Below are 57,671 nucleotides of genomic sequence, written 5' to 3'. Positions count from 1 at the left end.
GGTCAATTTCAAGAAAATAATCGCCGGGAACAATATTTTTAAATACAAAATTCCCGTTCCGGTCAGTAACTGATAAATGATTTCCCAGCATCAGCCGGATGCCATCCACTTTTTTAACACCGAGATTACTGATGTTTCCGTATAAACCGGTATATTCTGCCTTTTTCTGAATCGGTACATTCAGACGTAAAGTATACCGGAGCGAGAAAATAAAATCTTTGTTTTCCAATTCGCCACGCTGCAGGGCATATCTTCCCGAAAGATCAAATTCATGACCGGGAACAATCTGCTGATGAAACAGCAATTCGAAAAGATTCCGGTCTGCAAAATATTCTTCAGGCATATAGTTGTTCTGATAAAACAGGCTGAAGCTGGTTTTATCAGAAAGGCGGCTTAATATTCGTGCCCCATAATAGACCTGTTTCTGATTCGGAAGTTGGTAACGCGAAGTTACCGCATAGCTCCCAAATACATTGAATGAAGTCCTGAATTTCTCAAAACTGACTGTTGCCGTATAAAAGCCGGAATTTCCGGAAAAGCCCAGAAGGTGATTATCCGTTTTGCCGGACTGGCCCTGCAGATTGATCTGAAAAATTCCCAGTTGCTGATCAAGGCTGAATCTGAAAAACTTTTCTTCATAATCGAATTTTCTGGGCATCAGGCGGTCTTCATACCGCTGAAATCCATTATAAAGCATGATCGAGCCGTGTTTCGCATACCGGTACTGGATTCCATACTGGAGATATTTCCGGTACGGAGCAGCCAAAAATACAGTATCGCGTTGAAAATTTTTAGCATCATGAACGTAATTGGCCATAATATTAACTTTATTAAAAATCTGATACTGGAAATTTCCGTTAAAAGTACTCGTATTATTAAAGTATCCGGCATATTCCGGACTGGTCCGCATATACATCAGATTGCCGTTTATTTTATTAAAATTGAAAATGGTCTGAATCATCAGAGCATTTCCATGCGTTTCAGCAGTTTGACTGTAAGAAGCTTCTCCGGAAATTTCTGTATTTTTATTGAGTTTAAATTTTCCCATCACATACGGCAGATGGGCATCCGAATCCAGCCTGAAATTTGAAAAACTGAGTCCTGCATTTTCCGGTCTTGGAATTTTGTACAGGTACCCGGCAGTAATTTCAGATTCTTTTGCTATTTTATATTTTGCATACCCATTGAATTCATCTCGGATATCCCTGAAAAACCTGGGATGGTTGTAGAATCCTCCGAAACTGAATTTTTCAGCATCCACCCGGATTTCCACGCCCCGGCCGTATCGTGCATATTCCGTAAGAAATGAAGATGAGTAATTTTTATCACCAAGATGAACGAAAATATTATCCCTTTTATAATTCACAAAATATTCTTCATAAGATGTAAAAGAATTGAATTCTATAGGATTTTTAGTGACAGCACGAAATTCCACAAGATTTTTTTGGTCTTTATCCAGGCTTCCTTTGCCATATATTTCACCCTGAAATCCGTCCTGATATTCCCCGCGGTTCTGCATTCCGATGAAAGACGCGGAAAAAGAAACGGGCAGCCGGTGGAACAGGTCTTCTTCTACAGGATTTATGGCAATAACCTGAGTGCTGCTGTAAGCGCTTTGACTTTCCTTCGGATTACCGGTATCATACACCGAAAGGTTTACATTTTGAAATTCGTTTTTCTGCAGATCCGGACTCGTATTTTTCATTACTTTGATGATCTTTTCATCTCCTGCCCGTAAAACAATGGCTGCAGCTTGGTCAATGACCGCATTTTTGCTTTCCAGCATCAGGTTTTCAGTAACATTCCCTGTGTTCTTTAAAAGAAAGGCAACGGTAATGATTTCTCCTGCTTTTACGAATTCGGGAGCATCTAAAACGGTCACTGTAATTTGTCTTTTACCGGAAACTGTAAATTCGGTATGCTTCTCAAACTGTTCTCCGGTATTTTTCTCCCTGCCCTTTAAACTTACAGTGTAATACCCCTGCGGAGTTTCGGCAGCCAATTTTAAAGGAACGATGTAAACATACTTACCGGAACTCCGGATTTCTATTGATCCGGTCGTAATAAGCGGAATGATAAACGGGCTTGCAGATATAACCTGCAGGTCATAGATTTTAATCGCGGCATCCGGGTTTTCGATGGTAAAGGAAACGGAAGTAGTGGTTCCCGGCCGCAGATCATCTTTATTGTCGGCAAAACCTTTTTTTTGCGAAAAGATAAATACGGGAAAAAGTATGAATAAATATAATATACATTTTCTAACCATCCTTTACTTCTAGTTCCACATTCAGGGCAAAAGCATTTTCATCTTCATCGGTGGCAATGAGAACCGCATTGTATTTTGCTGCAGGAGTCTTTTCAAGATCAATGGGAAATGATTTTGAAGTCTGCGGCAATAAGCCCATAGCCAGACTGGAAAAAGTACCTGTTTTTTGTCCAGTGGTTTTATTGTAAATCTCTACGGTAACCGTTGGTTTGCAGTAGAGATTTCCTTTGTTGGCAATAGCCACATTCAGAAACCTCTTTCCGTTTTCTTTTCCCAACTTTATACCTTCAAACTGTAAATCAGGCTTTGCTCTTTCGGTATTGATATCCGTTATTACCTGGACGGCATACCGGATTACCGAAGTAATACTCACTCCATGCCTGTTTTCATCCGGTTTTATTTCTTCTACAGGCTCTACCATAATGACGCTCCAATAGCTGCCGGGACCGGATACCTGATCCGGAACGGTAATTTCATAAACGATTTCCGTTTTTTCTTTTGCTTTAAGGATCACCAGATTCGTATTCATCCTGATCCAGCCGGAGTTGGTCCTGGTATGGCTATCCGGTGCTGAATAATGAATGGTTCCGTCCGAATGATAGGTGAAATCCTGAAGAAAAAGTTTGACATTCTGCAGCTTGTTTCCATTGTTTTCCAAGGCAATACTCCCCCGGTAAACCTTTCCGTTTTCCACTTTATGGGTATGGGAAAGCCCGTTAAGGACTACAATTCCAGCCTGTAAAAAAGAAAAATGAGAAAAAACAGTAATCAGCAACAGAAGATGCTTTATTATATTCATATAAGGTTGGGTTAAGGGTAAGGCAATGAAATCCTGTAGAAGCCGTATGGAGCTCCTACTAATTCAGACCTGAATCAATGTATAACTAGTTGTCTGAAATGGTATAGGTAACTGTAGCTACCGTGGTTGCCGTTGCCTGCAGGTCAGCATAAGCGGCAACACCTCCGGGCCCGCTGCCGGGCGCCAGGGAGTACGTCAGGTTATGGCCGTTATTGGCACCGTTTCCGGTATAGGCACTTCCTATTCCTGAAATGATCGTCTGGTCGGCAGCACTTAAAGTCAGCTGGGCAGCCGGAGTTCCAAGGGTTCCTCCGCCTGCACCGGTAGCCGCTGCTGCGGTTACACGGATATCAACTCCCGGAACAACGGCATTTAATTTTACGGAAACGTTACGGGTAGGATCGGCAACGGATTTAATGGAGGAGTAGTTAAGCCATAGGGTATTATTAGCCGCATTGGCTGCTACCGGATTACCGGCTTCCGTGGGGGCTGTGAATCCCAGGGTAATGTTTTTGGTGGCCGCCGGTTCGATGTCTACCAGCGCGACTTCCGGAACGGAAATGGTGATGGTGTGGTTGTCTGTGTTGGTATCCTGTGCGCTAAGATGGGCAGTTGCACTCAGTGCAGCGAAAGACAAAGCTAAGGTGAATTTAAATCTTTCCATGGTGATATATTTAGTTTGATGAAATTAATAAAATTTGGTATTATATAAAAGTTTTTTAACATTAAATTCTCCTTACGCTTTAGATATCAACTAATTGATGAAATAGTCAGGGCTGAATTTTCAGGAATATTACCACTAAATCACATGATCAGAATATGATTAAAATCACTTCATTGCATATTTTTCACAGTGTAGTGTAAATTTATATATTTTTCATTGAAAGATATTTCAGGCTTTCGTGTCCTGCCGGTTGTTCATAACGGTAAAATTTAAGAATAAGCTGGAAGCTTTTCGTATTGGGATCGGTTAAAACCGGCTTAGAATTCCCCAATGGATTTTAATATCATTGAATTTAAAAGGATTTCCGAATTCGTTCCCGTTGGAGAGCTGGAAGCTCATCAGGCCGATCGGAATGAAGAAATTGAAGCCGAGTCCCACACTGTAAAGCTTAGGTTTTACATTCAGCGATTTGTTATTGAGCTGGCCGTATTGCCCGAAGAGATCAAAGAAAGCCTGGCTGCCGATCAGGTAACGGTATTCCAGACCTCCGTAATAATAGAAATCGGCGGCGAGGGAATTTTCATTGAAGCCCCGCATGGAATTCCATCCCCCGAAGCGGTACAGCTCATTGGCGGAAAAATCGATTTTGGAATCCATCATCGCACCTTCCGCCTTGATGTTGAGGAAATGGTTTCCGTTGATGTGGTAATTATGCTCCCCGAAGAAGTAGAACTGGTTCTGCGGCGCTCTGATATTGTCTTTGGTATAAGTTGTTGTCAGGTAATCATATCCCCCGTTGATTTTCGTTTTGTAAAGGAATAGGTCAATATCGGTAGGTTCTATCATTTCAAACCAGATCCCGATTCCTTTTTTGTTGTAATCTTTTCCCTGTACATACAGAGTATCGATAATGCTGGAGCTTTCAAACGTTCCCCTGAACCCGATTTTATTCCGGGAATTGATGTGGTAATAAAACGCAGGAAGCGCTTTTACATTGGCAAAAGTGGAATCCTGGCGGAAAATATTTACCTTCATGTTCAGACCGACATTCGATTTGAAAAGATAGGGAATATCCGTCTGAAGGTCGAAAGTCTGCCCTTTGTCCGGGTTTCTCTGCCAGTATAAATTTACCGTTTCGAAACCGTTGAAAATATTCCTGAAGTTCACGTTCAGTGTACCGTTTAATGTAAATTTATCGGTCTTATCGTTTCCGAATCCGATGACCCCGTCGAAGCTGTTGGTCTTTTTCTTCTCCATGAACAGATAGATGCTCGTGGAATCTTTGGTAAACAAAGTCTGAGGCGGCCGTTCCAGCGTTACAAACTGGTGGCTCTGGAAACTTTTATTAATGGCGACCAGATTTTTGTCTTCATAGGTTTTTCCCTTGAATTCCTTTTCAAGATTTTTAATAAATCTTTTAGGAACGCTGGTGTATCCTTTTACAACGAAACCATCGATCGTCCTCTTGTTATTTTTACTGATATCAAGTTCCACCACAGGATAGCCGTTTTTCTGGCCTTTATATTTCGATTTGATCCTGCTGAAGGCGAAACCGTCATTGATGTAGCTTTTGTTGATGCTTTTTTTGGTAGAATCTAAATTTTTTGTGAAAAATTCTTTCTGAATTTTTGTTTGCCGGACGATGGAATCCGAAAGGCTGACGTAAGTCTGGTTAAAATTTTTTCCCTTATCGTAAACAATTTCTGTGCTGTCGCCTTTCTTCCGGACTTCTTTCAGCTGTGTGAAAAAATAGTTGGTTTGAGCCAGGGAATCCAGGAATTTAACGGCAGACGCAGAATCTTTTACCTTCTTTTTTACTTTTGTTTCCGAATCGGTAAGGAAATAATGCTTCTTCTGCGCATGAACGAAAACGCAAAACAGTACAAAAAATATTTTCAGAAAGAGTTTCAAACTTTAAATTTTTAAACCATTATGCAATTACTGATCATTTATTTAATTTACCGGTAGCCTTATGGTTTAAAATCATTGGGATTAGATTTGTTTAAATAACTGAATTTACGCCATTTTATTATATTTCTTCATTAAATTCTCGTAAGTTCCCTGGGGAAGAATCCATTTCAGGGGAACGCCTATTTTCTGTCCGAATTTACCGAAATAGTAGTGGGCTTTCCAGGTCTTTTTGGTTAAAAGCTGATCCACATATTCCGCTACTTCAAGAGGTTCCGTGCCGTCGCCGACATGGGAATTCATCAGGGCATATACTTTATCAAAAACACTTTTGTAAGGCTCTGAAACTTTCGTGCGAACCCGGTTTTCAGCAATATTGGTTTTGATATCGCCTAAGTGCAGTGAGCACACATACACGTTCCAGGGGTAAACTTCATACCGCATGGCTTCCGTCACTTTATCCAATGCTGATTTCGAAGCGGAATAGAATCCTCTGAAGGGCAGTCCCATTTCGCTTCCGATACTGGAAACATTGATGATCTGACCAAATTGGTTTTCCCGCATTTTCGGCATTACGGCACTCATCATCTGCACCGCACCTACGAGATTCAGATTGAAGAGTTTTAAAATATCCTCTTTTGAAGAATCTTCCACGGCACCTACCATCCCCATTCCTGCATTGTTGATCAGGACATCGATTCTGCTTTCCGTTTTCAAAACTTCGGCAATGGCTTGCTGTACGGCATTATTATCCGTAACATCCGTCGGAATCGATTTGAAATAAGAACTTTCGGTATGCTTCCGGCTCAGCCCGTAAACTTTATGGCCTTTCTTGCCGAAATATTCGGCCAGTACAAAACCGATTCCCGATGAAGTTCCTGTGATGATGATGGTCTTTGACATGATTAATTAAAATATTGATCTGAAGAGGAAATAAACGAATTTTTCCCTGCTTTAAATGATTAATTATAAGCAGAATTCAAACAAAATCCAGCTTCAGCAAATGTAGAAAAAGAAAACGGAACTCCTTCATTTATTCATCCCAAAATAAAGCCCGGTGAATCTTTTTTCCGAAATATTTTAGTCTAGGTAATCAGTCGGATAATAAGCTTAAAATAAAATTAATGTCTATCCCGGAGTGTATTCAGGAAAAATAATTATCTTGATTGTATATCGTATTGATACAGAATCTTTTAATTTTTGTGGTAGCTTAATCCTGGTCAACTGGAATAAATTTTTTAATAAAAGCACAATATAACCTTAATGATCCCTGAGGAAGGGCTGTTTTAATTTTGCATCAGCTTAAATCAAGGATTTTATGAATGTATTTAAAATCCCCATCTCGGTAAATTATTTTACGGGGAGGGTATTACTTATTGGTGCCATCACCGCCTCACCACTATTTCTGGCTCAGAAAAAAGACAGCTTAAAAGAAAAAAGCCTGGATGAAGTTGTGGTTGTGGGATACGGAACACAGAAAAAAAGCAAAGTATCGGGAGCGGTTACGGAAGCTTCATTGGATAAACTGACTTCCAGATCATTATCCGGAGTAGGTGAAGTGCTTCAGGGAAAAGCACCCGGGGTCACCGTAGTGAATGAAGGTGGTGATCCCAACGGAACGCCGCGGGTGAATATCCGGGGTTTGGGAGGGATTAACGGAGAAACACCGCTGTATGTGGTGGACGGGGTGGTTTTTAACGGAACCCCTTCTGTCAATCCCAATGATATTCAGGATATTTCCGTACTTAAAGATGCCTCGGCTGCCATCTACGGGGCACGGTCATCAGGAGGGGTTATTCTCATTACCACCAAAAAAGGAAAGAAAGGAACCCTGACGGTAGATTTTGATGTAAAATACGGATTGAACCAGGCATGGAAGATCAGGGAAGCCTTAAATGCCGCCGAATTCCAGGACGTCATGTACAAAGCCTATGAAAATGCGGGCAAACTGAACAGTTTACCTATGGCTTTCAACCCGGCTCTGTATCCGGACGGCAGAATAACAAGAACCGACTGGATGAAGGAGATTTTCCATACCGGTGCCATCCAGGAATATAATGTAAACCTGAGCGGAGGAAATGAGAAATCCAGATATTTTGTAGGCATGAACCACCGGAATCTGGAAGGGATTTTATTGAATACCCAGGCCAAGAGATACAATTTCAGAGTCAATTCCGAGCATAAAGTGAAAGAATGGCTGACCATGGGTGAAAATATGTATTATAATTATTCCGACGGAAATTCTGCCGATACCCGGAGTGCTTATACCGGAGCTTTAGTCGCTGCTATGTATTATCCGCCCAACGTTTCCGTATATACGCCGTCAGGTGCTTATTCGGGACTGCCGGTGGATGTGGCCGGAGGCTATGGGGATGTCATCAATCCGGTGGCTTATCTTCAGAGAATCAACATCAGAAACCCGACTCATGAAATCCTGATCAACCCCTATGCAGAAATCACGTTGGCAAAAGACCTGAAGTTTCGTTCCAACTTTTCACAGACCTTCAGGATCGGCAGTGTGAAGAATTTCACAGCACGGGTTCTGGAGGTGGGTAAAATATTCGATACCAATAGCCTGGAGTACCAGTCCAACAATTCTTCTACCGCTCTTGCAGAGCAGATTCTTACCTACAAGCTCACAGCAGGCAGGCATAACCTGGATTTCCTAACCGGATTTACCTTCCAGAAGACCATCGATGACGGTTTTATGGCAAAAGCTTATGATTTCAGAAGTGAATCGGAAACGTTCCAGTATCTTCAGAATGCAGCCGATACCAATAAAGATATTTCCAGCTACCGCTATAAACAGTCTTTGGTATCTTATCTGGCCAGGGTAAATTACGATTATGCCGGTAAATATATTGTAAGTGCCCTGGGAAGACGGGACGGCTCTTCGCTTGTAGCCCAACAGAACCGTTTTGCCAATTACTACGCAGTGTCCGGAGCATGGGTGGTAACCAAAGAAAATTTCATGCAGGGTATTAGCGGGCTTTCCAATCTCAAGGTCAGGGGAAGCTACGGAATCCTGGGGAATCTGGGAGGTATTTCATCCCAGGCAGTGAATCCGCTGATGACCCGATACAACAATGTGGTCTTCGGACAGGATCCTTCCCAGAATATTGCCTATTATGCGACAACACGCCCCAATCCGGATCTGAAATGGGGGAAATCCGAGCAGACAGACTTTGGGGTGGATGCTTCTTTCCTGCACAACAGCCTTTCGGTACAGTTTGATTATTTTATTAAAAATTCGAGGGATCAGATCTTTAACGTAAGCCTTCCAAGCACCTCAACCTATTCCAACCAATACGTAAATGCCGGATTATTCGAGGACAAAGGGTATGAACTGGGAATCAATTATAACAGCAAAGCTACCGGAGATTTTAACTACTCGATCGGAGCGGTATTCAGTCAGTTAAAAAACACGGTGAAACAGTTGGCGGGCGTAGATGAGATCTTTATTAATGATAATGGCGTAAGAGGGGTTTTAAAACCCACAAGGGTAAAAGTAGGCGATCCTTTGTATTCGTTCTACGGCTACCGGACGGGAGGGATTTTTCAGTCGCAGGAAGAAATCAACAATTATAAAGATGCCAACGGAAACCTCATCCAGCCGAATGCCAGGCCGGGAGATATCAAATTCCTGAAGAAAGACGGCAATACGGGAACCCTCAACAACAATGACTTCGTGAATCTCGGAAGCCCGTATCCTAAGTTTTCTTATGGACTATCCTATAATATGACGTGGAAAAACTTTGATCTGAATCTATTCTTCCAGGGTGTTTACGGAAACAAAATCTTCAACGGGTTTAAGTTTGTTTCACTGAACCCGGGAGGAACAGGACAAAACTATAATATGGACCGCGATATCCTGAACGCATGGACGCCACAAAATACGGATACCAATATTCCAAGGCTGGTACAGGGCGATCCGAGTGGAAACTATTCCAAAGTTTCGGATTTTTATGTGGAAGACGGATCTTATGTACGGCTGAAAAATCTTACCATCGGATATTCGCTGCCGAAAGACCTTTATAAAAGACTGGACATCACTAAGCTGAGAATCTATATTACGACGAACAATCTTTTTACCATTACAAAATATACAGGCTTTGACCCTGAAGTGGGAATGAACTCGTATGGAGTGGATACCGGAAGGTATCCGCAGGCCCGTTCATTTATTTTCGGGGTAGAAGTCGGATTATAATTTTTTAACCATTAAAAAAAGAAAAATGAAAATTTTCAATAAAATATTTTTAATATCAGGAATCGCTGTAATGCTGTTGTCCTGTACGGAAGAACTCGATGTTCAGCCGGAAGGAACGCCTACCGAAGCAAGTTTCTGGAAAACGGAAAATGACCTCATCACAGGAGCCAATGCGATGTACAGGCCGCTTGCAGACAGTGAATTTTACGGAAGAGGCCTTTTCTGGTTCATCAATGCCAGTGATGATATGGTAACGGGAAGATCAAAGAGTGAACCCGATAATGCCAAAAATTTCAGCAGCAATTATATCGCTGCAGGAGACCTCGAAACCCAATGGAATAAAAGATATACCGTGATCGGAGTCGCCAACCGGGTCATCCGGAATATCGACAACATCCAGACATCAACGGCGGTAAAAAACAAGTATCTGGGAGAAGCACTGTTTATGAGCAGCAGAATGTATTTCGAGCTGGCCTATAACTATGGGAACGAAAAAGCCGGCGTTCCGATTGTAGACCGTACTAAAGATCCGGATCCCAATCCCGTTCCGAGGGCAGCAAATGTGACGGAAAATTACAATTATATCGTTCAGGACCTGAAAAAAGCTGCTGACCTGCTTCCGTACCAGGAACAGCTTCCTGCAAAAGATTACGGCAGGCCGCATAAAGCAGCAGCATGGGCTTTGCTGGCGAAAGTTTACCTGTTTATGAAAGACTGGCAGAATGCGGCTTTCTGGGCCAATGAAGTGATGACCAAAGGGAACAGGAACCTTTTGACAAACTATTCGGATGTCTTCAAGGCGGAAAACAATTACAGTTCCGAGTACATCTGGTCGGTACCGGGGACAACCAAGTTCAATTCCGTTGGAAGCATCCTCCCGGGAGTAATGCTGGAAAACAAAGGCTGGGGACAGTACAACGGATGGGGATATTTCCAGCCTACGAAAGAGCTGTATGATGAATATGAAACGGGAGACTTACGAAGAAGCGCTACGATCCTGAAACTGGGCGATAAATTTACCTTTAACGGTACGGAAAGAACCTATGCTTCCATCAATTCGCTTACCGGTTACCAGTTCAATAAATACATGGACGCTTTTAAATATCCGCTGAACAGCGGGCATGTAAGTGCCAACGGAGATTACCCATGTACTGATCTTGCAGTTCCGATCATGCGCTATGCTGAGGTGATCCTGATCAAAGCGGAAGCTTTGCTGATGATGGGCCAGAATGCCGACCAGGAAATCAACAGGATCAGAGTCCGTGCAGGCCTAGCTCCGAAAACAGGATGTACCCTGGCAGACCTGAAGCATGAAAGACGTTGTGAGCTTGCCGGCGAATGGGCAGACCGTCACCGCGATCTTGTGCGTTGGGGCGATGCACAGGCCAATTATGCAAAACCGCTGCATGGGATCAACGGACAGACGGTCTGGGCCGCCCGGAACTTCAATCCATCGGTACATAACGTCTGGGCCGTTCCGCAGGTGGAGATCGTAAACAGCAAAGGGGTTATCAAACAGAACGAAGGCTGGTAAACATTTAATTTAAATAAAGTTAACCCCTGTCATCACGGATATCCTGTTCTGATAGGGCTTTTCAGAAAATATTATGAAGGTATTGAAAATTTGCATGGTCTTGGCGTTAGGGATCTGGTCCGGGAACCATGCACAGAATTATCTGAACTACAGCACGGCCAACGCGCATTCACATAACGATTACATGCAGGATGTCCCTTTCTGGGATGCCTACTATGCACATTTCGGATCCGTGGAAGCCGACGTTTTTCTTGTGAAGGACCGATTGTGGGTAGCCCATACGGAAAAAGACCTGTCTCCGGACCGGACCCTGGATAATCTGTATCTGAGCAATATTTCAAGGCAGATAAAATTAAACAAAGGTCATGTCTATTCCGGCAATCCTCAGAAGCTTCAGCTGCTGATCGATATTAAAAAAGAGGCTGCGGCAAGTCTGACAGCTTTAGTCAATGAATTAAAAAAGTATCCCGAAATTACAGGGAATCCCGAAATCAAAATTGTTATTACGGGAGACCGGCCGAAGCCGGAAGATTTTAGAAACTACCCGGATTACCTGTACTTCGATGGTGACCCGGAGCAAAATTATACTGCAGATCAGCTGAAAAAAGTAGGGATGTTCAGCTCGGATTTCGGAACCCTGGTGAAATGGAGCGGAAAAGGAATTCCGAGAGATGAGGAAACGGCAAAGATCAGAAAGGTTGTTGAAAAGGCACATGCCCGGAATAAGCCCGTCCGTTTTTACGGAGCCCCTGACTTTACAAACGCCTGGGTAAACCTCATGGATCTCGGAGTGGATTACATCAACACCGATCACATTCCGGATCTTAAAAAATTCCTGAATGCGATTCCGAAAAACTTTTATAAAAACACAAAAGAATATAGCACCTACACGCCGACTTATAAGACGGACGGAATCAGCAAAAAAGTAAAAAATGTCATCCTGCTGATCCCGGACGGAACTTCTCTGCCCCAGTATTATGCTGCGTTCACGGCTAACAGAGGAAAGCTAAATGTCTTTAACATGAAGGCTACGGGATTATCCAAAACCAGTTCCTTTAACGCATATATTACCGATTCGGCGCCGGGATCTACCGCTTTTGCAACCGGTATGAAAACCAGGAATACCTTTGTGGGAGTAGATGAGGCAGGAATACCTTTAGCCCAGATCCCCGATATTATTGCTGAGAAAGGGATGGTTTCCGGACTGATTTCCACCGGAGATGTTACCGATGCCACACCGGCAGACTTTTATGCCCATTCGGATAACCGGAACAGTTCGGAGCCTATTCTGAAAGATTTTATTGCTTCCAAAACCAGAATCCTGATCGGCGGACCCTCCAGCGGATTAACAGAAGAAACGGAACAGAAATTCAGGGATGCAAAAATTAACATCTACCACGATTTGAAATCAGCAGCGAAAGTCAAAGGCCGTACTTTGGTGGTCGATCCGCTGGCGTCCCGAAAGATGACCGACGGAAGAGGAAGCTGGCTGGCAGACGCTTTTGATCTTACCCTGAATAACCTGAAATCCAATGAAAAAGGATTTTTCATGATGGTGGAAGCTTCCCAGACCGATGGAGGAGGACATAGCAATAACATCGGGCAGCTGGTTACCGAACTGCTGGATTTCGATGAGGTCGTGGGAAAAGCCATGAAATTTGCCGATGAAAATAAAGAGACCCTGGTGGTGGTACTGGGCGATCATGAGACCGGAGGGCTGAGCCTGCTGGACGGAAGCCTGAAAGAAGGCTGGGTGTTCGGAAACTTCAGCACCAATGATCACACGTCGCTGCCTTCCAGCGTATTTGCTTACGGTCCGAATTCAAAAGAATTTACAGGGTTGTTTGAAAATACGGAAGTTTTTAATAAAATACTGGCGGCCTACGGTATCAGGAAATAGAAAGTTGATTATTTTTTATAGGAAAAGGCTGCCTTATAATAGGGCAGCCTTTTTCGTTTATTCTAATTCGGAATTTAATCATTGATGTTCACCAGGATGTTTTCAAGATCCTTCCAGAACATCGGGTAGGATTTTTCTACCACCTCTTCGTCTTCAATATTCAATTCTTTGATCAGACAGAACGGTGCAAAACTCATCGCCATCCGGTGGTCCTGATAGGTTTTGACCGAAATATTTTCCTGTGGCTCTCCGAAGCTGACCGACTGAATGGTTGAATCGGTAATTCCGGTTTCCGTTCCCAGCTTTTGCAATTCGTTGTACAAAGCCAGCAGCCGGTCGGTTTCTTTTACCCTAAGCGTTCCGAGTCCTGAAATTTCAAAGGGGATTCTCAGAGCTGAAGCCGTGACACACAGCGTCTGTGCAATATCAGGGCAATTGTTCATATCCAACGAGATCTTTTCCGGAAACTGAAAATTTTCCAGAGGCTGAAGGGTAATTTTGTGTTCTTCTTCCGTAAAAATTGTCTGGATACCGAAAAATTCCCTATAGATTTTGGCAATGGCAGAATCTCCCTGTGTAGATGCTTTGTAAAAACTTTTCAGATGGAGCGTTTTCCTTCCCAGTGCAGCAAATGAATAGAAATAAGAGGCAGAGCTCCAGTCGCTTTCCACTTCATAATGAATAGCCGGCGACGGATGCTCGGTAAAGGGTTCGACCCTGATGGTATTTCCGGTAAAGCTGTTTTTAATTCCGAATTTCGTTAAAATGTCCAATGTCATTTCAATATAGGATCTCGATGTAATATCACCGATCAGGTTAATCTCCAGTCCGTTTTCCAGCTTTCCGGCAATCAGCAGGAGAGAAGTGATGAACTGGCTTGAAATACCGGCCGGAACATCCACGCTTTTCTCTGTGATTTTTCTCCCGGTAATTTTCAGGGGCGGAAAGCCTTCATTTTCCAGATAGCCGATTTCCACGCCCAGTTTTTGCAGAGCGGCAACCAGGTTTTTGATCGGCCGCTCTTTCATTCTTTTCGATCCGGTAAGAACGGTTGTTTTTCCTTCCTGAATAGAATAATAAGACGTCAGGAACCTCATCGCTGTTCCTGCATGGTGGATGTCCACGGTTTCCGTATTTTCGGAAAGGGCCTTTCTCAGCAACTGCGTATCGTGTGAGTTGGATAGGTTCCCGATTTTTATATTGCTAAACAGGCTTTCCAGAATCAACAAACGATTCGAAATACTTTTCGAACCGCTGATCTGTATCGTCTGGTTTTCTTTTAATTCTGATTTTTTAAGCTTCTTCATTGTTCTTCCGGTTGGGATTGGAAATTATTTACCGTGCTAAACTTCCGGCACTATTTCAATTTTTCATTATTCTGATGGCGCTCCTTGTCGCGATCGGTTTTTATTTTAATTTTTTTATCGAAAGCTTCCTGCAGGTTCACTCCGGTCTGATTGGCTAAGCATAACGTTACAAACAGCACATCGGCCAGCTCCTCTCCAAGGTCCTTGGATTTATCGCTTTCCTTTTCGCTTTGTTCACCATATCGTCTGGCCATAATCCGGGCTACTTCACCGACTTCCTCCGTCAGCATTGCCATATTGGTCAGTTCATTAAAATAGCGGACGCCGATCTTGCTGATCCACTCGTCTACTTGTTTCTGGAGATTTGTAATTTCCATTAAGGTTTATGTTTTAGCTGTTCCTCAAGAACGGTAACTTTAGATTTTAAAAGGATCAGTTCTTCTTCCTGGCTGTCCGTAGTGCCCATATTTTCAGTGAAGTCGGCCAACTTTTTAAAGAATTTTCTTACGGCAAGATATACGATAATCAGTACAATAAAAGCACCTGCTTTAAAAAGACCGAAATCCATATTCCATATTCTTTTTAAAAATACTGATAGGCTCCCAGGGTCGGGTTTGAAGTCCTGGATACGTTGGCAATATCCGTAGGAGCTGTTGCTGCAACCGTAGTGCTTCCTTTTCCGATGGCAGGGGAGTTCTGCTTCACCCGCATATTCATTTTCGCAGCAAAATAATTGACAAACAGAGGATCCTGGTTTTTAAGAGACTGAATGACATTGGTATTGGTGTCGAAATTAAACCCGGCTTCTGAAGTTCCGGAATATTTGATCAGGCAGTTCTGGAGCGTAAAATTAAACAGCTGTCCCGGCGTCTGCTCAAAACTCACTGAATTATCACGGTCTGAATAAACAATGCTGTTTCTTACATTAAGGATCAGGGCACCCTGTTCTTTTGTCCCGGATTCATTAGTCCATTCATTGCTGGCATAGATCCCGTTCCTGTTGTAGGAATGGAGAAGATCCGAATAATTGGCAATGGTACAATGCGTCAGGCTATGGGTTCCTCCTTTAAAGATACCGATCGCCGATTCGCCGCAGTTGTTCATCACCAGATTTTTTGCATTGATCGTTGAAGCCACCGAATACATGCCGTATTCCTGGAACGTATGGATGAATGAATTGTTGATTGTAGCATTGGTCTGTTTCAGCTCAAGCCCTCGGGTACCACCGAATAAACGGGTGTAATTCATATTTAAAGTAGAACCGGCACTCATTTTAATGGAATTCCAGTTTTTAGGAATGGTATCGTACGCCGGATCATTCCGGTCACCGCGGAGGGTGACATTATTGGCAAGCGTACCGTTGATGTTCAGGGTTGCTCCTGAAAGCACTTTCATTCCGCTGTTTTTATGGAAATAGACTTTTGTTCCCTGCTGGATATTTAGAACGGTATTCTGATCGACCGTAAGGTCTCCGTAAATAATTTTAGCCTTATTGCTGGTCCAGCTGGTATTGGAGCTGATTATATTAGGATTGGTTGGGGTTTTAATAAAAAACTCGGCATCCTGAACCACGGAGAACAAAACTACCTGCTGCTGCCCGGCCGGGCTCTGGAACAGGACTTTGTCTTCGGCAATCGCCTCCGGTCCGCTCGCTTCCGGAGCAATTTCAACGAAAATATATAAACTGTCTTTCTTTCTTAGAGGAACATCTTTAAAATCATAGCCCGGTTTTCCGTCTACATTGATCTTATATAAAGAAGCAGCGCCTTTTTCCAGATGAATTCTTGGAATCAGAATGTCCTTATCTTCATTATTATATACTTTTACGGCATACGTTTCGGAACGGACCTGGTGGTACACCGTATCGCAGAAAACCGTGTCCCTTGAAAAGCTCAGTTCCTGAGAAGGCGCATCAAAACTGATGTCGTCTTTATTACAAGAGACTGCCATAACAAGCATCCAGAAAGAAAAAGCCAGTAATAATTTGAATTTCATCGAAATTAAAGTTTAAATAGATTTCAAATTTAACGAAAATACTTTAATTTTCTTATGATGAAAAAATTATTGCGTCTTATTTGCAATTTCAAAAAAATATTGTATTTTTGCACCCTAAAATTAGCAGAGAAATACCATTACTATTTCGAAAGCAAACTTTAATTTTTTAAAAATTGTATTATGAAAAAAGGAATCCACCCAGAAAATTATAGACTTGTTGTTTTCAAAGATATGAGTAACGACGAAGTATTTCTTTCAAAGTCTACAGCAGAAACAAAAGACACCATTGAGTACGAAGGACAAGAGTATCCTTTGATCAAAATGGAAATCTCCTCAACTTCTCACCCTTTCTACACTGGTAAAGTGAAATTGGTTGACACCGCAGGTCGAGTTGATAAGTTCATGAACAAATACAAAAAATTCGCTAAGTAATTTTTTGAGATCAAAATATTTAAAAGTCTTCCAAATTTTGGGAGACTTTTTTATTTGTATTTTTGCTGTACCTTAAACTTTGAATCTTAAACCTTAAACTCTACTGAACGATGCAACTGGTATTTTCAGACGCCCAATACTGGGAAGATTTCCTTCCGCTTACTTTTACCCGTCCCGTAGCCGAAATGCGCTGCGGAATCCTGACCTTCTCCGAAAGGTGGCAGAAAATTTTAGAAAACACGGAAGTTTCTTTTTTTACGGAAATGTACCTGCAGGGGAAATTCCCGGAGCCTGAAAAAAAAGAAAGCCTTTTTCTGGTCACCAACTTTTTACCTAGCGAAACGGTTATCCAACAGATCAAAGACCTGCAGCAGGGGGAAGCCTTGGTGTATGAGGACGAGCTGGTGGCCGCCAGGATCAATATGGATGGTTTTTCCCTCCAGCAGATTGAAAAAATGACGGATATTAAAGAAGAGCTGGTTTTCTTTAAAAAACCGACCGATCTGTTTACCTATAACCAGAAAGCCATTGATTTCGATTTTGAATTGCTGACTGAAGGGAAAACCTCTCAGGAGCTTTCCTCCACCAACGGATTTCTGGGGGACAAAAAAGACCTGTTCATCGAAGAAGGTGCCCAGGTCGAATTTTCCACCCTTAATACGAAAACCGGAAAAATCTATATCGGAAAAAATGCGGAGGTGATGGAAGGCTGTATGCTGCGGGGCCCTATTGCACTTGGTGAATCTTCGAAATTCAATTTAGGCTCTAAAATATATGGGGCTACGACCATCGGTCCCCATTGTAAAGTGGGTGGTGAGGTAAACAACATCATTATTTTCGGCTACACCAATAAAGGACACGATGGATTCATTGGGAATTCCGTGATCGGGGAGTGGTGCAATTTCGGCGCGGACTCCAATTCCTCCAACATGAAAAACAACTACGGAAACGTCAGGCTGTGGAACTACCGCACCAAAGCTTTTGAGGATACCGGCCTTCAGTTTGCCGGCCTGATCATGGGCGACCATTCCAAAACCGCTATCAATACCCAGCTCAATACCGGAACCGTGATTGGAGTCGCCTCCAATATTTTTAAGGAAGGCTTCCCGCCGAACCATATAGAAAACTTTTCCTGGGGCGGTTTCAAGGATGATGAAAAATTTAAACTGGATAAAGCCTATGAAGTGGCCGGCAGGGCAATGGCCAGGAGGAATGTAGTGCTCACAGAGGAGGATAAGGCGATTTTAAAACATGTTTTTGATACGTATTAGAAACTGAAAAAATAGAAACTTCAAAATTTTTTGAAGTTTTTTTATTTTCCGTGTAATATTTTCCGAATTTCGGTTGTCTTACTTATAGAAACAAAACTTATGACTCAGGAAACCTTCAGGGATACGGTATTTAGTCTCAAAAATGAGATGTATCGCTTTGCGAAAAGGTTTGTGATGAGCAGTGATGAAGCGGAAGACGTGGTGCAGGACCTGATGATTAAATTCTGGCAGAAAAAAGAAGAGCTGGCACAGTTCGGGAATCTGAAGTCCTATGCGCTGAAAGCCGTGCGGAACGAATGCCTGAACCGGCTGAAGCATCATGAAGTAAAGATAGGATTTGCCGATATGCAGCTTCACCGTTCCGAGCTTTACAGCATGGAGGTGAATAACCTGAAGGAATACATCATCGGTTTTATCAACGAGCTTCCGGAAAAACAAAAGACGGTGATCCATTTAAAGGATGTGGAGGAATATGAAATTTCGGAGATTGCCGGAATGCTGGAAATGGAAGAAAACGCGGTACGGGTAAACCTGATGCGGGCGAGACAAAAGGTAAAAGAGCAAATTTCACAATTGATGAATTATGAGCAAAGACAAATTTCAAGATAAATACGACGACATCTTCAAAGAAATAAAGGAAGACAGAATGGACTGGGATTTCGAAGATTTCCTGAAGAAAGCGGAAGGAAAAGAAGATGAGGTTCAGGAACAGAATCAAACCCCAATCATCCCGATCGGTACGAAAGCAAAACCTTCGTTCCCGAAATGGTTCTGGATGGCGGCCGGTGTGGCGGTATTGCTGGGCATCGGGTTTATATTCAGCTACAATCATAATACCCAGATTAAAGACCGGGCCCAACTGGTGGAAAACCAAATTAAGCAGCAGAAAAACAATTTCATCGAAGAAAACAGCGAACAACAGGAACAGGTGGCTGTCAATCCTTCAGACGATTCTTTATCCGAAGCCAGGAAGGATTCCATTTTTGAAGGCGGAAAAATAGCGGAAAAAGACGTCCTGGATGAAATCCTGCCGAAAAGAGGCCGGCTTAAAAAAGAAAGAAAGCCGAAATATGTTTCCAACTCCTCAAAAACGGATTCTACCGGCTATAAAAATTCCTACGTGATCGTCAACGGGAAAAGAATCGATAACGTGGAAGAAGCCATTAACGTGACTAAGTATTCATTTCAAATATTTGCAAATAACGTCAGTGAAAAATTAGTGCAACCTAAAGTCGTTGACGACGATTATTAATTAACCTTAACCAAGATTATGCACCCTGATCAGGCATCTGTAATCAAATAAAAAATTGACTCATGAAAAAAGTATTCATCATATTCGCATTGGCCTTTACCCATTTTTTCAATATGTACGGGCAGGACAAAGTAGACCGGCTTTTCGATAAATATCAGGAAGTGGAGGGCGTAACGACCATTAAGATTGCAAAACCCATGTTCGGGATGCTGAGCAGTCTGGACCTGGGAGATGCCGAACTGGACCAGATTAAACCGCTGCTGTCTAAAATCAACGGACTGAAAGTTTTTATCGCTGAAAAGCCACAGGAAGGAAATTCAGCAAAAATGCAGCAGCTGGCACAGATCAATAAAGACATCAAATCGTTTCTGAGCAGCCTGAACTACAGTGAAATCATGTCTATGAACAGCAACGGGGCAAAAATAAAATTCCTTTCCGCAGAAGAAAAGGATGGGGTGCTGGATGACCTGTTGCTCAGCATCGACAATGGAGGAGAGGAAAACATCCTGATCAAGCTGGACGGAAAACTGTCGATGAACGACATCAACAAAATCATCAATTCTACGGAAACCAAAATCAACCCGGTTACCAATTCCAGAAACAGTACGATTTCCGAAAATAACTCCTCTTATCTGAACGGGGAAAACCGTAATGTGGGAGCCTTTTCAGGAATCCAGGTAAGCACAGGCGTGAATCTGGTTTTCAAACAGGAAGATCCTACCAGCGTGAAAGTAATCGCCGATGCCGATAAGCTTCAGTACATCATCACCAAAGTGGAGAACGGCGTGCTGAAAGTATATGTCGATAACAAAGGGGAGAAAAATTTAAAGTTCAAAAATATCAGTGTCAATGTGTCATCACCAAGGATGAACAATATCAAAGCCTCTTCCGGTGCCCTTTTTACAGCACTCAACCCGGTCCGTGAAAATAATCTGAGTATTGACGCTTCTTCCGGGGCTATGGTAAAAGGAACGTTCGAGGTGGCAAATAATGCCAGGCTTGAAGCTTCCTCAGGAACAAGCATCAAAGTTGAGGTAAATGCGAGAAATATGACTTTTAAAGGTTCAAGCGGTTCCGATACGAGCATTATGGGAGAAGCGGAAACAGCAACCTTCGACATCAGCAGCGGTGCCCTTTGCAAAGGCGAGAATTTCAGAGCAGGCCGGGTAGAAGCAGAATCCACATCCGGAGCGAGCTTATCCGTAAATGCATCGGATACCCTGAGGGCCAAAGCTTCTTCCGGCGGCATGATCCGCTACAGGGGAAATCCTGAGATTACGTCTGATATCAGTAAAATATCCGGCGGTACTTTAAAACAGATCAATTAATCTTAAATCTATATGGCCATGAAAATAATAAGAACCATTTTTCTGATGCTGTGTACCGCAATGATACTGCAGTCGTGCATCGTGTCTTCGGGAAAAGCGAATATGACGTATTTCTCAGATTCCGGTAAGGAATTTAAGGGGGCGAAATTCACAAGCATTAATGTGCCGATGTTCCTGGCCAAGCCGGTGATCAAAAAAGCATTGCGGGAAGACGGAGAAGATCATGAAGACCTGATCCGGATCATCAAAAAGGTTTCAAAAATTAAAGTGCTGACGGTAGAAAACGGTGACAAGACGATGCTGAGGGAGTTTGCCTCTTATTTAAATGACAATAATTATGAAGACTGGGCAACCATTATGCATGATGGCGACCGGATCAATATCCGGGTGAAACAGAACGGAGAAGCCATTAAAAATATGCTGATTACCGTCAATTCCAAAAAAGAGCTTTTATTCGTTGATGTCAAAGGAAACTTTACGCCCGGTGATATCTCAAAGATGATTGCTTCGGCATCGGATAAATAATCGATCTGCACATAAAGGCAAATTGCTGTAAGATAACAAAAGTGGTGAGCCGTCACCCTGGAAAGGATAAATTATTTTGTAGGAAACCATTCCGTAAGGAGTGGTTTTTTGATTTAAACTGTTGATTGTTAAGTTTTATTTAAACTATTAAACTCGATTTTCGTATTCCGATAAAATACCTTAATTTTGCAAGAAAGTAAAGATGTCTATTCATAACAAAATTGTAGAGACAGCCATCACTTTCGATGACGTGCTTCTAGTCCCTTCTTATTCAGAAGTTTTACCTAATCAGGTTTCTTTAAAATCAAGACTTACCGACAAAATTACGCTGAATGTTCCGATTGTTTCCGCTGCCATGGATACCGTAACGGAAGCGGAGCTGGCCATTGCGCTGGCAAGAGTGGGAGGTTTAGGTTTCATTCATAAAAATATGACCATTGCCGAGCAGGCTGCCCAGGTAAACCGGGTAAAACGTTCCGAAAACGGAATGATCTCCGATCCTGTAACGCTTTTCAAAGAAGCTACCCTGGGAGAAGCGAAAGAACTGATGGCAAAATATAAGATTTCAGGATTGCCGGTGATCAATACGGATAATGTACTGATCGGGATTATTACCAACCGGGACGTGAAATACCAGGAAAACCTGGAGATGAAAGTGGAAGAGATCATGACCAAAGAAAACCTGATCACTTCCGATAAAAATACCAACCTTGAGAAAGCGAAGGAAATCCTTCTGAAAAACCGGGTGGAAAAGCTTCCGATCGTGGACGCTGAAAATAAACTGGTAGGTCTGATTACTATTAAAGATATTGATAATCAATTAGAATACCCGAATGCCAACAAAGACCAGAACGGAAGGCTGATCGTTGGAGCAGGGGTTGGAGTAGGAGAAGATACTTTGGAAAGGATCGAAGCATTGGTAAAAGCCGGGGTGGACATCATCGGGATCGACTCAGCACACGGGCATTCCAAAGGCGTTTTAGATAAAATTTCAGCAATTAGGAGCGCCTATCCGGATCTGGATATCGTAGGCGGAAATATCGTAACGGCAGAAGCTGCGAAAGATCTGATTGAAGCCGGGGCAAACGTTCTTAAAGTAGGGGTAGGGCCCGGTTCTATCTGTACGACGCGGGTAGTAGCCGGAGTAGGGGTTCCTCAGCTGTCTGCCATTTATAATGTGTATGAATATGCCAAAACCAAAAACGTTGCAGTAATTGCTGACGGAGGGATCAAGCTTTCCGGAGATATCGTAAAAGCCATTGCCAGCGGAGCTGGAGCCGTTATGCTGGGGTCGCTTCTTGCAGGAACGGATGAAGCACCGGGTGAGGAAATTATTTTCCAGGGCCGTAAATTCAAAACCTACCAGGGCATGGGAAGTCTTTCTGCCATGAAAAGAGGCGGAAAAGAAAGGTATTTCCAGAGCGAAGCTAAAAAATTCGTTCCCGAAGGAATTGAAGGAAGAGTGCCGAGCAAAGGGACATTGGAGGATGTTATTTTCCAGTTAACAGGAGGTCTGAGAGCAGGAATGGGCTATTGCGGTGCAAAAGACATAGAAGCTTTACAGACGGAAACCAAAATGGTGATGATCACCGGAAGCGGATTAAAAGAATCCCACCCGCATGATGTCATCATCACACAGGAAGCCCCGAATTATTCTCTGTAATAAGAACAACATCTATAAAACAAGGCTGTTTCATCTGAAGCAGCCTTGTTTATTTTCCATTGGAGTAGCCGCAGACTTCTCCTATTATTTCAGGAAAGGTTAAGATTTGTCATTTGATTTTCCGGTATCTGAATTTCTGTTTGATGACATAGTTTAAGAACCTTCCTTTGGACTGTACGGTTCTGAACCGCTCAAAAATATTTTCCGGCACCTCCAGGTAATCATATACTGCTCCCGACTGATACGTAATTCTCAAAGTGTCAGTCTGCGGAAAATAGACATAGGTACGGATTACTGATGACGGCATACCGAACCGGTACAAAAAATATTCCTTTATAAACAAATAACCACCGCCGGAAAGCGATGGTCATTATTATTATTTAAAAAAATTATTTACCCAGATTATCTTTAAAATCATCAATCCGGAAATCTGTCAGGGCATTGCCTTTTTCTACTTTTTCTTTGGCATACAGGCGGAAGTCGTTTTCTGTTTTTTCCAGGAGGTAGTCGTAAGGGCCGACGTGGGAAATCAGCTTAACCAGCACCGGTGAAATCTCAAGACAGATGAAAAGGCCCATGATAAAGGTGGCTGCCAATCCGATGATGGCCGAATTTTTTCCCAGTTCGTCCAGTGCCTGCAATCTTGCCGCAAACCCGTTGAATTTATTTTCAAATGTTTCTGTAGACTTTCTCTCGGTTTCCAGGTTGGTGTAGACTTTTGAGATTTCCTTATCCAGGTATTCCAGACGGGGAGCTGCCTGCTTCCTGTAATTTTCCAGATCCAGCCTTCTCTGTTCTTTCAGTTCCTGCTTGCGCTTGGCATTCGGTCCGAAACCTTCTTTACCGCTGGTTAATCCGGATTGTTTTCCCAGGATCTCTTTTTCCAGTTCCACCGATGCGGAATCATACGATTTCTGGTAGTTGGCGATTTTATCGGAAATCTGTTTTTTTTCGGTCTCAAAAGGTCCGCTCTGCTGAAGGATCCTTCCGCTCATTTCTCCCTGCAACTGTTTTTTGTTTCTCTGGATAATGGTGTTCAGCTGCTTGTTCACTTCCTTTTCGAAAATTTTAAGCTCCAGTGGCTTGGAAATAATAATACCTAAAAAAGTAGCCAGGATTAATCTCGGGACTGCCATTAATATCTGGTTCCACCAGGTTCCTGTTTTTTTGATGGAAGAAACGATATAACGGTCCAGGTTAAAGATCATTAATCCCCATAAAACTCCGAATCCGATGGCCGTCCAGATCTCGTCAAATACCGTATACATGGCATATCCTGCAGAAAGCGTGGCAAAAACAGCGGTAAAAAGAACGATGCCCCCGATGCCTGCAAACTTATTCCATTCGCTCGGCGTTTTTCTTAAAATATGAATGTTTCCTCCTGAGCACAGGATCAGAAACTTCTGGAACCAATTCATAGAATGATTCGCTTGATTTATAGTTTGTTGGTTGTTTTTCATGACAGAAAATTTATACAAAGGTACTACTAAAATCCATACCAATGTAAAAGATAGTATTATGTTTTACCAAGTATAGTTCCGGGTTTGGTTATTTTGTTGTTAATCAATAAATTAAATTATTAAAGAAAATATCCTTATCTTTAAGTTACAATCATTAAAAATTTAAATATGAAAAATGCAATCAGTCTTTCTCTGGTATGCCTTACCCTGGCTTTATCGTCATGCAGTAAAGAGAATAAAATTGATGATGATCTTAAAGAAGTTGCCGCCAATATCAACAAAACGGCTCCGCAGACTTTGGCCGACGGGGTCCGTCTCGACAGTGTTTCGGCACAGCCCGGAAAAATTTTCAGGTACAATTATACTTTAACGGATGATACAAAAGAAGGAGTAAGCCCGGAACAGATTGAAACTTTTAAAACTTCCGCCAAGGAGGGTGCGCTACAGGTTATAAAAACATCACCTGAAATTAAAGAATTCCGTGATAACGATGTAACGATGGTGTATACTTATTATGATAAAGCCGGTAAGAAAACCGCAGATTTTAAGATTACACCGGAAGAATACAAGACGAAATAAATTCCGGATTGAGATAAAAATCCCGCAGTATAAACGCTCTGCGGGATTTTTTATTTTAAACGTCCGGGGTTCTGCTTCAGGAAGCTTTCCCAGCCCGTATAGGATTTGGTATCGGCAATGGTACCCGAATTGAAGTGGTGGCATACCGCAACGGCAAGACCGTCGGAGGCATCCAGATATTTCGTAGGGAATTCCTTGAGTTTAAAAAGATTCTGCAGCATTCCGGCTACCTGTTCCTTGCTGGCATTTCCGTTTCCGGTAATGGCCATCTTTATCTTTTTCGGGGAATATTCGGTAATCGGGATGTTGCGGTAGAGGCTGGCGGCCATTGCCACGCCCTGGGCACGGCCCAGCTTCAGCATACTCTGTACATTTTTTCCGAAGAACGGAGCTTCCAGGGCTACCTCATCAGGATGAAATTCGTCAATCAGTGCTAAAGTCTTATCAAAAATATATTTAAGCTTGGTTTCATGGTTGGGGTATTTATGAAGCAACAGTTCATGGATAGAAACCATTTCCATCTGTCCTTTTTTTACGGAAATAATTCCGAAACCCATAACCGTCGTTCCCGGGTCGATTCCTAAAATAATCTTCTCTGCAATCATTACCTCAAAGATAAGGCTTTCTGAATTTTTATATCCGAAATAAGGTAACAATCTTATGGATCTTCAAACTAAAAACTTCGTTTATGCCGGAGGATTAAAATTTTATCATAATAAATTAATTATAATATTGAAAATCAGTATTTCGAAACTTAGACGAATAAAAAGGAAAATTAAATTGAATACCTAAGAAAATTATGCATAGATTTGTTGGGTATTACAAAAGATTTCGTATTGAAAAAGAACAGTCTTTATAAAGGCACGTTGCAAAACATTATTCTAAAGTTGCTGGCTAAAGAAGTAAAGATGTACGGATACCAGATTACCCAGCGGGCAAAAGAGCTTACCCAGGGCGAGCTTGAGATGACGGAAGGTGCCCTGTATCCGCTTCTCCATAAGCTGGAAGCCGAGGGGATGATTACTTCCGAAATCATGAAAATCAATGGGAGGGACCGTAAATATTACCTTTTAACCGATAAAGGCAAAAGGCAGCAGGCGGTGCAGGAAGAGGAAATGAAAAGTTATTTAATTCATCTCAACACCATATTTAATATATGATATCATCAGATCAGGAAAACCAGATTGCCGCTTATCTTCTGTCAAGAAAATTATCTCCGCAGATCCTGACGGAGGTGAAGGATCATTTTTTGATGCAGATAGACAGCCTGATGGAGAAAGGGGATATGAGTTTTCAGGAAGCCTTTTTGGCAGCCAGGATCAGTTGGCAGAAAGAACTTGAAATGGTAAAGGCCGACTTTTTTTCGTTCAGGAAAATAGCGAGAATAGAAAAGGAACTTCTACAGAAAAGATTTGGTAAAATTACCGTCACTTCACTGGCTGTTTCACTGGCCTCTGCCGGGATCTATGTGTTTTCGGGTGAAGCGTACTATTATTTCCAGATTTTCGCTTTGATCGCATTTGTCGTAATCGTCCTGTTCGGAATTTTTTCCCGCAAGATAAGATTTATTGAATATCAGCGGATGAGCTTGCATCCCCTGATTATAAGAAATATGATCCTCGGTATGCTCATCTTTCCGGCAGGATGCTATTTCTCGGGAGAATTTGAATTCTGGAAACCGGCCTGCAACCAGCTGGTTCTTTTCTATTCGCTGGCAATACAGGTTCAACTTCTTTATTTCAGGATAAAAAAAATCAATGTTCTTGTTCAATAAACTTTAAATATCTTCATTATGTTTTCACCAAAGCAGGAGCAGGCCATCACCGACTATTTAATTTTTCATCAGCTTCCGCTGGATATCCTGCTGGAAGTAAAAGACCATATGCTTTCTCAGGTCGCGGATATTCAGGCTGAAGAAAACAAGAGTTTTGAAGAAGCTTTCCATAAGACACAGAAATTATGGGAAAGCGAATTTAAGCTGACCCGCTATTCCTTATTTTACAGGGAGCAGATTCCTGTTATCTTAAAAAGGATAGTAAAAGAAAAATATAACGTCATCTTCAGAAAATCTTTGCTTCTCGGATTGGCCTCTTTTACCGTTAATTTATTGCTGATCTACTTCTCCGCAGATCAGGAAATATACAATGACCTTTTCCGGTTTTATAATTCCCTGATTGTAATAGTTCCATTCTTATATTGGATCTTTAACAGGAAGATGCGGAAATATGTAAGAGCTGATTTTAAGTATCAGAAGAAATCTTTTTTTACCATGTATCAGCGGAATTTCGGAATTTTTGCGGTTTTCGGCAATTTTATATTCCAGATGATTCTGCGCGGTGATAAATATCTCTTCAGATTTTTCAGGAGCAATGATCCGGTATCCGTCTTCCAGTTTATGCTATCGCTGATCCTGCCTTATCTTCTTCACATCCTTATTTTTTTTATTATGATCAATTTTTATGAACATAAAAAATCCTTAATGAGAATGCAGAACTATTTAAAGATTTCAGGATATAACTAAACAAATGGTATTAAAAGAACAGGAGCAGGACATCACCGATTATTTGATTCTTCATCAGCTTCCGCTGGATATCCTGCTGGAAGTAAAAGACCATATGCTTTCTCAGGTCGCGGATATTCAGGCTGAAGAAAATAAAAGTTTTGACGAAGCTTTCCATACAACACAGAAATTGTGGGAAAGTGAATTCCGGATGACAAGATATTCCCCTTTTTACACCGAAGAAATTCCGGTTATCGTTAAGAACATTGTCAAAGCAAGAAATAACCACCTTCTGAAAAAATCGGTTCTTTTGGGATTGATTTCTTTAGCCATCAGTTTTGTCTTCATTTACCTGGCACGCGATGTAAATCATTATACGGATCTTTTCAGGATGCAGAACGGTTTGTTTATTGTTGTTCCCATCGTGATCTGGACCTTCAATTATAAAATGCTGAAGTACATCAGGCATGATCATCAATACAAAGGGAAACTGTTCTACACGATGTACCAGCAAAACGCAGCCCTTACCCTGTCTGTGATCGGACTGATGGCACAAGTCATTGTAAAAGACGGTAGGTACCCTTATCTGTTTTTCAGGGAGCATGATCACAGCGAAATCGGATATATGTTGCTGACTTTGATTCTGCCCTATGCCGTGCAGGTAATGATCTTTTTTGTCATGTTAAATTTTTTCGGGCATAAGAAAGCGGTAGCCCGGGTAGAGCGATTTCTTAACGCCGGATAAGTCACATTTTCATTTGTTTTTTTTCACCGGCATCCATCGAAGACAGGGTGTTTTCAAGATCGTCTGCAATTTTTTTAATTTCTGCATGAGGTCTGAAGATAAAACCTTTGCCTTTTTCTTCATCGGCGATATTTGATAAAACGATAACCGAAGTTTTTGTTTTGGGATAAAAAATATTTAATGACGGGGATCCTTTGATATATCCGCTGTGGAAAACTGCCTCAGGTTTCCCGGTATTGGACATGATCCCGTATCCGTAACCCATTTTTCCGAAAATAGGATGATGTCTCTCGGCGCTCTTCGCCTCAAATTTTCTGAGGGTTTCAGTACTGAGGATTTTTCCGCTATAAAGCGCATTGTTCCACTGATGGAGATCCTCAATCGTCGATAAAACACCCCCTGCAGGAATTCCGATAGCTTTGCTGCCCAGCCTTGCGGGCATATCCTTAACCTTTTCGTATCCCTTACCGCTGCCTAAATAAGCACCGGCAAAATTTTCTTCCGTATTTTTAAATGAAGTCCCTGTAAACGAAGCATTCATGCCGGCTTTCTTAAATAATGCCGCTATATTTTCGTTAAACGGTTTGCCTGTGACCTTTTCTATAACTTTTCCCAAGGCATTAAATCCGTCATTGGAATAAAGAAAGTCTGTTCCGCTTTTAAAACGGAGTTTTTCACCCATCACATTCAGTCCTGACGTATGATTCAAAAGCTGGTGGATGGTAATGTTTTCATAGGTGTTGTTCCGGAATTCAGTCAGATATTTGGAAACTTTATCTTCCATGTTTAATTTTCCCTGTTCCATCTGAAGCAGGATAAGAACGGCTGTAAACTGTTTGCTCACGGAGCCGATGGCAAAAACCGTTTGGTTATCAATTTTAACCCGATTTCTGAAATCCGAAAATCCCTGATTTTTCCTGTACAGTTCAACGGAGTCTTTAAAAACCGCGACACTTCCGTTAAACTGATGCTTTTTAAAAACAGAATCGATTTGATTTTTAAGGAGGTTTCTCTCAAAAACCGTAATAGTACTGTCAATAACCTTTTTTTTATCAACAATTACTGTTTTGGTTTCCTTCCGGGCCTGCTGACAGGAAAGTAAACCGATAATAAAAAGAACAAGAGAGAATTTTTTAAGCATTTATTGTTTTCCATTTTTAAGCAATATGCATGCCTTAAGGAAATCCGTTTTTGGGCTATATACCTCGTTATGTTGCTTTCAGATCACAGAACCAGAAAACATAGTCACCATTTTCTTCATTGTCTAGAGATTTGGGTTTCGGGTAGGTTTTCTTTACCGTTTCTCCGATTTCAAACTCGATGGAATTTTTAAAAATAGGTCCGTCAAAAGTAAAGGTGTGAAACTCACCATTTTCTCCGCAGGGATCGACATCTGCCGGCAGATCCCGCAAAAAGTCTTTGTCGATAATCCGTCCCGCAAAATGTTTGTCAAGATACGTCTCATTAACGCAGGTGACAATGGTTTTAAAGCCCAGCTCCAGGAATTCATGGATGAGGTCTGCCGTATTGATCTTCCATAAAGGAAAAATGCCCTGCATTCCGACGGACTGCAGTTGATCTTCCCGGTATTTCTTCAGATCTTCCAGGAAAATATCGCCGAAAACCGAATGGGTAACGCCTCGGCCTTTGAATTTATTCATGGTCCTGAGCATGAGCTTCTGATACTCTTCCATCGAAGGCTCCGCCGGAAGTTCCAGTTTTACCAGAGGAAACCCCAAGCTTTCCGCCTGTTTTTCCAGCAGGGAAACGGGCACACCGTGCATGGAGATTCTCTGAAATTCTTTATTGATGCTGGTCAGGAGGGAAGTGATTTCAAACCGGTCTTCCTGTAAGATTTTGTATAGGGCCAGTGCAGAATCTTTTCCGCTGCTCCAGTTGAAGATGGCTTTGGGTTTCATGTCTTAAACTTGGAAAATATTAAATAAAAATCCCGGAACAAATTCATGTTCCGAGATTTTATATTTTTAAATTTTATTTTAAATGTACATTTTTTTCTTCCTCTTTGGCTTTATCTAAAGCTTTTCTTACACCTTGTACTGAGTTCTCATAATTATTATCCTTCCATTTTTTAAGTGCTTCATTTTTCATATTCATATCCGATAGAACGAGACTTTGATCTGTTAAATTGATAAGGCTTGTATTCAAAAGGACATGTGCCATTTTTCCGGTTTCAATCATTCCGTAATATGAAATCATGAAGCCATAGTTTACATCTGTTATTAATAGCTCGTCCACATTGTATTTATTTTTAAAGCTGCTAAAATCATAACGTGAATATTTTTTGCCTTCGGTTTTGGATCCTTCAAATTTAGGAGCTGTTTTCGGATCGAATGCTTCATCAATGATTACAACTTCTTTACCTCTTGATTTCAATATCTCAGAATATAAACTGATTAATTCTTCTTTAGGTTTAATTCTTTCTCCAATTACATTCAGTCCTTCCTGATATTTGTCTCCTGAAGTAACAGCCATATCGAGCAGCCCTTGAGATCCTTCTTTATATTTTGCCGGAGCTCCTGAATTAATTAAAATACCAACTTTTGACGGTCTACTCCAATATTCAGGTGTTAAAGCTACTTTTGGAAGACAGCTTGTTAGTAAAGTTAATGCTGCAAAAACAAGAAATAATTTTTTCATAGTTATCTTAAATTTGACGCAAAACTATAAAAAACTCTTTAATGAAAACAGGCTTTGTAAAAAATTAACCTTTTAATAAAAAAACCTCAAAGAAAATTCTCTGAGGTTTTTTATAAACTATTGATACACTTAGTAGTCAAAAATTGTCTACGGCACAGCCGTTACATATTTCTCCTGTACTTACCACCCACTTCAAACAGGGCGTTGGTAATCTGTCCCAGGGAGCAGTATTTCACGGCATCCATCATCACTTCGAATAAATTCTGCTGGTTGATGGCAGCGTGCTGAAGGGTTTTCAGGGCTTCTTCCGATTGGCCGGCGTTGGACTTCTGGAAGTTGTGGAGCATTTCGATCTGGGCCTGCTTTTCTTCTTCGGTGGAACGTATGACTTCACCCGGGCGGACCGTTGGCGAACCGTCTTTTCCTAAGAAAGTATTCACCCCGATGATCGGGTATTCGCCGGTGTGCTTCAGCCATTCGTAGTGCATGGATTCCTCCTGGATCTTGGAACGCTGATACATGGTTTCCATGGCTCCCAAAACACCGCCTCTTTCGGTAATCCGGTCAAATTCTGCATAAACGGCTTCTTCTACCAGATCCGTCAGTTCTTCGATGATAAAGGAACCCTGAAGCGGATTTTCATTTTTCGCCAGTCCTAATTCTTTATTGATGATCAGCTGAATAGCCATGGCTCTTCTTACGGACTGCTCGGTAGGAGTGGTAATGGCTTCGTCGTAAGCATTGGTGTGGAGGGAGTTACAGTTGTCGTAGATTGCGTACAACGCCTGTAAAGTCGTCCGAATATCGTTGAAATCAATTTCCTGTGCGTGCAGCGAACGTCCTGAAGTCTGGATGTGGTATTTCAGCATCTGGCTTCTTTCGTCGGCGCCGTATTTCAGTTTCATGGCTTTGGCCCAGATTCTTCTGGCCACCCGTCCGATCACCGAATATTCAGGATCGATCCCGTTGGAGAAGAAAAAGGAAAGGTTTGGAGCAAAATCATTGATGTCCATTCCTCTGGACAGGTAGTATTCCACATATGTGAATCCGTTGGCCAGGGTAAATGCCAGCTGGGACACCGGGTTGGCACCTGCTTCTGCAATGTGATAGCCGGAAATGGAAACCGAATAGAAGTTTCTTACTTTTTCTTTAATGAAATATTCCTGAACATCGCCCATCAGTCTTAAGGCAAATTCGGTAGAGAAGATACAGGTATTCTGTGCCTGATCTTCCTTCAGAATATCAGCCTGAACGGTTCCACGAACGGTAGCGATGGTTTTGGCTTTAATTTCGGCATAAGCTTCTGCAGGAATGACTTCATCTCCTGTGATTCCTAATAGCTTTAATCCCAAACCGTTATTGGAAGGCGGCAATTCGCCGTTGTATTTCGGCCTTTCCAATCCTTTGTCATCAAATTTTTCCTTAAGCTTAGCCTCAACCTTGGATTCAAGATTGTTTTCAATAATATATTTTTCAACGTTCTGATCGATGGCTGCATTCATAAAGAAAGCGAGAAGCATCGGTGCGGGACCGTTGATCGTCATGGAAACGGAAGTCAGCGCATTTACGAGATCAAACCCGGAATATAACTTTTTAGCATCATCCAAGGTGGCAATTGAAACCCCTGCATTCCCGATTTTACCATAGATGTCCGGCGGCAGGGCAGGATCCTGGCCGTAAAGGGTTACCGAGTCGAAAGCGGTAGACAGACGTTTAGCCGGCATTTCAGCAGATACGTAATGGAATCTCCGGTTGGTTCTTTCCGGGCCGCCTTCTCCGGCAAACATCCGGGTCGGGTCTTCACCGGTTCTTTTAAAAGGATAAATTCCTGCGGTGTACGGGAAGCCTCCCGGAAGGTTTTCCTGGCCTTTCCATTTAATCAGATCGCCCCAGTCGGTATATTTCGGCAAAGCGATTTTAGGAATTCTCAGATGCGATAACGATTCGGTGGAGGTTTCCACTTTAATTTCTTTTCCTCTTACGAAATAAGAGTAAAATTCTTCATGGAATGCCTTTTTAGTATCCTCCCAGCTATTCAGGAAGTCGATGTTCTCCTGCTGCAGCTCTTTTTCAGCCTTCTGGTATTCGGCATCCAAAGCTTCATTGGAAATAATCTTTTTAACGCCGTCAATATGATACATGGTTCTGGCCAGTGCCGCCTGTTTTTCCACATTGGCGTCGTACTGTCTGTTGTTTTCGACAATTTCAGAAAGGTAGCGTACTCTTTTCGGCGGGATGATCGTTACTTCGTCCGTAATTTCCTGCTCAACGAAAATCTGGAACTGGGGCGCTTTTTCACCCTGAGCCTGTCGAAGGGTTTCGTTGACTTTTTCTACAAGTCTGTTATACAGCTCAGTTGTTCCATGGTCATTGAACTGGGATGCTTTGGTAGCATACACCGGCATTTCGTCCAGCGGCTGTTCCCACAGCAGGTGGTTTCTCTGGAACTGTTTTCTTACCGCCTGAAGCGCATCCAGCGCACCGCGTTTATCGGATTTATTTAGAGCAACCAGGTCGGCGTAATCCAGCATATCGATTTTTTCCAGTTGGGTAGATGCTCCGTATTCCGGAGTCATCACATACATCGAAACATCTGCAAAATCGGAAACTTCCGATCCTGATTGTCCGATCCCTGAGGTTTCCAGGATAATAACATCAGGATGAGCAAGCTTCAGAACATTCAGGGCCGACTGGATGAACGGGGAAACGGAAACGTTGTTTTCCCGGGTGGCCATCGAACGCATATAAACCCTCGGATCGTTGATCGCGTTCATACGGATCCTGTCGCCCAATAGTGCTCCTCCCGTTTTCTTTTTAGAAGGATCGATGGAAATGATGGCAATTTTTTTATCGGTATTGGAACGCAGGAAACGTCTTACCAGTTCGTCGGTTAATGAAGATTTTCCCGCTCCGCCGGTTCCGGTAATCCCGATGATCGGGATATTCATGCCTTTTGATTTTTCATCGATGGCCTGTACCAGCTCAGGTTTTTCTTCGGAGAAGTTTTCCACCGCAGAAATAACTTTGGCTATGGTAGTAGGATTCTCGAAACTGATGGCATCAAGATCCTGGGCCGTCGTTTCTTTTCCGGTAGCAAAATCCGATCGCTGAACCAGATCATCGATCATTCCCTGGAGGCCAAGCTCACGGCCGTCGTCCGGAGAATAGATCCGGTCGATCCCGTAATCCATCAGTTCCTTGATTTCTTCCGGAAGGATTACCCCACCGCCGCCGCCGAAGATTTTGATCTGCGGGGAATTCTTTTCCCGCAAAAGGTCGTAGATGTATTTGAAATATTCGTTATGACCTCCCTGATAAGAGGTCAGGGCAATGGCATTGGCGTCTTCCTGAATGGCGGTATTTACCACTTCTTCAGCCGATTTATCGTGTCCGAGGTGAATCACTTCACATCCTGTTCCCTGGATTACGCGGCGCATGATATTGATCGCCGCATCGTGACCGTCGAACAACGACGCTGCCGTCACGATTCTTACTTTATTGCTTGGAGTATATTTTTGGGTTTCCATAAAAAATCTAGAAAATTTCTGAATTTCCAAATATAACAATAAAATAGAAACCTGTTGTTTAATAATAAAACATTGGCTGTGAGATCATTGATGTACCCCGATTAATTAACAAGCCCACCAGTAAACTAACATTTGTTAGAAACCGTTGATGTTCAGAGCGCAACAAATACGATTCCTGGCAGATGTTTCAAAATTTCAATTAAAAATTTCTACTTTTGCATCCAATAATCAAGGATATGAAAAAGGCATTGCTGTATTTTGCATTGGGAACGGTTTTAAGTTTTTTAATCAATTATCTTTTTTACAGTTCGGAAAACATTGGCCTGGATATTTTTTATGCGTTTGCTTTCGGGTTTGCCTGGGGCATAGCCTATTATCTGGATACCCCTGATTTTACACTGCCTCAGAAACTGGGATTGTCTTTTGTGGCCATGGGACTGCTGGTTCTTATCGGCAGCTTGATCTTTACCCTCGAACTGGCGATTCCGTCTATCCTTAAATTTTCTACGGTATTCGTGGCTTATTATCTTATTGCAAGCTTCAGGGCAAACAAGACGCTCCGCCGTTAATCTTTATTCAGATTTCTTATCACAACTTACTTAAAGGCCGGACTTTTTATATGAAAAGCCAATATTTAAATGTCTGGATTAAAATTCAGCATTCTTTATTTAATGTGATTTCGGATGTAGTTACATGATATTCAGTTAATTATTTAATTTAAAAATGAAAATGAGGCTGATTCAGTTAGGAGTTTGGAAACCATTCACCTTGGCGGAACAAATAAACGATTCACGGTTCTGACAGGACTTCATCCTATCCTGTATTAAGCCGTTCCTTCAGGATTTTAAAATAATATAAATCCGTCCCCCTGATTGAAAAAACTGAGGATGTTTATTCAGGATTTGATAAGAACCCTTCTGATAAAGCGATAACCTATTCAATTCAATAATCAATGTCTTTGGTCATGTGTCTGACAAGAGAAACTTCCGGCATCCCGCTTCGTGCTTCCTGCCTCTTAATCCAGATCATGAATCGGGTTTACGTTATTTACAATTTGTTCAGCCTTCCGATCCTAATGATCTTTTTTTCAATAATAAAGACCGGTTAAAAGGAAATGTGCTGGGATTAAATAAAATATGTTTTTGCGTTCCGGAAATAATTTGTACCTTTGCACACCCTTTTGGGGGAAATTATGTTTAATCTTTAACTAAAACGTGTGAATACATTAAGTTACAAAACTGTTTCAGCGAACAAAGCTACTGCTAATAAAGAATGGGTTGTGGTAGACGCTGAAGGACAGCCGTTAGGAAGACTAGCTTCTACGGTTGCAAAGATTTTGAGAGGTAAGCACAAAACGAATTACACACCTCACGTAGATTGTGGTGATAACGTAATCGTTTTGAACGCTGGGAAAGTTACGCTTTCCGGAAACAAGTGGAACGATAAGACGTACATCTGGCATACCGGTTATCCTGGTGGACAGAAGTCTATGACAGCTGCTGAACTTCAGAAAAAAGATTCTTTAAAAGTATTGGAAAAATCCGTAAAAGGAATGCTTCCGAAAAACAGATTAGGATCTGCCTTGTTGAAGAACCTTTATTTATATGAAGGAACTGAGCACAAGCACGAAGCTCAACAGCCGAAAACAATTAATGTTAACGAATTTAAATAATTAAATTATGTCTATAGTTCACAAAATCGGAAGAAGAAAAACTTCTGTAGCCAGAGTTTATGTAAAGCCAGGAACTGGTAACATTACAGTAAACGGTAAAGACGCTGCAACTTATTTCTCTACAGACGTGATGGTTTACAAATTGAACCAGCCGTTTATCCTTTCTGAAACTGTTGGTCAGTATGATGTTACCGTGAATGTTTTCGGTGGTGGGAATACAGGTCAGGCAGAAGCTATCAGATTAGGTATTTCAAGAGCTTTATGCGAAATCAATGCTGAGTTCAGACTGGCTTTGAAACCTGCAGGTTTACTTACGAGAGACGCAAGAATGGTGGAAAGAAAGAAGCCAGGCCAGAAAAAAGCAAGAAAGAGATTCCAATTCTCAAAACGTTAAAAAAGCGTATGGCTATTGGCTTATGGCGGATAGCTTTAGAAAAATTTTTAAAAAATTATTTTTTAACCCAAAGCTGGAAAGCCAGTTGCCAAAAGCAATCAGCCAACAGCAACTTTGCCCGTTACGTTTAGCATCCAAACGCTTCTCCCATCTAAAGAAGTTGTTGATTGTTTAAAAGACGGAAAGTAAACTAACAAAAACAGAAAACATGGCAAAAGCAAATGTAAAAGACCTTTTAGAGGCTGGCGTACACTTCGGTCACATGACCAGAAAGTGGAATCCAAATATGGCTCCATACATTTTTATGGAGAAAAACGGTATTCACATTGTAGACTTACATAAAACAGCTGTTAAATTGGATGAAGCGTGCAGCGCTTTGGAAAAATTAACTTCTGCAGGTAAAAAAGTTCTTTTCGTAGCAACTAAAAAGCAGGCGAAAGAAGTAGTGGCAAAACACGCTTCCGAACTGAATATGCCTTATATTACAGAAAGATGGCCTGGAGGGATGCTGACGAATTTCGTTACCATCAGAAAGGCTGTAAAGAAGATGAACTCTATCGACAAAATGAAAAAAGACGGTACGTTCGAAACTTTATCTAAAAAAGAAAGATTACAGGTAGACAGACAGAGAGCTAACCTTGAGAAAAACTTAGGTTCTATCTCAGACATGGTTCGTCTTCCTTCTGCAATCTTCGTTGTAGATATCATGAGAGAACATATCGCGGTAACGGAAGCTAAGAAATTAGGGATTCCTGTTTTCGGTATTGTTGATACCAACTCTGACCCAAGAAAAGTAGACTTCGTGATCCCAGGAAACGATGATGCTTCCAAATCTATCGATATGATCTTAAACATTGTTTCAGATTCTATCAAAGAAGGTCAGTCTCAGAGAAAAGCTGATAAAGAAAAATCCAAAGAAGAAGGAGAAGTAGTATCTGCTGATAAAGATGCTGATTTCGATGCTGAATAAGTAAAGATTTTCTTTAAAATAAAAAACCGCTGAATCTAGGATTCAGCGGTTTTTTATTTTTCTATTCAAAACGGATCATATTTCTTCCTATATATTTTAATCTTATTTTAAGAATTCTATAATATGCAGTTAGCAATGGCTTTTTATAAAATTATTATTTTTGCGGCAATACTAGACAGCTAAAGATTGAAAAAATATGGTCAATGGATCACGTTATATCTCAGGAATTCCGGGCCATTGCTATGCTCTGCGGTATTAAATAATTTACCTAAAAATGTTGAAAAAAATCAGTTTCTTCCTGTTACCCTTTACCATGCTGGTATCAGCACAAAATATGAAGACTTTACCACCTGATGATTCGTTAGGGTTTAAGACTTGTCATCTTCCGGATTATTCGGTAAGGATGTATAAAAAAACGAAAATCTTAGACTTCATTACTAAAGCTCCTAAAAATTTTGTAGAAAGCGGCAAAAATATGGTGGCCAAAGACCACGCTTATTATTTGGGTGGCGCAGTGGCTGCTACGGTTTTCCTTTTACCGGCAGATCAGAAGCTGACTGATAACACCCGGGAGCTTGCCCAACACTGGGGCATGGATAAGAATAACAATTACGAAACGGTAGCGAAAGTATTTAAACTGCCGAAAGATATCGGTTCCGGACTTTATCTGATAGGAAACGGATCCACCCTGGTACTGCTGGGAATAGGCTTCGGAACTTACGGGCTTATCAGAAACGATTACCGTGCACAGGCTACCGCCAGCGGTCTGATGGAAAGTCTCATTCTCTCCGGAGTATTCTCGCAGACGCTGAAAAGGATAACAGGCCGGGAAAGCCCCTTCGTTGCCATTGAAAACGGGAACTCCGGAGGAGACTGGAACTTCTTTCCCAGTTTTTCTGCTTTTGCCGGGCAGACACCGCACTACGACGCGATGCCTTCCGGACATTTAACCACTTTCATGGCCGGTATTACCGTAATTGCAGACAACTATCCTGAAGTAAAATGGATTAAGCCGGTAGGGTATACGCTTGCCTCTGCTCTATGTTTCCAGATGATGCAAAGCCAGGTCCATTGGGCATCAGATTACCCGATCGCGCTGGCATTGGGATATTTTATCGGAAAAACCATTTCAAAGAGCAGGTATACAAGCATTCAGAAGATTAGAGGGGCATGCGCCTACCGTATTCAGTTTACCGCTTCAAGCATGATGAATTATCATATAGCCGGAGTAAAAATTTCTTTTTAAAATGATCAGGTATTTTATCATTATCCTTCTTTTCTGTTCGATGTCCTTTCAGGCTCAGGATAGCTTATCGGTTGATATACCGTCAAAATCTGAAGAGAAAGAATATCCGTATCATAGATTTATTTTACCGGCAGGACTCATTACGGCCGGAGCTCTTTTAAAAATTCGTTCGCTGCAACGCAATCTCCAGAATAATTCTCAGAGAATGCTGCATAGAAATTTCAAAACAAAGGCTGATAATTATATTCAGTATGCACCTGCCATGTTGATATTTTCAGGAAATTCACTGGGATTCCAGTCTAAGAATACCTATCTGCAGATGGAAAAGAATACTTTATTAGCTTCAATAATTACCGGGGGTGCTATTTTTATCTGTAAAAGATCATTTAGGGATATAAGACCGGACGGTTCAGCGAGAAATTCCTTTCCTTCGGGGCACTCGGCCTTATCTTTTACAATGGCCGCTTTACAGTTCTCGGAATATAAAGACTCGAACATCTGGTATGCAGGCTCAGGCTTCGTTTTTGCCGGTGCTACCGCATTGATGAGGGTTGCCAATAACCGGCACTGGTGCGGTGATATTCTTGCAGGGGCAGGTTTGGGAATTACGGTGGCATTGATTGTCGATCAATGGAATCCTTTATCGAAACTGACTTTTCAAAGCCCTGATAAAAAAATTTCTTTTATCAGCTATCCGGTGATCGGGTCGAATAATACTTTCGGATTGTGTATTTCAATGAATATCAGGTAGCTGGTTATCAGGAAATGATTTATTCGACTTTGCTTTAAAATAATTTGAAAATTTCTGTGCGCTTTAATTGTAAAATAATCTGCCTGACGAATCAGGAATCAGATCTTCCAGTTTTGCAGTTTATGTTAATTAAAATAACGTGAATTCGACCGTACTGAAATTATATTCAGCCGTTTAATTAATTCAAAAATAAAATTTAAACTAATCCAGTCGGGATTTAAATGGAATTTCTCCTGGCAGAACAAATAAACAGTCGCACACCTGACAGGACTTCATCCTATCCTGTAGTAAGCCATTGTTTCGGAATTTTAAAAACAATATAAATCAGGCATTGAGGATTAAATAAGAACGCGCTTTGGTGGAATGAAAAAAATATTTGGTTTCAGGATCAGGGTTTAATCCTATCTTAACAAGATCTATTTCCCTTATCCTGCTTCCAGCCTATTAATCCAGATCTTTCTTCGGGTTCACGTTAGAATAAGTCTCATTAATTTTCTCTGTCAATCCGAAACCGCCGTCCGGTAGGGCTCCGATATGAATTTTGTTTTCTGGTATACTGAATGGCAGGCCATGCCCGAAAGGTTATAATTCTGGTTTTTCGGAACCATAACGGCCCCGATTTTACCCACCGCGATCGGGACTTTCTTGAAATAATTGGTTCCGCTGACGGTTAGCACCATATTGCATCGGGACTTGTTTTCCACAACGAGGGAGGTCTTGTCGGGATCGTCAGAACCGTTCAGAATAGCCGTCAGGACGGCAGCCGTTTCCGATTTATACGTTTTGCTCAGGGTCTGATATTCTGTTTCCGTCTGATTGGCAGGGGGCGTGCTGATAACGGTATTGGAAACAACCGGCGTTCTTTTTACCGGTGCAGCGGTTGTTCTATGATGCGTTGCTTCACAGCTGTTCAGAATAACAAAGGCCAGGGCCGGGAAATAAAAAAGACTTTTCATTGATACCGTATTTAGAATGTAAATGTAATCTTTTTACTTCTTTCGGGGAAAAGTTTTACTTCCCGGCGGATACCGGATTATTGATGGTCAGAAACAGGCTTTTCGTGATTTCTTTCTTTGAAGTATAGACCACATCACATACATTACTGGTCAGGGTGTAGCTCCCTTTGTTGATGACCATAAAATTTTCGTTTCTGGCCGGAACCGCTAAATTATAGAATTTTTTTCCCTGGATCCTCACAATCATGTTGCAGTCGGATTGGTTTCTGAACAGCAGGATGACCTCTTTGCTGCTGATATCTTCATTAAACATCGCATTGAGAAGCCGGACCGTCTTTTCAGAATGTTCTTTCGTTGTTGAGGCGATAAGCCGTTTAAATTCCTCAGCTTCTGCAGAATTGGAGTTTTTTAGGAGATGACCCGGTATTTCGGCAATCACCGGGCGGGCTTCCATAGGGTGAGCCGTTTTACTTCCTTTGGTCCATTCAAGATTTTTAAGGGCGATGAGTTTGGGTTTCAGCACACTTCTTCTGGGATCATCGGGATGGGAGGCCTGAAGGAAATGTTCTATTTCCGTAATATTTTTACTTTCGAGGATGTTCCGGAAATCATTTTCCACAGGATTGGTCTTACAGGAAAGAAGGCAGGAACCAATTAAAACAGTCAAGGTTATTTTTTTCATGGTAAGTGTATGTTTATATATGACGATAAGAGGGATGTAATATTACAGCCTTATTGTATCGGGTCAGGTTTAAATATAGTTTACCTAAAAATTACCGTGAACGTTGAAAGTCTTGTGTGTCTCGAAATAAGGGTGTTTTTCATCATAAGTTGTGTGTTTTTTAATTGATTTTAAATTTAATATAAGTTATCGTTTTTCCTTTTGCCGAAAAAAGTTCTTCGTAATAGGTGCGGATGTCTTTCAGGTGCGGTGTATCCGGATTGTATTCCACGGCGCCGTAAATATCGTGATGGGCGGTAAGGATTTCATACCCTGCCCCCTGCAGGTAACCCAGGGTGTAGCCATGCAGAAACTCGGAATCGGTTTTCAGATGGACGATCCCTCCGGGTTTCAGGAATTTTTTATACCGGTTCAGAAAATCCGGATGGGTCAGCCTGTGCTTGGTCCGTTTGTATTTGATTTGAGGATCCGGGAAGGTAATCCAGATTTCATCCACTTCATTTTCTCCAAAGAAATAATCCACAAGCTCAATCTGGGTTCTCAGAAAAGCCACGTTATCCATTCCGTTTTCTACTGCTTCTTTTGCCCCGAACCAGAACCGCGCTCCCTTGATATCAATGCCTATAAAATTCCTGTCTGTAAATGTTTTGGCAAGACCTACAGTATATTCTCCTTTTCCGCAGCCCAGTTCCAGAACGATCGGATTTTCATTCTTAAAAAAATCCGTTCTCCACTTTCCTTTAAGAGCAAAGCCGTTTAGAGCTTCTTCTCTTGTCGGTTGGATGACATTCGGCAATGTTTTATTTTCTGCAAATCTTGCTAATTTATTTTTACCCATGAGAAATTTATAAAATCCTGCAAAACTAATGAATTTTACACAAATACCCTTTTTAAGAGCTGAAAATTATAGTAGGAGGCCTTTATTTCTTCGACGAACTTCCCAAAGCAACCATCAGTGGTTTCTGGATGGTTTTCTGCGAGGCATACTGCGCACCGCAGACGATACTGGTGAAAAGGTAATCCCCTTTTTCAACAACTATCGAGTTGTCACCATGCGAAGGGACAGGAAGCCTGTACTTCGTGGTACCGATACCTTCTATGCGCACGATAATATTGCAGTCGGATTTATTTTCGATCATCACGATGCATTCCTTGGCATTCGGATCATTATCGAAAAGCGAATTTAATATTTTAACGGTTTTGTTCTTGTGCTCTGAAGGGTTTTCTGCCATGAGCATATTGAATTCAGCCGCTTCAGTATCCGGAATGGCAGCTGCCACAGTGGTCGTTGCAGCCGGAGCAATATAGACATTCTTCGGATTGCTTGGGGTGTAGACTACCGCCGTCCGCCCAACCTGCAGTTCTTTCTGATACTTGGCGATCTGTTTCTGCTTGATGATGGCGTTCATCTCATCAAAAGATATCTTTGTGGAAGGCCTTCTTTTAAGCATGGCCAGCCAGTCCTGCATCTGCTTTACTTTCAGGTCCCCCGGTTTGGCATTTTTGATGTATTCCTTCATCATGTCCATTACCCGAGGCTTTAATACGGATCTCCTGGGATCGTCCGGATGGGCATCCCTTAAAAAAGCATTGATTTCGTAGATGCTTTTGCTACGTAAAATGTCGCTGTAGTCCTTACCTTTAGACTGGGCTGAAAGATTGAGGAGCAGAAGGGTGCTGAAAAACAGAAGTAACTTTTTCATTCACTAATATTCAGGATTAAAAAAAGATCAATGCTAATTTCTCTTAATTGATTTTTTCAGGTTACTGGTGGCTAAATCGCAGCAGGCAGCACATCAGATGATGTGTTGGCTTAGATTTTTGCTAAAATAAACATTATTTGAATAAAACAAAAAATGTATACTGCGATTTAGCAATATACATTCTTTAATTTTATATAAATCCGGCAGTAATTATTTTACAACATCCTGAAGATGAGAATTTCTGAGTCGCCGCTGGTAAATCGGTAGATATTTTTCTATAGGGATTTTTATCGCTTCAAAATTTCCGGCCATTACATACGGCTCAATATTTTCTGAGGTATATACGAACTGAAGGAAATTATCGATCAGGTTGTCAGGAATTTTAAATCGGGTGAAATAATCTTTCCCCAGGTAGTTTTTGATTTGCGCAATGGAAGTATTCATCCTTTCGTAGGCGACATACCGCTGTTTTTTCTTCCGTTCCCCGGAAAGGATGTCATAGATGCTTTCCAGGCTGAATGTAAGTCCGCCGTCCCGCAGTCCGGCAACCGGCAGCTGGGGAGGCGTTCCGTCGCCTTTCGGTTCCGGCAGGCCGATTACTTTTTTTATGGCCAGTGCCTTATCTTCTTTCCGGATTGAGTTGATATCGTATCTCAGATTGCCCGTCGGTTTAAAACGGCTGATGATAACTTCCTGAATATCATGATAGGCAATTTTCAGTTCCACAAAATTTCTCTGTTCCATCATCTGCTGCGTCAGCCTGATGTCTTTCCGTTCCGTTACGATAGAAGTAAAGCGGATGATGTCTCCGGGACTGGCCGGAATGGAAAAATCACCGTTGTAATCACTGAGAACCGTTTTGAGAGTGGTAAGATTAGTGACATACATCTGGTTGAGATACAGTACGGAGTTGTCTTTCAGGAATACTTCGCCCGAGTAGGATTGTGCGTTAATTTTTGCCAGAAAAACCAACAGCAAGAGGGTAAATAGCTTATTCATATGATAGGGCAAAATTACACAGAAATTATACCAACTTATATCGGTCTGAGCACCCGAAACAGGTTAAAGTTATATTAAACTTTAATTCAAAATTGTTAATGAATGTTATAAGGGTTTTATTTGTTTAAATATTCCGGCCAGCAGATCAATTTTGTCTTTTGATATTAATAATTTTTCACAAGCAGCCAGCTTGTATATTTTACCGTGGTCGTTCCTCCGAATTCCGTCCAGCTAATGAAATACCAGTAGGTGGCGGTATTTACGGGACGTCCTGTGATTTTCCCGTCCCAGATGAATTTATTGGAAGGAGAACCTCTGAAAATCTCTGCGCCGTAACGGTCGAAAATCCTGAAAATAATATTCTCATTGTTCATCAGCGCAGAATAATCGATGGCATCATTATACCCGTCCAGGTTTGGGGTAATGGTATTGATGAGATTGATAATAACAAATGTCCTCGTCGCTTCTTCGCACCGGTTGGAATCACGGACGTGCATGGTATGGTTTCCCCGTGGCACGTTATAGAATACGTTGGAGCTTTGCCAGCTTGTGCCGTCCAGGGAATATTCATAAGGGGGTGTGCCGCCGGTGGCTCCGATGGTTACCGTGCTGCCGTTAATTTCAATCAGGGAGATGACCGGAAGGGTAGATTCGGTAACGTCTACCGTCTGCCGGTATGTACATCCGTCAAAAGTAAGATCTACATAATAGGCTCCGGAAGAAACATTGGAAATAGACTGGGTGGTCGCTCCCGTACTCCAGTGGTAGCTGTCGAATCCCGGTCCTGCATCAAGAACGGTCAGCGTATTGGGGCAGATGATTTTATTAACCAGAACCGGCGAATGTTTCGGAATCTTGACCGTGATGGTAATGGAGGCTACATTCGGGCAGACTCCCGGTTTCTCGAATCTTATGTAAACGGTGGTTGAGCCGCTCAGATTCATAGGATTTGTCATGACGGCCGTATTATTCTGTGCGTCAAGTAATGTCGGGTGAAAAGTTGCCGTTACCTGCGGATCCGTGGTAAACTGGTTGATGAAAGACTGCAGGTCGATCGATTTGGTTCCGTCCAGGTTATCGTCGCACATCGTCATGGCAAAACTTGTTTTCAGCAGCGGGATTTTAGCACCGATGATAAAAATAAGCGGTTTGATCACCGGCGGACATCCGTCCGGGGAGTCCACTCTGATGTAAATCGTGGTGGTTGTGGTATAAGACCAGCTGTTTGGTAACGTACTAGTACTTCCCAAATTAGCCTCCGCAAGGGTTGCATAATATCTTACATTGGTAAAATATGAAGGATTGCTTAAGACCAACGGAGTAATATCCGGTAACGTAACATTTACCACGCCATCCAGATTATCATCACAGAAAGTTCCCGTGTAATTGCTGAGTACGTTGGCAAAAGGATATAGATTAAGCGTAATCTGTGCAATCTCCTTACATCCGATATTATTTTTTACTACTGCATAAATGATGGTTCCATTGGCAGCGGTATAGGTTGCAGGCGTTGTAATTTCCGTTCCTGCCGTTTCGTTCTGGGCATTGAGCAGGGATGTATAATAGGTAGCGGTCACCGGTGAATTGGTAGTTACATTGGCCGTGGTTAAATTAAATACCCCTTGCCCCGAACCATTGTCGCACACCTTGAGGGTGGCGTTGTTTACCGTCAGGACCTGAATATTAATCGTTACCGTTACTGTTTCGCAATCGGGAAAATCAGCATTGTTTCCACAGAACGTATAGCTGAAGGTGTCTGTTCCTGTTGTACCTGGCGTGATAACGGCGTAGGTAATGACTCCTGTTGCAGGATTTACGGTTGCCGTTCCTAAGGTCGGAGCAGTAACGATGGCTACAGTTGATGGTACGGGTATCTGGGTAGAGGCTGTAAATGCCGGCGTAATGGTTTTTGGTTTGCACACGCCATAAGTGACATTGGTAAACCGGGTACAGTTTAACACTTTGAACTGTTCCGTGACCAGCGGCGCACAGCTCCCCATGGTCACGGAGCAGGTATAATAGCCTGGCTGGGTCGGGGTAATGGAAGAGCCGGTAGCCCCGGGAATCAAAACACCGCCCACATACCATTGGTAGGTATCGTAAATAATAGGGTCTACCGTAAGCACGATCCCCGGAATACAGGTTCCTCCGGATCTCAGGATGACCGGCTGTGTAGGAAATCCGGCAAAAAAACCGCCATAGCCTACCGCATCACTTCCGGCATTGATTCCGGCCATAATTGCTTTTGAAGAATTAACGGTAATCGTTCCGGTAACATTCGGGATGCCGTAGGTCACCCAGTTATTGGTTCCTGTCATGTCAAAAGGACCTGTCGTCGCCGGCGGAACCCCTCCGTTGACGGTAACTACAGCTCCTCTTTCAGTAATCAGATTCAGTTTGGTAGGAATATTTAAAATTCCGCTGGGATTTCCGTTGGAATAGACAAAGTTCTCATCGATAAGGCCAAGCTCATTAATCTGTTTCGGAAGATAACAGTTGAGGGCAGGAATAAAATTAAAACCACCCGTAGCTACTTCGTTCCCTGCAGTGCCGGCACCGGCAAGAACCTGATAAACATAGGCGTTTTTGGTAGTCCTGATGTACAGGTTATAATGCCCGTTCCCCTGAAGCTGATATTTGGTATCGGGAATCATAAAATATTGCCCGATATTTAAAACCGCAACGGGTGCAGTTTCATTATTGACACGGACTTCCGTATTGTTTTCGGTGGCAATAACCAGGGCACCTTCCATATTGGCTCCGATGCTTCCGTTACCTTTTACCAGGGCAAATTCATTTCCCAGTCTTTCTACGGGAACCGCCTGGTCCATCAGGATATCGGAACTTGAATCGAAGTTTCCTGCATATTGCCCGTTAAAGTTTCCGTTGGTAACACTTACATTTTTATCCGCTACAATCTTGGCCGCGATAAATCCGTCAGAATTTCCCGTATTGTTTCCGATTCCGTCAATAATATAGGATTGTCCTTTATTCAGCGTAAAAGTCATGGTTGGGGTGGTAATCCCGGTCGTTCCGTTTGAAAATTGTACCGTAGGTTTATATCCTGAGACGGTAACCGTAGTGTTGTCGTCCGTTGCCAGGATACTCGTCATAAAATTCAGGATCGAATTGTTTACGGTAATGGGCGCACTGGCTGCATAGAATATTTTTCCGGTAGCAGGAATCCCTTTGGAAGTGATGATTTCGGCATGGTTGTATACTGAAAACCGCAGGTTGGCATAAAAAGGGAACTCCGCTTTTACATAAATCCCTTTTGCGGTCGGCGTAAAAAGGTCGGTCTGCTGGGTAGTGATGATATAATCCCTGAGGATATCGACTTTCTGGGGATTTCCTTTACTGATAGTTACGGTCGTAATTAAGACATTGTTATTGTAAATGCTTACCGGAAACGGGGTCGTCCGGTTGGTGGAAAGATACAGCTTCTGATAAGGATTGGGATTTCCCGTGCGGTCTACCATTGGGGCAAACCAATGTTCCCTGTCCAATTGAGCAAAAGTAAAGGTGAAAAAGTAAAATACAAATAAAAGAGATAGAATTTTCTTCATTCAGGTTGCCTTTAACACAAAATTAATAATAAAAAGTATTATCGCGTTAAAAAATTAATAAAAAGCCACGATTTTAAAATCATGGCTTTCAGTATTTAATAAATGGCTTAATCGATATTTTTTACAAGAACCCAGCCGGAATATTTCATCCGGGTTTGCGCCTTATTCGGTTCGGTCCAGGTAATTTCATACCAGTACGTGGCAGTAGGCAGTTTCTTACCATACATGCTTCCGTCCCATTTGTAATTATTGAAGGCATCAGCCTGATGGATTTTGTTTCCGTACCGGTCGTAGATATTGAAAATCAGGTCTTTCTTATAAGCCAGTTCCGAGTAATCGATATAATCGTTCTTGCTGTCTTCGTTCGGAGTGATGGCATTCAGGAGATTAGGGACCGTTACCGTAACATCAATCGGCTCACAGTTGTAAAAATCTTTTACATATATTCTGTTTTCCCCTCTCGGAAGATGGTCGAAAATGTTTGAATCCTGCCATTGGATGCCATCCAGCGAGTACTTATACGCAGGAGTTCCGCCGGTTACCAGTACCGTTATGGTGTTGTTTTTAATATCAAGGCCTGTAATCACCGGCTGTACCGCAGGGATCACTTTTACAGGCTGGAGGGTATAGCATTCGCCTGATTTGAGGTTTACCCAATAGGTCCCGATACCGGCGCTGATGGTTTGGGTAGTTTCCCCTGTGCTCCAGTCGTAGCCGTCAAAGCCTGGCCCGGCATCCAGTACCGCTTTATTTTCGATACAGATAATTTTATCCGCCAATACGGTAGATTTTACGGGAGGAATCACGACCAGCGTAATTTCAGCAATGCTGTAACATCCGTTTGAATTCGTCACCTTCGCATAGACCTTGGTACCGGATGAAATGAAAGCGGATGCCGGCACAATAACGTTGGTTCCGTTGGTAAGATCGGTAAGGGTCGGGTAAAATGTTTTTATGACTCCTGTTGCGGTAGTAACAGGTGCTGTTTCAAGATTAAATAAAGCCATCGCAGGTTTTGCGGCAATATAGCAGGATCTCAGGGATACATTTTGTACCACAGGATTGGGATCAACGATCATGGTCATGGTTACCTGTTCGCAGCCTACACCCGTGGCAGGGTCGGCACAGAAATGATAAACCAGAACATCATTTCCTGCAAATCCGGCTGCAGGGGTGTATATGATATTTCCCGTTGCAGCATGGATAACTGCTGTCCCGTGAGCAGGCGGTGTATCTATCTGTAAAGTACCGGAAACAATAGCCACCGGATGATTGGTAAATTTCGGAATTATCGTTTTTTGAGCATCACAAACCACCATGCTCTTGACTACCTGTTCATAGCATGATTCTATCAGGAAAACAGGAGTTGTTGCAAAACATCCGCCCATTCCTACTTTGACGGTATAGTTTCCGGGAAGCATCGGCGTATAGGTATTGCTGTTGGCTCCGGTAATGGGAGCAGATCCCAGGAACCACTGATAAGATTCAAAACCATCTCCCACTTCCAGGGTAATTCCCGGCGTACAGTCACCGGTTTTGCTGATCACCGGAATCGAGGTAAATCCTGCGAAATAGCCTCCGTATCCTACCACACCGCTTCCTCCGGCAATTCCTGCCGTCACGGCTTTTGTAGAAAAGATTGATACATTTCCCGTTACTCCGGTAATGGAGTAGGATACCCAATCCGACGTACCTGTTACATCATAAGGTCCCTGTGCTGCCGTCGGGGTTACCGGTGCTCCTCCATTGATGCTGTACGTTACTGCAGCACCTTTTTCCGTTAAAATATTTAATTTAATCGTATTTGAGGTGTTAGGCGGAAGTTTTTCAATCATTCCGATCTCATCGATTTTTCTTGGCAGCAGGCAGTTGAGAGGCGGGATATAATTAAAACCGATGGTTGCGCTGGAAGTTGGCGTACCGGCAAGAAGCTGGTATACATAAGCATTTTTAGAAGTCCTGACGTACAGGTTGTGATGATCGTTCCCCTGGTTGATATAATTGGTATTGCTGATTTCATTTACCCGGTAATGTTGCCCTTCGTTAATGGTGGCAACAGGCACAGGATTAGCGTTTACGAAAATCTTCGTGTCATCTTCCGTAGCAACAATTAAGGCGTCTTCGGTAGCTGAAGCGATATTGCCGTATCCTTTTACCAGAACGAATTCTTTTCCGAGCCTTTCGGTAGGTACCGACTGATCCATCACAATATCCCCGTTTGTAAGAGGAGTACCGATATTATATTCACCGAGGAAATTCCCGTTGGTAATTGAGATGGGCTTGTCCGAAACGATCTTTGCACCGATAAAGCCTTTCAGGTTCCCCGGCTGGTTTCCCCGTCCTTCCACAATATACGATTGTCCTTTATTCAGGGTAATCGTCATTGTAGGCATGGCAGCTGCCGTAGTCCCGTTGGTAAAAACCACATTGTTGGCATATCCGGAAACTGTTACGGTGGTATTGTCCTGAGTGGCAAGAATCCCCGTTGTAAAGTTCATGAATGAGCTGGTGTTGGTAAGAGGAGCGACAACGGCATAAAACTTCGTACCGATTCCTGCCTTTCCTTTGGACGTCAGAATTTCTCCATGAGCAGGCACGATAAACCTGAATGTAGCAAAAAACGGCTTACTTCCTTTCAGATAAAGTCCCTTGGTACCTACACTGAAAAGGTCTGCCGAAACAGATCCGATCATGGTTGCTGCAGTAATGTCAAAAAGCTGCGGGCTGCCTTTGCTGATGGTAACGGTACCAATAACAATATTGTTGTTGTAAATATCTACCGCAAACGGTATCGTTGAATCCGTTGAAAGGTAGAGGGCTTGTTTCGCTGTGCCGGTAGAAAAATTAGCAGATGAGAAAGGAGCAAACCAGTGTTCGGTATCCCTTTATGCCGACAAATGAATGAAGGGCAAAATAAGAAAGAACAGGAAATAGAAATATCTTTTCATGGTCGGAAGATTAGTTTTAAACAAAAATAGATTTTTATTTCCAATTAAATGGGAAAAGAATAAAAAAAGCACGGTTTAAAAACCGTGCTTTTAATAATTTATGGAACTTGTCTTAATCTCTGTTTTTAACAACAATCCATCCCGAATATTTAACCGGGGTCTGTCTGCTGTTCGGCTCATTCCAGCCGAGGTCAAACCAGTAATTTCCGGTAGGTACTTTTTTTCCGCCTACACCACCGTCCCATTTGTATCCGTTGGCTTTATTTCCCTGATGCATTTTTGCACCGTACCGGTCGTAAATATTAAATACGAAATTCGGCTTGTGCGCTAACGCAGAATAATCCAGTGCATCATTCACGCCGTCCCCGTTGGGAGTAATGATATTGATGAGGTTCGGTACGGTAACTTCCACGTCAATAGGGTCGCAGTCATAAGCATCTTTCAGGTAGAATGTATGGTTGCCTCTGGGAACGTTGGCGAATACATTCGAGTCCTGCCAGTTGATGTTATCGATTGAATATTGGTAAGGTGCGGTTCCGCCGGCTGCATTTACCGTAACGGTATTGTTTGAAATATCGATACCGGAAATCACAGGCTGCTCCGAAGCATATACTTTTACCGTCTGCCTTGCGGTACAGTCTCCTGTTTTAAGATCTACCCAGTAGGTGCCCACCGTTACGTTATTAATACTCTGGCTGGTTGCCCCCGTACTCCATTTGTAAGTAGTAAATCCGGGACCCGCATCTAAAGTCGTGGTATCTTCCATACAGATGATCTTGTCTTCAAGAAGGCTCGAATATACCGGGGGAAGAACCACCAGGGTGATTTTTGCCACCCTGAAACATCCGTTGGCATTGCTTACCCGTACGAAAACGACTCCGTTAGGGGCGATGTAATTTGTGGGATCTGCAATCGGATTGGTTCCGTTCTGCGCATCGGTAAGCGACGGATAATATTTTTTAGTGGCGCCCGGCGTACTTGTTACGGGAGCAGTGGTTAAATTAAATAAGCCCTTTGCCGGGGTTGCCGTGATAAAACAGGACCTTAAAGTCGCGTCGTTTACATCCGGGCTGGCTGAAACGGTAAACGTCAGGGTAACCTGTTCACAGTCTGTAAATTCGGGATCATTTCCGCAGAATTTATAAACCAGGGTATCGTTCCCTACAAATCCGAAAGTCGGGGTATAGATAATAACCCCATTCGGATCGATCACTGCCGTGCCGTTTGCCGGTGGGGTAACAATCGTTACGGTACTCGGAACATAGGTCTGGGTAGAATTGGTAAACGAAGGAACGACACTCTGAAAACCTTCGCAGACCGTCAATGCTTTCGTGGTCTGATTAAGACAGGTAAATACTTTAAATACCGGAGTCACTACCGGGGCACAGGTTCCTACGACTACCCGTACCGTGTAGTTTCCTGACTGGGTTGGGGTGAAGGTATTGGAAGTGGCTCCCGGAATGGCAGTATTTCCCCTGAACCATTGGTACGAGTCAAATCCGTCATCCACTTCCAGTATCAGACCTGGAATACAGTCACCGGTCTGCTTAGCAATTACCGGGATCGACGAGAATCCTGCAAAATAGCCGCCGTATCCTACAACACCGCTACCTCCCGAAATACCGGCTGTAACGGCTTTTGTAGAAGTAATCGTCATATTTCCCGTCACATTAGGAACGGAGTACGAAACCCAGTTGTTGGTTCCCGTTACGTTGTAAGGGCCCTGGGCAGCGGGAGGCGCAGCTCCGTTTACCGTAACGGCAGCTCCTTTTTCGGTAAGGATATTAAGTTTTACGCTATTCGTAGTTGGCGGAAGGATGTTGATCATTCCGATTTCATCAATCTTTCTCGGCAAATAACAGTTCAGCGGCGGGATATAATTGAACCCGATGGTGGCATTGCTGTTGGCAACCCCGGCCAGCAGCTGGTAAACATATACATTCTTCGTGGTCTTGATGTACATGTTGTAATGGTTGTTTCCCTGGTTGATATAATTGGTATTGCTTACTTCATTTACCCGGTAGCTTTGCCCTTCATTAAGAACGGCAGCCGGGGTAGTTCCAGCATTAATATACACTTCCGTATTATCTTCCGTTGCAACAATCAGGGCATCTTCCATTCTTTTACTGATGTCCCCGTTTCCTTTTACCACTACGAATTCATTCCCGAGTCTGTCGGTAGGTACGGATTGGTCCATTACGGTATCCGATCCGTCAAAAGAACCCGTAAGCGCAAACTGCCCGTTGAAGTTTCCGTTGGTTACCGAGACCGGCTTGTTGGAAACGATTTTGGCACCAATGAATGCTTTTTTATTGGCTGCCGTATTTCCAACTCCTTCTATAATATAAGACTGTCCTTTATTTAAGGTAAAAGTAATGGTCGGATTGGTCACGCCTGTCCAGCCATTGGTAAATACGGTGTTCGGAGAATATCCTGAAACCGTTACGGTGGTGTTGTCTTCCGTTGCCAGAACGCCGGCCATAAAATTTAGGAGCGTAGAAGAGGCAGATCCGGAGGTAATATTCTCGATCGGAGATACCACGGCATAAAATTTTGTCCCGATTCCTGCTTTTCCTTTTGACGTAAGAATTTCTCCATGGCTGGTTACAGAAAAACGGAGCGTGGCATAATAAGGCCGTGTACCTTTCGTATATAAGCCTTTACTGATGGGGGTAAACAGGTCTGATTCTGCAGAAGTAATCATTGCGGACAGCGGAACTGTAAACGTCTGAGGGTTTCCTTTACTGACGGTTACCGTACCGATCACCGCATTGTTGCTGAATATCTGTATCGGAAACGGCGTTGTGGAATCCGTAGAAAAATAAAGTGCCTGCTGAGGGCTTAAGAGCACAGAGCTTCTGGCGGCCATTGGCGCAAACCAATGATCGGTGTCTCTCTGTGCGAAGACCGTATTGATTCCCAGGAGAATTAATACAAACGATAATAAAATTTTATTCATAAAATGGAATATGGATTTTTGCAAAAATAATAGAAAATTCTTTTAGACATTAAATTATTATTAAAAAATATATTAAGCCATAAAAAAACCACGATTGTAAAATCGTGGTCTGAGAATTCTTCCGTGAGGAACTTTAATTGATGTTTTTTACCAGAATCCATCCGGTGTATTTGATCGGCGTCTTTTCTTTATTCGGCTCATTCCAGTTGATGTGGAACCAGTAAGTGCCTGTGGAAATCTTCTTATCGAAATGTCTGCCGTCCCACTTGTAATTATTGAATTTATCACCGGTGAAAATTTTATTTCCGTACCGGTCATAGATGACAAAACTGAGATTCTCTTTGTAGGCCAGTTCGCTGTAATCGATATAGTCGTTTTTATTATCACCATTCGGCGTGATGGCATTGAGCAGATTCGGTACGGTAACTTCTACGGAAACCGGCGTACAATTGTAAGCATCTTTTACATAAAATAAATGCTGGCCTCTGGAAAGACCTGTGAATACATTGGAATCCTGCCAGTTTCCGGGTACATCCACGGCATATTGGTAAGGTGTTTTACCGCCTTTTACATGAACGGTGGCTGTGTTGTTGGAAATTTCAATCTCCGTAATCACCGGATCTTCTGCTTTTTTAACGCTTACCATCTGTTTTACGGAACATCCGTTATCTTTCAGGATCACCCAGTAGTTCCCTACGGCTACACCTGAAATGGATTGGGTCGTAGCTCCCGTGCTCCACTGGTAAGACTGGTAACCAGGCCCTGCATCAAGATTCGTTCTGGCATCGATACAAATGGTTTTATCTACGAGAACAGACGATCTTTTCGGAGGAATCACCACAAGATTTACTTTGGCAATTGCATAGCACCCGTTTGAATTATATACCCGGATATATACGGTTCCGTTTCCGGAAATATAAGTTAAATGTAAAGGGGCCAGGATTTCGTTGGTTGCATTGCTCGCATCCACAAAAGTAGGGTAATACTTTTTAGTGACCGGAGTCTGTGCCGAAACATTGGCTAAAGAAAGATTAAATGCCGCCTTCGTTTCATCCGTTTCAAGGAAACATTCGCTTATGGTCGCTTCGGTAACCACTGGGGTAGGCAGGAAATCCAGGGTGATTTTTGCATTCCCGGTACAGCCTTCATTGGTTGTTACTTTTACATAAACAAAGCCGGCCCCTGAAAAATAATTGTCAATATTTGTCGTAATTTCATTGGTTCCTGCATTCAGGTCAGCCAAGGTCGGATAAAATTTCTTCACTACAGGATTATAAGTGGTTACGCTAGCCGCTGTAAGATCAAAGAATCCTTTACCATTGTATTGGCAGGCTTTGATGGTGGTATCGGTCAGGATAAAAGGAACTACCGTCAGGTTTAGAGTAACGTGTTCGCAGTCTACAAATTCGGCTGCATTTCCGCAGAACTGGTAAATAATAGTATCGGGTCCCAGATATCCCGGGTTCGGAGTGTAGGTAATCTGTCCAGATCCATTGATGGTTGCCGTACCGTGAGTAGGCTGGGTAAGGATGGTAACGGTACTGGCTACCGGGGTCTGTGTTGTTGTAAATGAGAATGCAGGCGTAATGATTTTTGTGGCACAGGCATTAAGGCTGGCCGTTGTATTTCTTATGCAGCTGGTTACTTTATAAATCGGCGTCGTCACCGGAGGACAGGTTCCCATCGTCACCTTTACCGTATAATTTCCTGCAGCGGAAGGCGTATAGGTATTCTGTGTAGCCCCGGTAATGGCAACACCGTTCAGGAACCATTGATAGGTCTCATAACTGTCGTCTACTTCCAGTACGATTCCGGGAACGCATTCCCCTGTTTTTTTCGCAATAACCGGAATTGAAGAGAAGCCGGCAAAATACCCTCCGTATCCGGCAGTGCTGTACCCTCCGTTTATACCGGCAGTCACCGCTTTTGTTGAATTAATTGTAAGATTTCCCGAAGGATTCTCAATGGCATAAGTTACCCAGTTCGTATTTCCGGTTAATGGGTAAGGGCCCTGTGCGGCAGTTGGTACCGTAGCCGGCCCTCCATTCAGACTATAGGTTATGGTAGATCCCGCTTCTGTTAAGATATTTAATTTCAGACTTATTGTAGAACTGACACCGGGCATTTCGTTGATCTTCCCGATTTCATCAATTTTTCGCGGCAGGAAACAGTTCAACGGCGGAATGTAGTTGAAGCCGCAGGTTGCATTGTCGCCGTTGATAGCCACAAACTGATAAAGGTATGCATTTTTGGAAGTGGAAATATACATGTTGGAATGCGTTCCTGCTCCTGGTTGGGCAATATAATTGGATTCATCGATTCTATACCATTCTCCGGTATTCTTTGTTGCTATAGGCATGGTTCCGCCATTCACGAAAATCTGGGTATTGTCTTCCGTTGCAATGATGATGCCTCCTTCCATATTCTGGGTCGGGGCGGTGGATTTTGTTTTTACGATGGCAAAGGTATTTCCCAGTCTTTCTGTAGGAACGGATTGGTCGAGCACCGCATCGGATCCCCCCGAACTGCCCAGCCCGAAATTTCCGTTACAGCTCCCGTTGGTAAGCGTCACCGGTTTGTCGGAAACCACTTTGGCCCCGATAAATCCGCTTAGATTGGCATCTGTTGTGCCGGGTCCCGAGAAAATGAAAGATTGTCCTTTATTTAAAGTAAAGGAGTGGGAGTTTCCTGCCGGGGTACCGCCTGTAAATACCAGGCCGGAAGTGTTCCAGGATACTGTTACCAGGGTATTGTCTTCGGTAGCCATGATTCCTGCAGTAAAATTGTAATTGGCGGTGTAGGTTGATGAAGCAGGCGTATTCGGGCTGGCTGCAACAAAAAACGTTTTGCCGATGCCCGCTTTCCCTTTACTGGTGATAATTTCTCCGTGGGCAGACTGCCCCATCCGTAAGCTGCAGTAAAAGGGCTTGTCACCATTGAGGTATAATCCTTTGTTAATGACTTTAAAAGCATCGGTAGATGTTTTGGCTGCAATAATACTGTTGGCCACCGAATAAATCTGCGGGCTTCCCTTGCTTATCGTGACAGTGGTCAGCAATGCATTATTGTTATAAATTCTCACCTCAAAAGGCGTGACGGAATCGGTAGATAAATATAAAGCATTGCTATAATCCGTGACTGTATTATAGTAAGGTGCGATCCAGTGTTCCGTATCCCTTTGGGCAAAAAAGGTATTAAAACCGAGAAGGAATAATACGAAAGATAATAGAAATCTTTTCATGTACAATGATTTAGGATTTCTACAAATTTAGATAATTATCCAGTACCGTTAATAAAATGTTAATAAAAATTTAAATTTATTCGCGATTTTTAACCAGAATCCATCCGGAATATGAAACCGGCAATTGGGTATCCGGCTCGGTCCATCGTAATAAATACCAGTAAGTTCCTGTTGGTATCGGTGCCCCGTTTATTTTTCCGTCCCAGGTATAATTTTTACCGGAAGATCTGTGAACAACCGCTCCGTAACGATCGACGATCTCAATAGAAACATCCTGTTTGATCCTCAGGTCAGAATAATTCAGGACATCATTGTGCCCGTCACCATTCGGTGTGATGGCATTGATAAGGTTCAGCACCAGAAACTCAGATGTTACCGGAGAACATCTGTCTACGCTGGTTACATACACGGTATGGATGCCTCTTGAAAGTCCGGTAAAGATATTGGAGGACTGATAGTCGATCCCGTTTAATGAATATCTGTAAGGCGGGGTACCTCCCGATACGGATATGGTGGCGTTGGAACCTGAAACTTCGATTTTTGTAATTTTCGGCGAAGGCGCTGTAGTAACGTTTACCGATTGGCGGTATACACAACCGTTAAATCCAAGGTCTACATAATAGCTTCCGGCCCCGACGGTTACGGATTGGGTGGTAGCTCCCGTACTCCATAGATAGGAGGTAAAGCCCGGGCCGGCATCCAGCGTAGTGTTGTCATCAGGGCAGACTACCTTATCAGCCAGTACGGTAGATTTTTTCGGTGCCTTTAAGGTAATGGTTAAAATGCCGGTATTCGGGCAGGCCGATGTGCTTGTAAATCTTATATAAAAGGTTTGGGTAGCGGTGATGGTCTGAACGGAAGCAATTGCATTGGTATTCGCCTGTGCATTGGCCAGCGTGCTGTAAAAAGTGAGGCTTACTCCGGGATCGGCAGTGAACAGGTTTTTATAATTATTCAGGTTGGCACTTTCCGAACCGTTGACATCGCTGTCACAGATTTCAGCATTGGCATTTCCTGAAGCCAGCGTAATCCGGTTGCCGATCTGAAAATTAATCTGTCCGTAA

At 42.6% G+C, this 57,671-nt stretch carries 47 protein-coding genes (1 of these 47 running past the window's edge); 21 read left to right on the top strand and 26 right to left on the bottom strand.

Annotation, left to right across the window (positions count from 1 at the left end; all coding sequences use genetic code 11):
- The 5 genes from CHA01nite_RS16230 to CHA01nite_RS16210 form a co-directional block, all read right to left on the bottom strand.
- A protein-coding gene (locus CHA01nite_RS16230) for a COG1470 family protein (RefSeq protein ID WP_146943265.1) crosses the window boundary here: on the bottom strand, window positions 1-2,266 show its 5' portion. 476 nt of this gene lie to the left of the window's left edge; 2,266 of the gene's 2,742 nt are visible here — the first part of the coding sequence; its start codon is at window positions 2,264-2,266; its stop codon lies off the left edge, out of view.
- Entirely contained in the window at window positions 2,259-3,065 is an 807-nt protein-coding gene (locus tag CHA01nite_RS16225; RefSeq protein WP_146943263.1) for a WxL protein host-binding domain-containing protein, read from the bottom strand. The genes CHA01nite_RS16230 and CHA01nite_RS16225 overlap by 8 nt, the downstream gene beginning before the upstream one ends.
- 85 nt (window positions 3,066-3,150) lie before the next feature.
- Window positions 3,151-3,729, bottom strand: a complete 579-nt coding sequence (locus CHA01nite_RS16220) for a hypothetical protein (protein ID WP_146943261.1) — start codon at window positions 3,727-3,729, stop codon at window positions 3,151-3,153.
- A 306-nt stretch (window positions 3,730-4,035) separates the two neighbouring features.
- A complete protein-coding gene (locus CHA01nite_RS16215) occupies window positions 4,036-5,640 on the bottom strand; it encodes a BamA/TamA family outer membrane protein (RefSeq protein ID WP_146943259.1) in 1,605 nt (534 codons plus the stop codon).
- Window positions 5,641-5,745: 105 nt separating this feature from the next.
- Window positions 5,746-6,540 carry an SDR family oxidoreductase gene (locus CHA01nite_RS16210; RefSeq protein ID WP_146943257.1) on the bottom strand — a complete coding sequence of 265 codons (795 nt, stop codon included), beginning with the start codon at window positions 6,538-6,540 and terminating at the stop codon, window positions 5,746-5,748.
- Between the two features lie 415 nt (window positions 6,541-6,955).
- Here CHA01nite_RS16210 and CHA01nite_RS16205 point away from each other — a divergent pair, with 415 nt between their 5' ends.
- The 3 genes from CHA01nite_RS16205 to CHA01nite_RS16195 all read left to right on the top strand — a co-directional run bounded on the left by CHA01nite_RS16205 (window position 6,956) and on the right by CHA01nite_RS16195 (window position 13,278).
- Window positions 6,956-9,844: a SusC/RagA family TonB-linked outer membrane protein gene (locus CHA01nite_RS16205; protein ID WP_146943255.1), complete on the top strand. Its 2,889-nt coding sequence runs from the start codon at window positions 6,956-6,958 to the stop codon at window positions 9,842-9,844.
- 25 nt (window positions 9,845-9,869) lie between these two features.
- Window positions 9,870-11,378: a RagB/SusD family nutrient uptake outer membrane protein gene (locus CHA01nite_RS16200; protein WP_146943253.1), complete on the top strand. Its 1,509-nt coding sequence runs from the start codon at window positions 9,870-9,872 to the stop codon at window positions 11,376-11,378.
- A 94-nt stretch (window positions 11,379-11,472) separates the two neighbouring features.
- Window positions 11,473-13,278, top strand: a complete 1,806-nt coding sequence (locus CHA01nite_RS16195) for an alkaline phosphatase (RefSeq protein ID WP_228458437.1) — start codon at window positions 11,473-11,475, stop codon at window positions 13,276-13,278.
- A 74-nt stretch (window positions 13,279-13,352) separates the two neighbouring features.
- Here CHA01nite_RS16195 and CHA01nite_RS16190 read toward each other — a convergent pair whose 3' ends face one another.
- The 4 genes from CHA01nite_RS16190 to CHA01nite_RS16175 are packed head-to-tail and all read right to left on the bottom strand — an operon-like array spanning window position 13,353 to window position 16,580.
- Complete coding sequence (locus tag CHA01nite_RS16190) at window positions 13,353-14,585, bottom strand: 3-phosphoshikimate 1-carboxyvinyltransferase (protein ID WP_146943249.1); 1,233 nt, start codon at window positions 14,583-14,585, stop codon at window positions 13,353-13,355.
- 50 nt (window positions 14,586-14,635) lie between these two features.
- Entirely contained in the window at window positions 14,636-14,962 is a 327-nt protein-coding gene (locus CHA01nite_RS16185) for a nucleotide pyrophosphohydrolase (protein WP_146943247.1), read from the bottom strand.
- Window positions 14,962-15,153 (bottom strand): hypothetical protein, encoded by a 192-nt coding sequence (locus CHA01nite_RS16180; RefSeq protein WP_146943245.1) that lies wholly within the window; start codon window positions 15,151-15,153, stop codon window positions 14,962-14,964. The genes CHA01nite_RS16185 and CHA01nite_RS16180 overlap by 1 nt, the downstream gene beginning before the upstream one ends.
- A gap of 14 nt (window positions 15,154-15,167) precedes the next feature.
- Window positions 15,168-16,580 (bottom strand): hypothetical protein, encoded by a 1,413-nt coding sequence (locus CHA01nite_RS16175; protein ID WP_146943243.1) that lies wholly within the window; start codon window positions 16,578-16,580, stop codon window positions 15,168-15,170.
- 180 nt (window positions 16,581-16,760) lie between these two features.
- Between CHA01nite_RS16175 and CHA01nite_RS16170 the strand changes: the two genes are divergently transcribed.
- From CHA01nite_RS16170 to guaB, 7 genes are all read left to right on the top strand, one after another.
- Window positions 16,761-17,012, top strand: a complete 252-nt coding sequence (locus CHA01nite_RS16170; RefSeq protein WP_146943240.1) for a type B 50S ribosomal protein L31 — start codon at window positions 16,761-16,763, stop codon at window positions 17,010-17,012.
- 110 nt (window positions 17,013-17,122) lie between these two features.
- A complete protein-coding gene (locus CHA01nite_RS16165; protein WP_146943238.1) occupies window positions 17,123-18,283 on the top strand; it encodes a GlmU family protein in 1,161 nt (386 codons plus the stop codon).
- Between the two features lie 99 nt (window positions 18,284-18,382).
- On the top strand, window positions 18,383-18,892 hold the full coding sequence (locus tag CHA01nite_RS16160) for a GFO_1088 family ECF-type sigma factor (RefSeq protein WP_146943236.1): 510 nt from the start codon (window positions 18,383-18,385) through the stop codon (window positions 18,890-18,892).
- The gene (locus tag CHA01nite_RS16155) at window positions 18,867-19,535 is read left to right on the top strand and encodes a hypothetical protein (protein ID WP_146943234.1); all 669 of its coding nucleotides are present in this window, start codon (window positions 18,867-18,869) and stop codon (window positions 19,533-19,535) included. Before CHA01nite_RS16160 ends, CHA01nite_RS16155 begins: the two co-directional genes overlap by 26 nt.
- 62 nt (window positions 19,536-19,597) lie before the next feature.
- Window positions 19,598-20,863, top strand: coding sequence for a DUF4252 domain-containing protein (locus CHA01nite_RS16150; protein WP_146943232.1), 1,266 nt, complete (start codon window positions 19,598-19,600; stop codon window positions 20,861-20,863).
- Between the two features lie 18 nt (window positions 20,864-20,881).
- Window positions 20,882-21,388: a DUF4252 domain-containing protein gene (locus CHA01nite_RS16145; protein ID WP_146943230.1), complete on the top strand. Its 507-nt coding sequence runs from the start codon at window positions 20,882-20,884 to the stop codon at window positions 21,386-21,388.
- A 202-nt stretch (window positions 21,389-21,590) separates the two neighbouring features.
- The gene (guaB, locus tag CHA01nite_RS16140) at window positions 21,591-23,051 is read left to right on the top strand and encodes an IMP dehydrogenase (RefSeq protein ID WP_146943228.1); all 1,461 of its coding nucleotides are present in this window, start codon (window positions 21,591-21,593) and stop codon (window positions 23,049-23,051) included.
- 109 nt (window positions 23,052-23,160) lie between these two features.
- Here the strand turns inward: guaB and CHA01nite_RS16135 are convergent, their stop codons facing one another.
- Window positions 23,161-23,358 (bottom strand): KTSC domain-containing protein, encoded by a 198-nt coding sequence (locus CHA01nite_RS16135; protein ID WP_146943226.1) that lies wholly within the window; start codon window positions 23,356-23,358, stop codon window positions 23,161-23,163.
- Between the two features lie 82 nt (window positions 23,359-23,440).
- Complete coding sequence (locus tag CHA01nite_RS16130) at window positions 23,441-24,511, bottom strand: DUF4407 domain-containing protein (RefSeq protein WP_146943224.1); 1,071 nt, start codon at window positions 24,509-24,511, stop codon at window positions 23,441-23,443.
- A 168-nt stretch (window positions 24,512-24,679) separates the two neighbouring features.
- Here CHA01nite_RS16130 and CHA01nite_RS16125 point away from each other — a divergent pair, with 168 nt between their 5' ends.
- Complete coding sequence (locus CHA01nite_RS16125) at window positions 24,680-25,090, top strand: DUF8479 domain-containing protein (protein WP_146943222.1); 411 nt, start codon at window positions 24,680-24,682, stop codon at window positions 25,088-25,090.
- A gap of 50 nt (window positions 25,091-25,140) precedes the next feature.
- On the opposite strand, the gene ruvC is transcribed toward CHA01nite_RS16125, so the two are convergent.
- Window positions 25,141-25,695: a crossover junction endodeoxyribonuclease RuvC gene (gene ruvC / locus CHA01nite_RS16120; protein ID WP_146943220.1), complete on the bottom strand. Its 555-nt coding sequence runs from the start codon at window positions 25,693-25,695 to the stop codon at window positions 25,141-25,143.
- Window positions 25,696-25,926: 231 nt separating this feature from the next.
- Between ruvC and CHA01nite_RS16115 the strand changes: the two genes are divergently transcribed.
- The 4 genes from CHA01nite_RS16115 to CHA01nite_RS16100 are packed head-to-tail and all read left to right on the top strand — an operon-like array spanning window position 25,927 to window position 28,335.
- The gene (locus CHA01nite_RS16115) at window positions 25,927-26,250 is read left to right on the top strand and encodes a PadR family transcriptional regulator (RefSeq protein WP_146943218.1); all 324 of its coding nucleotides are present in this window, start codon (window positions 25,927-25,929) and stop codon (window positions 26,248-26,250) included.
- Entirely contained in the window at window positions 26,247-26,864 is a 618-nt protein-coding gene (locus CHA01nite_RS16110; protein WP_146943216.1) for a hypothetical protein, read from the top strand. Before CHA01nite_RS16115 ends, CHA01nite_RS16110 begins: the two co-directional genes overlap by 4 nt.
- 18 nt (window positions 26,865-26,882) lie before the next feature.
- On the top strand, window positions 26,883-27,611 hold the full coding sequence (locus tag CHA01nite_RS16105) for a hypothetical protein (RefSeq protein WP_146943214.1): 729 nt from the start codon (window positions 26,883-26,885) through the stop codon (window positions 27,609-27,611).
- Window positions 27,612-27,615: 4 nt separating this feature from the next.
- The gene (locus CHA01nite_RS16100) at window positions 27,616-28,335 is read left to right on the top strand and encodes a hypothetical protein (RefSeq protein WP_146943212.1); all 720 of its coding nucleotides are present in this window, start codon (window positions 27,616-27,618) and stop codon (window positions 28,333-28,335) included.
- A 1-nt stretch (window position 28,336) separates the two neighbouring features.
- Here CHA01nite_RS16100 and CHA01nite_RS16095 read toward each other — a convergent pair whose 3' ends face one another.
- The 4 genes from CHA01nite_RS16095 to CHA01nite_RS16080 form a co-directional block, all read right to left on the bottom strand.
- Window positions 28,337-29,476 (bottom strand): serine hydrolase domain-containing protein, encoded by a 1,140-nt coding sequence (locus tag CHA01nite_RS16095; RefSeq protein ID WP_146943210.1) that lies wholly within the window; start codon window positions 29,474-29,476, stop codon window positions 28,337-28,339.
- 67 nt (window positions 29,477-29,543) lie between these two features.
- Entirely contained in the window at window positions 29,544-30,254 is a 711-nt protein-coding gene (locus CHA01nite_RS16090; RefSeq protein WP_146943208.1) for a Dph6-related ATP pyrophosphatase, read from the bottom strand.
- Between the two features lie 73 nt (window positions 30,255-30,327).
- The gene (locus CHA01nite_RS16085; RefSeq protein ID WP_146943206.1) at window positions 30,328-30,993 is read right to left on the bottom strand and encodes a hypothetical protein; all 666 of its coding nucleotides are present in this window, start codon (window positions 30,991-30,993) and stop codon (window positions 30,328-30,330) included.
- 161 nt (window positions 30,994-31,154) lie between these two features.
- Window positions 31,155-34,520, bottom strand: coding sequence for a methylmalonyl-CoA mutase family protein (locus CHA01nite_RS16080; RefSeq protein ID WP_146943204.1), 3,366 nt, complete (start codon window positions 34,518-34,520; stop codon window positions 31,155-31,157).
- A 236-nt stretch (window positions 34,521-34,756) separates the two neighbouring features.
- Here CHA01nite_RS16080 and CHA01nite_RS16075 point away from each other — a divergent pair, with 236 nt between their 5' ends.
- The 6 genes from CHA01nite_RS16075 to CHA01nite_RS16050 all read left to right on the top strand — a co-directional run bounded on the left by CHA01nite_RS16075 (window position 34,757) and on the right by CHA01nite_RS16050 (window position 39,553).
- The gene (locus tag CHA01nite_RS16075; RefSeq protein ID WP_146943202.1) at window positions 34,757-35,089 is read left to right on the top strand and encodes a hypothetical protein; all 333 of its coding nucleotides are present in this window, start codon (window positions 34,757-34,759) and stop codon (window positions 35,087-35,089) included.
- Window positions 35,090-35,736: 647 nt separating this feature from the next.
- A complete protein-coding gene (gene rplM, locus CHA01nite_RS16070) occupies window positions 35,737-36,192 on the top strand; it encodes a 50S ribosomal protein L13 (RefSeq protein ID WP_007843275.1) in 456 nt (151 codons plus the stop codon).
- Window positions 36,193-36,199: 7 nt separating this feature from the next.
- Entirely contained in the window at window positions 36,200-36,586 is a 387-nt protein-coding gene (rpsI, locus tag CHA01nite_RS16065; protein ID WP_034678948.1) for a 30S ribosomal protein S9, read from the top strand.
- Between the two features lie 208 nt (window positions 36,587-36,794).
- Window positions 36,795-37,556 (top strand): 30S ribosomal protein S2, encoded by a 762-nt coding sequence (gene rpsB / locus CHA01nite_RS16060; RefSeq protein ID WP_146943200.1) that lies wholly within the window; start codon window positions 36,795-36,797, stop codon window positions 37,554-37,556.
- A gap of 334 nt (window positions 37,557-37,890) precedes the next feature.
- On the top strand, window positions 37,891-38,802 hold the full coding sequence (locus CHA01nite_RS16055; protein ID WP_228458436.1) for a phosphatase PAP2 family protein: 912 nt from the start codon (window positions 37,891-37,893) through the stop codon (window positions 38,800-38,802).
- A 1-nt stretch (window position 38,803) separates the two neighbouring features.
- Entirely contained in the window at window positions 38,804-39,553 is a 750-nt protein-coding gene (locus CHA01nite_RS16050; protein WP_146943198.1) for a phosphatase PAP2 family protein, read from the top strand.
- A gap of 500 nt (window positions 39,554-40,053) precedes the next feature.
- Here the strand turns inward: CHA01nite_RS16050 and CHA01nite_RS16045 are convergent, their stop codons facing one another.
- From CHA01nite_RS16045 to CHA01nite_RS16000, 10 genes are all read right to left on the bottom strand, one after another.
- Window positions 40,054-40,509 carry a DUF6759 domain-containing protein gene (locus tag CHA01nite_RS16045; RefSeq protein ID WP_146943196.1) on the bottom strand — a complete coding sequence of 152 codons (456 nt, stop codon included), beginning with the start codon at window positions 40,507-40,509 and terminating at the stop codon, window positions 40,054-40,056.
- A 55-nt stretch (window positions 40,510-40,564) separates the two neighbouring features.
- A complete protein-coding gene (locus CHA01nite_RS16040; protein WP_146943194.1) occupies window positions 40,565-41,191 on the bottom strand; it encodes a DUF6759 domain-containing protein in 627 nt (208 codons plus the stop codon).
- Window positions 41,192-41,351: 160 nt separating this feature from the next.
- Window positions 41,352-42,029 carry a tRNA (guanosine(46)-N7)-methyltransferase TrmB gene (gene trmB, locus CHA01nite_RS16035; protein ID WP_146943192.1) on the bottom strand — a complete coding sequence of 226 codons (678 nt, stop codon included), beginning with the start codon at window positions 42,027-42,029 and terminating at the stop codon, window positions 41,352-41,354.
- 82 nt (window positions 42,030-42,111) lie between these two features.
- Window positions 42,112-42,894 carry a DUF6759 domain-containing protein gene (locus CHA01nite_RS16030; protein ID WP_146943191.1) on the bottom strand — a complete coding sequence of 261 codons (783 nt, stop codon included), beginning with the start codon at window positions 42,892-42,894 and terminating at the stop codon, window positions 42,112-42,114.
- Window positions 42,895-43,104: 210 nt separating this feature from the next.
- Entirely contained in the window at window positions 43,105-43,893 is a 789-nt protein-coding gene (locus CHA01nite_RS16025; protein WP_146943189.1) for a hypothetical protein, read from the bottom strand.
- A 164-nt stretch (window positions 43,894-44,057) separates the two neighbouring features.
- Window positions 44,058-47,459 (bottom strand): FIDD domain-containing protein, encoded by a 3,402-nt coding sequence (locus CHA01nite_RS16020; protein WP_146943187.1) that lies wholly within the window; start codon window positions 47,457-47,459, stop codon window positions 44,058-44,060.
- 107 nt (window positions 47,460-47,566) lie between these two features.
- Complete coding sequence (locus tag CHA01nite_RS16015; protein WP_170234750.1) at window positions 47,567-50,152, bottom strand: T9SS type B sorting domain-containing protein; 2,586 nt, start codon at window positions 50,150-50,152, stop codon at window positions 47,567-47,569.
- A gap of 367 nt (window positions 50,153-50,519) precedes the next feature.
- Window positions 50,520-53,366 (bottom strand): T9SS type B sorting domain-containing protein, encoded by a 2,847-nt coding sequence (locus CHA01nite_RS16010; RefSeq protein WP_146943185.1) that lies wholly within the window; start codon window positions 53,364-53,366, stop codon window positions 50,520-50,522.
- A gap of 133 nt (window positions 53,367-53,499) precedes the next feature.
- Window positions 53,500-56,607 (bottom strand): FIDD domain-containing protein, encoded by a 3,108-nt coding sequence (locus tag CHA01nite_RS16005; RefSeq protein ID WP_146943183.1) that lies wholly within the window; start codon window positions 56,605-56,607, stop codon window positions 53,500-53,502.
- 76 nt (window positions 56,608-56,683) lie between these two features.
- Window positions 56,684-57,671: T9SS type B sorting domain-containing protein (locus CHA01nite_RS16000; RefSeq protein WP_146943181.1), on the bottom strand; the 988-nt coding region annotated here is incomplete at its 5' end.

Origin of the sequence: Chryseobacterium hagamense (assembly GCF_007991455.1) — a bacterium.
GTDB lineage: Bacteria > Bacteroidota > Bacteroidia > Flavobacteriales > Weeksellaceae > Chryseobacterium > Chryseobacterium hagamense.
The sequence above is the reverse complement of the archived record's forward strand: the minus strand, read 5'-3'. Positions and strand labels throughout refer to the sequence as shown.

What these genes read in the sequence shown, in the direction of transcription:
- CHA01nite_RS16225 (WP_146943263.1), bottom strand. Translation starts at nt 3,065, where the DNA reads ATGAATATAATAAAGCATCTTCTGTTGCTGATTACTGTTTTTTCTCAT.
- CHA01nite_RS16220 (WP_146943261.1), bottom strand. Translation starts at nt 3,729, where the DNA reads ATGGAAAGATTTAAATTCACCTTAGCTTTGTCTTTCGCTGCACTGAGT.
- CHA01nite_RS16210 (WP_146943257.1), bottom strand. Translation starts at nt 6,540, where the DNA reads ATGTCAAAGACCATCATCATCACAGGAACTTCATCGGGAATCGGTTTT.
- CHA01nite_RS16205 (WP_146943255.1), top strand. Translation starts at nt 6,956, where the DNA reads ATGAATGTATTTAAAATCCCCATCTCGGTAAATTATTTTACGGGGAGG.
- CHA01nite_RS16200 (WP_146943253.1), top strand. Translation starts at nt 9,870, where the DNA reads ATGAAAATTTTCAATAAAATATTTTTAATATCAGGAATCGCTGTAATG.
- CHA01nite_RS16195 (WP_228458437.1), top strand. Translation starts at nt 11,473, where the DNA reads ATGGTCTTGGCGTTAGGGATCTGGTCCGGGAACCATGCACAGAATTAT.
- CHA01nite_RS16190 (WP_146943249.1), bottom strand. Translation starts at nt 14,585, where the DNA reads ATGAAGAAGCTTAAAAAATCAGAATTAAAAGAAAACCAGACGATACAG.
- CHA01nite_RS16185 (WP_146943247.1), bottom strand. Translation starts at nt 14,962, where the DNA reads ATGGAAATTACAAATCTCCAGAAACAAGTAGACGAGTGGATCAGCAAG.
- CHA01nite_RS16180 (WP_146943245.1), bottom strand. Translation starts at nt 15,153, where the DNA reads ATGGATTTCGGTCTTTTTAAAGCAGGTGCTTTTATTGTACTGATTATC.
- CHA01nite_RS16175 (WP_146943243.1), bottom strand. Translation starts at nt 16,580, where the DNA reads ATGAAATTCAAATTATTACTGGCTTTTTCTTTCTGGATGCTTGTTATG.
- CHA01nite_RS16170 (WP_146943240.1), top strand. Translation starts at nt 16,761, where the DNA reads ATGAAAAAAGGAATCCACCCAGAAAATTATAGACTTGTTGTTTTCAAA.
- CHA01nite_RS16165 (WP_146943238.1), top strand. Translation starts at nt 17,123, where the DNA reads ATGCAACTGGTATTTTCAGACGCCCAATACTGGGAAGATTTCCTTCCG.
- CHA01nite_RS16160 (WP_146943236.1), top strand. Translation starts at nt 18,383, where the DNA reads ATGACTCAGGAAACCTTCAGGGATACGGTATTTAGTCTCAAAAATGAG.
- CHA01nite_RS16155 (WP_146943234.1), top strand. Translation starts at nt 18,867, where the DNA reads ATGAGCAAAGACAAATTTCAAGATAAATACGACGACATCTTCAAAGAA.
- CHA01nite_RS16150 (WP_146943232.1), top strand. Translation starts at nt 19,598, where the DNA reads ATGAAAAAAGTATTCATCATATTCGCATTGGCCTTTACCCATTTTTTC.
- CHA01nite_RS16145 (WP_146943230.1), top strand. Translation starts at nt 20,882, where the DNA reads ATGAAAATAATAAGAACCATTTTTCTGATGCTGTGTACCGCAATGATA.
- guaB (WP_146943228.1), top strand. Translation starts at nt 21,591, where the DNA reads ATGTCTATTCATAACAAAATTGTAGAGACAGCCATCACTTTCGATGAC.
- CHA01nite_RS16135 (WP_146943226.1), bottom strand. Translation starts at nt 23,358, where the DNA reads ATGCCGTCATCAGTAATCCGTACCTATGTCTATTTTCCGCAGACTGAC.
- CHA01nite_RS16130 (WP_146943224.1), bottom strand. Translation starts at nt 24,511, where the DNA reads ATGAAAAACAACCAACAAACTATAAATCAAGCGAATCATTCTATGAAT.
- CHA01nite_RS16125 (WP_146943222.1), top strand. Translation starts at nt 24,680, where the DNA reads ATGAAAAATGCAATCAGTCTTTCTCTGGTATGCCTTACCCTGGCTTTA.
- ruvC (WP_146943220.1), bottom strand. Translation starts at nt 25,695, where the DNA reads ATGATTGCAGAGAAGATTATTTTAGGAATCGACCCGGGAACGACGGTT.
- CHA01nite_RS16110 (WP_146943216.1), top strand. Translation starts at nt 26,247, where the DNA reads ATGATATCATCAGATCAGGAAAACCAGATTGCCGCTTATCTTCTGTCA.
- CHA01nite_RS16105 (WP_146943214.1), top strand. Translation starts at nt 26,883, where the DNA reads ATGTTTTCACCAAAGCAGGAGCAGGCCATCACCGACTATTTAATTTTT.
- CHA01nite_RS16100 (WP_146943212.1), top strand. Translation starts at nt 27,616, where the DNA reads ATGGTATTAAAAGAACAGGAGCAGGACATCACCGATTATTTGATTCTT.
- CHA01nite_RS16095 (WP_146943210.1), bottom strand. Translation starts at nt 29,476, where the DNA reads ATGCTTAAAAAATTCTCTCTTGTTCTTTTTATTATCGGTTTACTTTCC.
- CHA01nite_RS16090 (WP_146943208.1), bottom strand. Translation starts at nt 30,254, where the DNA reads ATGAAACCCAAAGCCATCTTCAACTGGAGCAGCGGAAAAGATTCTGCA.
- CHA01nite_RS16085 (WP_146943206.1), bottom strand. Translation starts at nt 30,993, where the DNA reads ATGAAAAAATTATTTCTTGTTTTTGCAGCATTAACTTTACTAACAAGC.
- CHA01nite_RS16080 (WP_146943204.1), bottom strand. Translation starts at nt 34,520, where the DNA reads ATGGAAACCCAAAAATATACTCCAAGCAATAAAGTAAGAATCGTGACG.
- CHA01nite_RS16075 (WP_146943202.1), top strand. Translation starts at nt 34,757, where the DNA reads ATGAAAAAGGCATTGCTGTATTTTGCATTGGGAACGGTTTTAAGTTTT.
- rpsI (WP_034678948.1), top strand. Translation starts at nt 36,200, where the DNA reads ATGTCTATAGTTCACAAAATCGGAAGAAGAAAAACTTCTGTAGCCAGA.
- rpsB (WP_146943200.1), top strand. Translation starts at nt 36,795, where the DNA reads ATGGCAAAAGCAAATGTAAAAGACCTTTTAGAGGCTGGCGTACACTTC.
- CHA01nite_RS16055 (WP_228458436.1), top strand. Translation starts at nt 37,891, where the DNA reads ATGAAGACTTTACCACCTGATGATTCGTTAGGGTTTAAGACTTGTCAT.
- CHA01nite_RS16050 (WP_146943198.1), top strand. Translation starts at nt 38,804, where the DNA reads ATGATCAGGTATTTTATCATTATCCTTCTTTTCTGTTCGATGTCCTTT.
- CHA01nite_RS16045 (WP_146943196.1), bottom strand. Translation starts at nt 40,509, where the DNA reads ATGAAAAGTCTTTTTTATTTCCCGGCCCTGGCCTTTGTTATTCTGAAC.
- CHA01nite_RS16040 (WP_146943194.1), bottom strand. Translation starts at nt 41,191, where the DNA reads ATGAAAAAAATAACCTTGACTGTTTTAATTGGTTCCTGCCTTCTTTCC.
- trmB (WP_146943192.1), bottom strand. Translation starts at nt 42,029, where the DNA reads ATGGGTAAAAATAAATTAGCAAGATTTGCAGAAAATAAAACATTGCCG.
- CHA01nite_RS16030 (WP_146943191.1), bottom strand. Translation starts at nt 42,894, where the DNA reads ATGAAAAAGTTACTTCTGTTTTTCAGCACCCTTCTGCTCCTCAATCTT.
- CHA01nite_RS16025 (WP_146943189.1), bottom strand. Translation starts at nt 43,893, where the DNA reads ATGAATAAGCTATTTACCCTCTTGCTGTTGGTTTTTCTGGCAAAAATT.
- CHA01nite_RS16020 (WP_146943187.1), bottom strand. Translation starts at nt 47,459, where the DNA reads ATGAAGAAAATTCTATCTCTTTTATTTGTATTTTACTTTTTCACCTTT.
- CHA01nite_RS16015 (WP_170234750.1), bottom strand. Translation starts at nt 50,152, where the DNA reads ATGATCGGATCTGTTTCGGCAGACCTTTTCAGTGTAGGTACCAAGGGA.
- CHA01nite_RS16010 (WP_146943185.1), bottom strand. Translation starts at nt 53,366, where the DNA reads ATGAATAAAATTTTATTATCGTTTGTATTAATTCTCCTGGGAATCAAT.
- CHA01nite_RS16005 (WP_146943183.1), bottom strand. Translation starts at nt 56,607, where the DNA reads ATGAAAAGATTTCTATTATCTTTCGTATTATTCCTTCTCGGTTTTAAT.